Origin of the sequence: Sporosalibacterium faouarense, from assembly GCF_016765695.1 — a bacterium.
Lineage (GTDB): Bacteria > Bacillota > Clostridia > Tissierellales > VENL01 > Sporosalibacterium > Sporosalibacterium faouarense.
In genome coordinates this window covers 230,687-280,128 of sequence record NZ_JAETGO010000034.1, presented here as the reverse complement: position 1 = coordinate 280,128, position 49,442 = coordinate 230,687, and the positions used below count along the sequence as shown (strand labels likewise).

Below are 49,442 nucleotides of genomic sequence, written 5' to 3'. Positions count from 1 at the left end.
CTTTGGTTGATCCTGTAGCTGTTCCCGGTGATACTGTGACATTTAATGCTGTTGCCGGTGTTGGTGTTACTAATGCTGGGTAGTCATTTACCACAGCTTCCCATGCGTTCCAGTCAGGATGTCCGGATCTATTTAAATTTAAGGTATCTACAAATGCTTGGGATTGCATTTCTGCTGTTGTTTTTGCAGTTGCAGTATAGTTGTTATTAAATCCAATACCTTCTGATGCTTGATCAGAATTATAATAGACATTAGTTATTGTTCCTCCAAAATAACGCCCTAAAAATCCTCCTACATATGCGCCAGAGCCACCTTTCACAGTTGCTGTTGTAAAGCTATTACTAATGGTTCCATAGTTATTCATTCCTACTAGCCCACCTACTACCACCTCTTGAGAAGAACCACCTTCCACATATCCAGTAGCGTAGCTATTACTTATGGTTCCATGATAATTTTCTCCTGCCAGACTTCCTATTTCCGCTGAAGCTTTGGAAGAAACTATACTTGCATTAACACCTGTATTTTTTATTTCCCCACGACTAATATATCCAAACAGTCCCAAACGTATGTATGTAGTTTCAGGAGTATCTGATGTTCCAATGTTTACATTACTAACAACATATCCTTTTCCATCAAAATGTCCTTTGAATTGATTTGTACCTATCCCTATCGGCGTCCACTCATGGGCAGATAAGTCAATGTCCTGTGTGAGTTCATAATAAACACTGTTATAAGCTGCATCTCCAGCATTTACCAATGATGCCAAACGCGCTAATTCCTCTGCGCTACTAATCTGATAGGGATCACCTTGTGTTCCGGAACCCCCTGCAAAACTACCTGCTACATTACCTACATCTTGCCAATTGCCTGTTGTTGCCGCCTCTGCTGTGTTTATTGGTATCATTGTAAAAATAATTGCCATAACTAGAAAATACGATGTGATTTTTTTGAATTTTGTTCTTTTCATTGACAATCCCCCTAAATAAATTTCTGTAATCTTAAGCCTTTGTTTCTGATTTTCTTATATTTAATTCATAATCATTACTTACTAGCCCATCTTCATTCAAATCCACTTTAAATCCTATATTCGCTAACAGTTTTTCCTGTCCAAGTCTTAAAAGCCCTCGTAAAGGAATTTGGTTCTTCATATCCCAGTAAAAATGCAACTTCTTTTGTTGAGATATTCGTATTTTTGAGATATTTTTTTGCAAATTCTTCTCTTACAATACTTAATTGCTCTTTAAATGTGGTGTTTTCTGCCGCTAACTTACGCTGCATGGTGCGTTTACTTACTCCAAGTTCATTAGTCAATCCTTCTATACTGGCTCCTCCTGTTGGAAGCATTTTTGCTAAATTTGTTTTCACTACATCAGCAAAACTATTAGTTTTTTCCAATTCTTCTAAGCACTGATCCAAACCTTTGAGATAAAAATTCCAAGCTCCTTGATTTTTTGTCAAAAATTCTTGCTCTAAATCTTCTTTTTCAAATCGAATGATGTTTTTATCACCTACTACTGGCTTTACTCCAAAAACGTCTTCATACGCCTTAGCTTGAATTTTTTCTGTACTTTGAACCAATAGTGGCTTTATATCTTCTCTTGTACCTATAGAAAGAATACGGTTCATAAAAATCATCTCAAAAGCTACCAATCCTAGAGGTAAATCTCTCCCTTCTTGATCCGATTTTATGATTAAATCTCCATAATCATCCTGCATATTGAGTTCAAATACCATAGGTGCTACCAATTTTTTATATTTTATAACCCGTTGTAAGCCTGATTTCCCATTATGACTTAAAAGTGCTACAATCAAAGCTGGACTAAACATTTCCGGCTGTATCGCCATTCCTGCTTGTAGTGGTATCATCATGTTTTCATCATAATCCGTCAAAGCATCCCACATACTATAATATTCATCCGTTGTGACCATAGGTTGTGAAAGGTCAAACAGATTATATGGTAATTTTGCTTGTGTTAAAAAGTCAGATAAATTAACACCTAAATCTTTTAACAATAATTTGTAATTTCCATCTAGTAAAAACTTTTTTGGACTCATCATATATCTTCATCACTATCCTTTCATAATTCACTTTAAAATTCCTTTTTATTGCTTATATCGTCACATTATGTTAATTTCCGAGTTATTTTAACACCATATTTATCTATGAAATCACATATTTATAATAACAAATATAGAGGCAGAACTCCACATCATAACGCGACACAATAACATCATTTAATGCCAATATGTCTATTGTCCGCTCTCTGCAGTTTCTTCATGATTCTTCTTGTTATTCTACTTGGGTCTACTCCCTCTGGTAATTCCATTACTCTTTGTATATAGCTTTTATGTAATATTTTATAAAACTATATTATAACCCCTATAGAAAGTTTTTCATCGGGGTAAATTTAAGATTAACTTTTTTTATTTGGGGAATAAAAAAGGCATTTACTGTTTTACTTTATAAAAAGCTCTAGATACAGCAGCACTGAATCTATATTGTGAATAGGTTGCTCCACCTACTGCATTCATTTTGAATAGATAGTGATATATTGTGTAAGCGATTCAAAACACATTTTATTCTTGCTATAAGTTAATTAATATGTTGTATTTATAATGAACGTTCTATATAGGAGGTTGTCTATGAAAAAATCACAGAAGAAAGAAGATATAATTAATACAGCTGAAAAATTATTTTATCAACATAGCTTTCATGCAATTGGTGTAAAAAATATATTGGATTAAGCAGGGGTAGCAACAATGACAATGTACTATCATTTCAAATCAAAATAAGATGTAATCAAAGAAGTATTAATTCAAAGAAGTATTAATTCAAAGAGAAAAACAATATTTTCAATCGTTGGAAACTAAAATCAACAGGTAAAATGGTATGGTATTAATCAGTACGTAGAGTATCTAATTAAAGCACATCTTGATTGGATAGAAACTGATGGCTTCAATGGTTGTTTATTCTTAAGAGCAAAGCAGGAATACGAAGGTGTAAACGAAGAAATTGCTTCACTAAGTAGAGAACATAAAAAAAGACTCTTAAACAAAATTGAAAATGATTTGAAGCTTCTTCATAGTTCCAAATCCTTTAGTGTGCAAATATCTATTATACTAGAGGGACTAACATCGATGGTTCAAATACTTGAGTTAGATAAGGTAAAAGATACTGCAATGGATTTATCGAAAAGTATTCAGGTTTCTAAATATAAATAGTATATATATAGAGAATAGTGTCGGAAAAAGTTTACATATTCTCTATATTTTTATATGTTTATTATAATGAACGTTATATACAAAGGAGTGACCAATATGAATGCAAAAAAATTGATAGCAGTTGGCTTGCTCATGATTGCCGTAACGTATGGTTTATCTCGGTTTAGTTATGGTCTAATGCTTCCATTTATTAACGAAACAATAAATATGGATCAATCCACCAGTGGCTTAATCTCGTCTTTATCTGTAATCCTCAATTGTTCAGCCATATCTTTTTTGGGTTAGCTTTTTTTCTTTTCTCAATCCGAAAATGAATTGAGCCATTTTTGAATAATTTTCATTGACCATTTAATCTCGACCTCCTTGCCTATATTCTGATAATAGTTCTTCCCAATCATATGAACAACCAACTTCGCTTGAATGATATCAATATAAATAACGTTATTGATATGATCATATCACTTACATGAATTTATTTTCATTAATCTCATTAAACTGTATATATTATAAAGAAAGAACGCCAGCTATAAAGCCAACATTCTCTCATCATTGCCCAGTCTTAAATTTACACCACACTGCGTAATATAGACATATCTGAACACTCTAATCAAAACACTGAGTAAACATGTCTACACACTCCATGTCCAATACAACCGAAACATCAATTTTATTTTTTAAAACCTTATTTCTGAAATCATCACCATTTATTGTGAAAGTAGTATATCGCGCAAAGTGCTGAAAACTGAGGATTTCTAAGTATCTTTCCTTTGCATTCCTATTACGCACTCCACATGCCTTGTTAGGGGCATAGGTACACGCTAGTTGCTTGTCGTCTGTTGCGTAAGTAGACAATTTGCCTGCTTCAATTATACCAGATGGATTGGCAATTTTCTCGTAGAATTCCTCATTAAATTTCATCCCTGCTTTGAACACAAAAGTGATCACATAAGGATTTGGATTTCCATCTTCATCTGTTGCTCCAATGACAACTTTTTCAATCAAACTGTCCATAATATCACGATCAAATTCAGTAATCTCCAAATCTTCAGCAAGGACTTTTCTAAACTCATTAATTCTTGTAGTAATTGACTCTTCTCCTTGAAGTGCTTCGTATCTTTCATTTCTTTCATCTCTTAGTGATTTTAATTCTTCTTCTATTGTATTAAATTTTCTATCGTATTCTACTTCAGTTATTTTATCATCTAATCTCATATCTAATAATGTCTGTGATTTAGTTTCCAGTTTCTTAATTTTTGATATTAGTTCATTGACTTCATCTCTAAGTTGACCTATATCAAGAGCTTCTTCAATATTTCCAAAGAATTCTTCAATGTCAGTCGCATTTAATTTTTGAATCTTGTTATACGCATTAACAAATGCATCTTCTAAAAAACTTTCATGAATGCCTTTTGAATGGCCACATTCTTTTTTTCCATGTTTAATTGCTTTTCCACATTGCCATGCCGGCTTTTCATGATCTGTTCCATGGTGCCAAATTCTTCGGATATAAGTTCCACCACAGAAACCGCAAGTACACATACTACTGAAAGCATGCTTTCTACTATATTCTCTAGAAGTATTTTTCTTACTATGCTTTTTGCTACGCATTCTAAGTATTTCTTGAGCACATTCGAACATTTCATCAGATATTATGGCTTCATGATTGTTCTCGACATAAAACTGCTCTTTTTCTCCCATGTTATCTAAACGTCTATGTGTAATTGGATCTACCGTGAATGTCTTTCCTTGAAGAAGATCACCTTTATATTTTTCATTTTTAATAATACCTCTAACAGTGCTCTCATGCCATTTTGTACTTCCTCGCCTTGTTTTATAGCCAAGGTTTGAAAGCTCTTTTGCAATCACAAAGCACCCTGAACCTTCAACATAACGTCTAAAAATATATCGGACAATTTCTGCTTCTTCTTCATTAATAGAAATAGTCTTAGTTTCTGAATCATAATCATAGCCCAAACAGCCATTATAACCAACCATCTCGCCACGCTTCATTTTCATTTTAAGTCCCATTGTCACATTGGCTGAAATAGATTCACTTTCCTGCTGTGCCAACGAACTTAGAATTACCAAAAGCATTTCGCCATTCATGGTCAATGTATTAATATTCTCTTTTTCAAACATGATGGCTACATTCTTTTCCTTTAATAAACGTACATATTTTAAAGTATCCAATGTATTCCTAGCGAATCTAGATATTGACTTTGTAATAATCATATCAATCTTGCCATCAAGGGCATCATTAATCATTCGTTGGAAATCCAAACGTTTATTAATCTGTGTACCGGATATTGCTTCATCTGCATAGATATCTACCAATTCCCATTCCGGTTTAGTTTCAACTAACTGTTTATAATGAAGTACTTGAGACTGATAGCTCAATTTTTGTTCATCTGAATCCGTACTAACCCTGCAATATGCTGCAACTCTTAGCTGGTTTTCAATAAAACTGTTTCTTTGTCTACGTGATTGTTTGCTTGCTTCAATAACTTTAACCTTTCCCATTGAAAGTCCTCCTTACATTAATCTAATCTATGTTTGATGCGATTTTACCATTAATCATAAATTAAGACCATGTTTCGCTTATTTTTTCCACATAACAAAAAAGCCTTCTCAGAATTAAACTTACTTTGAGAAGGCAAATCATTTTACATATTTACTTATTTCGGCAATCATCTAAGTATTTTTGTAAATATAGTTTTACTCCATTGCATAAATACCGATTTTATATTTCTTCTTAATAAATAACTTGATCTTGTCATACTCCATTGCAGTAATTAACTTCATATTTTTTAAATGATTAAGCATTGCCACTTGTTCACTAAATTTTAATCTATCGTCCATTGTCTTTCCTCCAGTTTATTCTATTCAAAATATGAGTTTTCTTTTTTCTCTCTTAAAAAGGTTCGAATATCTTCAATGCTCTCTGCTCTTCTGCATTCAGGTAGCGCATGTAAAACATCTTGATGATACCGACGATTATCGCTCGCTCTGGCATCTAATATAGAAATAACCCCAGTATCTGTTTCGCTCCGTATCAGTCTTCCTACTCCCTGTCGTAATTTTATTAGCATTTTAGGTATCAAAACCGATTTAAGGTATACATTCATATCCGGGTATAATGATTTTTCATAATCACTGATTGGATCTGGTATTGGAAACGGTAGCTTCACAATAATTAAATGGGACAAAACATCCCCTGGTATATTTACGCCTTCCCACATGCTTCCGGTTGCAAATAGAACAGCATTTTGACTTTTCTTGAATTCATCGATTGCTGTATTTCTCCCACGCTTCATTGCTATCAGCTGTCGATTTGGATGCACTTCCTTGATGTGCTCAAATATCAAACGCAATGGTTTATATGATGTGAATAAGACCAAGGCATGACCATTGGAAGCATCAATTAACCTTGATATCTCTTGTCCGACCTCGTGAATGTATGCTGCATCATCAGCATTGGGATAAGGGATCTTCTTTGAAATATAAAGCATGCAATTTTCTTTAAAATGGAACGGCGATGTTTTGGTAAGTTCATTTATTTTCCAATGACTAATTGGATTCATGCCAAGTTGATGCTTGATATAACTGAAATCTCCATCCACTGCTAAAGTTCCTGATGTTAGAATCATGGACCGCTTTGCCTTCCAAAGGTCTTCTCCTAACTGTTTGCTAATGACTTTTGGAATAGATGCCAGCATTCGTTGACCTTTGGCTTTAGGGTTTTCCATCCAATAGATATTTGTTTCTAATAAAAATGCTCTCAACCCATCCATCACTGTTTTAAGGTCAATAAGAAATTGCCTTTCTATATAATTCATCTTCTTACTGATTTCATGAATGGTGAATAGCATTTTCTTTAAAAACGTCATAGCTCTTAAAGTCATTGTTGTTGGGAATTTTTCTGTATCATCAGAAAATGCTTTTCTGGGGATTTGCTCCGTCAACGCATCAAAGAACATTTGGTTGAGTGCCATCACCTCACTCGTTAAATTCTTTAATTCTTTTTGACTCTTCTTCTTCGAATGTGTAGGCGATATCTTCTTCATCAAGTGATTAACCTCATGTTCATTAATGTTTGTTCCGTACATCTGATTTGCGGCATCCATCAACTTATGTGCTTCATCAATAATGATCGTTTGATAATCCGGTAATAATGATCTTCGACAATCTTTTCTTTTTAATATGTCTGCCAAATAATAGTTGTGGTTGCATATTTGAAAATGATAGGTGCTTTTCCTCGCTTGTTTCATAAACTGTTGAAAAGCACATGTCTTAAAATTGCTGCACTTCATGCACTTGCTACTTTTAACATTGATTTTTCGTTTATCATAACCACTGATATCTTCAGCATCAGCAAGATCGATGTTTCTATTTTGAATTAATTTTTGCAGACCTTTATATTCACTAAGACGTTTACGCTTGGGATCTAGTGATTGAAAATAATCCTTTAACCGATTTTCGCAAACATAGTTTTCTTTTCCCTTTCTAAGTACACAGGTGATTTGTGATGAGATTATGCCATTTTCCATCAGCATTTTAGAAATCTCCGGTATGTACTCTTTTATGATTGAGCATTGTAGTTCAATGCTTGATGTGGTTATCACAATTGGCATTTGCTTATAGAAACGACCCTTTTTCGAAAAAATACTATGGACGATAGCTGCAATTAGATAAGCATGGGTTTTACCAAGACCGACGGCAATATCACTCAAGGATATCTTCCGATCTTTCATGTTTTCATATATATGCTTTGATAACTCGACTTGCTCTTCTCGTACAACAAATCCATACTTGGGAAAGATATCCTTGAAGATAACATCAATCATCTCAGAGCCATCTGCCGCTCGTTTCATATCATAAAAAGATAAGACTTTAATTTTATTAATAACACCCTCGTAATCTTGCTCTGTCAATTCATGTCGTCTGTAAAATAAATACTTTTGATCACCTGTAACATAATTGACAACACGATAGGTGTAATTCTTTCCAGTAAAGTTCTGGACCAAGATGCAGTCTTTTATAATGAATACTCCTTTTGAATTTTCCGCTATCCACTTTTCACCGATTACTTTGTTTAGAATTTCTTTTGTATTTAAATTTTCATGTATATTATCCATCATTTCTCCTTTAGTTAAGTTTGTTTCACTTAACAGCACAAACCTAGAACCAAGTCAAAACAACTTCGTTGTACGTTTGTACTGTTAAGCGATTCTTTAAAATATAGTTAATAAATACTTTAGGCGGTCAATAGTCATTGACCTCATAGAAGCAACCCATGCCATTGGCTTCCAGGCAAAGGCTGTATTCTCCTGATCATCTGTCAGGCTGCCATCCATAGGATACTTAGGACTTGGCAGAAGTATCGTTCAAATTTCCCCTTGTGGATCATGGCGAATTATCTTAACCAATAGATAATTTAAAGCCGGATGTTGTCGCTCTGATATATCAGTCATGGCGCATCCTCTTATGTCGCTTTCCTTACGGTCACAAGGTAACGTACCTAAAATATTGAATATGAGTAAAATTAGATTTACTATTTTTCAAGGTTCAGAGGGGTAAAAAAATACCCTTCACTCTTAAGCCGAAAAATGAAGGGGGGTGTACCAAACTTTTTTTAGATTTTTAATTGTTTTCTTAATTTATCCAACACTTTTTTCTTACGATTATTAATTGTCATCAGTGGAATATCTGTTTCTTTTGAAAGTTGCCTCTGACTTTTCCCACAAAAAAACAGCTCTTGGATGAGCCATTTCTCTTCTTCATCTAGAGTTGAAATCGCTTCAAGAACTGTTTCCATAAGCATCTTATTCATGATTTCTGTTTCAATATCCGTATCCTTATCCGATAAGATTTCTTCTGCTGAGTAGTAACTGTATCCCATATCACTGAAATTAACAACGCCTTTTTTTAAGTCACGCTCTTCTAAGTACCGCTCTCTTCTATCCATACGATAGTAAACTTCATAGATTTCCTTCGTCGTTTCATAGTATTTGCCATCTACCGGAATAAAGTATCTCCTTGGTTCTTTGTTCTGATCATCTGATTGATTCATGTTCCATACCTCCTATTTTGTAATTAATGAATTGTTCTTTACAAAATAAAAAGTTACGGTCCACGAATTAAGACATAATAGGTATTCACCATTTTCCCCTCCTAAAAAAGGGCATAAAAAAAGGCCAGAAGTCGTTTTGACTTCTAGCCTAAAATTTGCCTATATTTATTTTTTAGCTGGAAAAAGATACTAAAAAACCCCTGCAAATGCAGAGGTCAATATATGCCTATTACTTCCAGCATACCCATTATACCCTATTGACAATACCACGTCAGTACCAAAGCAGTCTCTATTTAGTATCAATTCCGTCTCAATTATGTCTCATATTACTTATAAACTCCGGCAGTACGTATCCCCATAAAATAACGCCAAATAGCGAAATAGCTTTTTTCCTTTGTCTGAAATATGTTGATCGTGACAATTTCAGCATGTCCAGCAATTCATTTTCTGAATATTTTTTCTCAGAGAAATATGTAGTCTTTAGAATCTCATGATACCGTTCACCTTTACTCGGATAAGTTTTTAGTTTGAGCATTGCAGCATTAATTATGTCAATAATCACTTTACTTGCCTCTGCATCTTCTAATTGCTCATGCAAAAGCTTTGCTTTCAAATCTGAACCAAATTCTGTTATAACATCCAGTACCGCAACAGAAGCATCACCATATATTTCTTTGCATTCGCAAACAATATTGGTATAGCTATTTTTTATGCCCCACAAAACATCTGAATATATGTGGAGTAATAAATGAGCATCATGATATACCTTCTCATCAAATTCATCATAAACCTTAAAAGAGTTCATTAATCTTTCAAGGCCGTTTGTCGCCTTTCCCATATATGCCTCACCTCATTTTGTTGATTTTATTGACTTTACAAACAATTTTGTGTTATCATTTATATACGAACATTTGTTCTGTGTGTTAATTATACATGAACTAAATGTTCATGTCAATACTTGTTAAATGATAACTGAAAATATTAGAAGAGGTGTGTACTTATGACATTAGGAAGTAAGATTAAACTTCTCCGAAACGAACGTAACATGACCCAGCCTGATCTTGCCACTGAATTAGGCGTTACAGTTCGTACTGTTGCTTATTATGAAAATGATGAAAGGCAACCAAAAAAAACAACGATAATAAAACTCTGTAAAATATTCGATGTTTCAACAGATTATCTGTTATCGGACAACGAATCGTTCTTGATTGATGCCGCAGAAAAATACGGATATAGGGGTAAAAAAAAGGCTGAATCATTTATTAATGAAACAGCTCTGCTCTTTGCTGGAGGAGAATTAAGCGAAGAAGATCAAGATAAAGTTTTTAAGGCCATCACCGAGATATATTGGCGATCAAAAGAAAAAAACAAAAAATATACTCCGAAAAAATATCGAGATACGAAAGAGTGATTTACTAGGAATCTCTCTAAGGGGGAGGAATGTTTTGAACGATTACATTATTAACCGCTCAACTAGACTCATTAAGAAATATAAGACCAGAAACCCTTTTGAAATAGCTGCCTGCATAAATGTTGATGTTTTGTTTATGGATCTTGGCAAACTGAAAGGATTCTATAAAAGAGATGGACATAATCGGTTTATCATAATTAATGACCAGATTTGTGAACCATTGCAAAAAATTGTTTGTGCTCATGAATTAGGGCACGATCAACTACATAGGCATTTAGCTAAAAGTCATACTTTGCAAGAATTCGTTGTCTATGATATGAAAAGCAAACCAGAGTATGAAGCAAACATTTTTGCTGCCGAAATCTTATTACCGGATCATGATATAATATCGCTGCTTCAGCTAGGCTATAATTTTTATGAAACAGCAAGCCTACTTGAAACAGATACACATTTATTAGCTATTAAACTTATGATTATGAACAGTGCTGGTCTTCAATTCAATATTCCGGTGGATTTGAAAAGTGATTTTTTAGCAATGTAAATTGATGATTTCACTTCGACTAACCACACATTCAGACAATCATATTGAGCATCTTAATTTGCTTAAATATTGTCTGAATTTTTTGTTTGTTTCGTTTTTATTCTTTGCAAGGTTCAGAGGTGGATTAAAAGCTTGAATCAACATAGATTCAATTAACTCAACATTCTCAAGCCCCGTACAATAATGCATCATTAGATTTGCTTTCATCCATCGACTCAACTCTTGCTCACTGTCATTATCGAATCTGTATTTTATTGATTTAGATTCATTTCTGCTATGAACTTTTTCGTATCCAAATAAAACGCCTAAGCTTTTTCTAAGCGTTGAATTCCTTGCAGTTCCATTAAAGTGATTTCTATAATCACGTTTTCTTAACCCTCTACCACCTGACAATCCAACATAAAGCACTTCACGCTCATTAAATCTATTAAAAAATACATCTCTCATTTGCTCTGGTAACTGACTAATATTCTTAACACTTATCAAATAAACACCTTTGTCATCAGGAATCAATTCAGCCTTATCCTTAGAAGGATCAAAAATATTTATTTTAAATTCTGATATACAGCATTCGATTTTGTCCATTAAAATCATCACCTATTTTTATAATTGCTATGGGTAACGGTAAATACATTTGCTCTACACTCGTACTGATTTAGTGTCTTATATTGATTGATAATGTGAGACTCATTAAATACAGTTAAAGCAATGCTATACTCAATTCTTGTAGTTCTAACAAGCTCATAAAGTGTTTGTAAATCCTCCGAGGTAAAGGCTTCATATAACTCAAGATCATTCAAATTATCAACCTTACAAAATTCTCTTGCCGCTTTTATAACAGCTTCATCTTTAATCACATGGACACCTATCAACAACATGGCATCATCTAACATATTATCAATAGTTGGAATCCATCTAATGAATTCGGATTCATTCCCTTCTTCAAATAAATCCAGATTCTTTAATATCCACGCCGGCCTGCTATTTTCAGACAAGAATACTGCATGACTCGGGATTATACCACCACCATATCGATGATCGTGTCCAATTAAAATTTGTGCTGTGAATGTACCCATTTATTCTTCCTCCTCAACTATGTTAATTCCACCACCAAAATACCAGTGATTTGTTTCAATAAACCCAATAAATTTTTCATAGAATTGATCTTCAGTTACAATTTTAGGAAGTGTAATACAACCATTAATCTCAATTTCATAGTAGTCTTCAAAATTATCCTTTTTATGATATAGAACCCCATGTAATCTTTCGAATGCATCCATGTATTTTTCTACTCGTTTCTTATCTTCCATGATTGAGCTTTTAATACGTGAAAGATTCATGTTATCCTGCAAATCAGCAATTTTGACTCGACATGCTGTTTCATTTGTACTTATCCTATCAATAAATGTACTATAATCTTCTTCCTCTTTTTTCGTCAATAAATCTAAGATTACTAAAACTTCCTCTGAAAAGCCTTCTTCTCTCAACTCATTTAATGATATATTCGTATCTTCAATAACATCATGTAAGATAGCACATGTTTTTTCTAAATCTGAATTACAGCTTTGCATAACTCTTAACGGATGTAATATATAGGGTTGACCACCCTTATCTAGTTGCCCATTATGGGCTTTAGTCGCTATAAGTATTGCTTTTTCTAGCATTAGCATCCCTCCTTAAAGTTTTTTCTAATTTGTTATCTATCTAATAATTCAATTACTTTGTCAGCACACTTAGTAGTAAACTCTTCCAAATCTCTTTCATCAAAAAGCTGTAAATAAGGATCATTCGCCCCTTTAAAATCTGGGCTAAGCGCATCATTATCTTCTGGCGCATATTCCCAATAAGCCCACCAATTATCAATATACGGTTCAACACCTAGAATTTTTGTAATTTCATCTTCTGTTAATGCCTGCTTTCTAGAATTTCCGTCTACTGGACAACAGTAGCCTACAAATATATGATTATCAATTTCAATACGAACCCAAATATCTACATTAGGTTTTACTTTTGATTTATACTCATAGCTAATTCCGGGATAGGTTGAATACTTATATTTATAGAAATCATTGCACTTCTTATATTCGTTATAGGCGTAATCATATTCATTTTCCAGCTTAGTTCTACCGATTTTCTCTTCGATCTTAGCAAACATTTTCTTCATTTGGCTCAATCTAGCCTGGTCAACACAATTTTGAATAGCTATGGCACTCTTCATATTTTCTGGTGTTTTCATAAGTACATCTAATATTTCCATTTCTTTTTCATCCTCCATCTGATTTGTAAATTTACGAATAATCATCATAAATTGTAATAACACTTCACGGATTTGAGCTATTTTGATCGTCTCTGTTTGAGAGACGCAGCTTTCAAGCCAATTTAAAATATCCTCGGAAAAAGAAATACAAGAGATTTCTAAGTAGCCGTCCTCAGACTTAGTTAACCCATTTGCACTATACTCACTTGGATACTCTCCAAATCTAGTCAGATAATAAACAGTAGAATTCTTAGCAACTTTTGAATAGTCAAAGCATTGGTTTACTTGTTCACCCGCAAATATTTTAACCTCTATAGGAATAAAATAATTTATTGTTTGAATAGCCAGATCAATGCGCCTATTATTATCAATTCTATATTCTCGAAATACCTTTGCAGTTTTTAACTCTGTTTCAGGCATTTCAATTCTAAGAACATCTTTGATAAATGCTTTTAAATACTTATGGCCCTGAAAATGAGTACCTTCAGGCGAAAGAATTTCGTGTAATACCCTGCAGATAATAACTTCATCTGACCAAATATTAGTTATTTCAAATATGTTGAAATAACCGCCGGTCTTTTGGCTTATTAATTCATATTTTTTCGATATTGATGATAATTCCTGTAATAATAATTCTACATTCATTACATAATCTCCTTATCATTCATACTTTCTCCCGGAAATCTTTCGAATAATTTCACAAAAGCGTTCCCACCCATCGGGATACATATTACTTCCATGCTTCTTAATATTTCGTCCTTTTCTCACGATTTCAATACTCCACTGGGTTCCATCAAGAATATGTGGATCTACATATTCAGACTTCCAATTCAATAAATCAATAAGTTTAAGCTCTTCAATCAGCTTATCAGCAGTTGTATTCCGAAACACTTTTCTATAAGATTCTTCATTTCCTCCACCAAAATGCTTCCATGTCAATTCTCTACTTTTTAAATTGATTTCTACTTCATAATAACCGCCAAAATATCCACCAACTGAAGCTATAAGCAATTCCATTTGGTTATATGCATAATCAATTGCCTGTTGTTTATCCCACTCATGTTCACAATCTTTACAATAATACTCAGGATCACTATCCGTTATACAGCAACCTCCCAGGTTTATTTCACCTGCTTCAGCCTTTAGAAAGGCTTCATGTGTTGGCATTCCATATAAAATGCCAAGAACATTAGTCGAACCACAATTGGGACATTTTTTATAGTTGATTGCCATTCCCCTTCCCCCTTTGCAAAGTTCTAATTAACAACTATTTTGAAACTTTCAACTTCTTCCATACTAAATCAATATAGTTTTGGGCTGTACGAGGATTAATGAATTCTGAACCGTGCATAAATAATTCCCGATATTGCCCCATATCCTTTTTATTTAACAGTTGCTGGATATAACTTAATCTAAGTCTTTGGTTTGTGCATAACAAAAACTGGTCATCCTCAGATATTAAGGTATCCAAATCTGATCTCAGCTTTTCTTCAGTTTCTTTGCGTCTTTCAAGCACGTCATCAATGACACTTTCATATGAATCGATCAAATCTAAATATTTTTCTTTTCCCAGTAACAATCCTTCATCAAAATGCCAATAATCACTTTCAAAAAAGCCAACTTTTTGCCCTTGGTATAATGCAAAGTAAGTTATTTGAATAGGTCTAGAAAAATCAATATCATCTATTTGAGTATTGTAAATATCTATTTCATCTGTCAGTACTTCAAGTAAGTCATCATCTAATCTGCTAATCTCTTCATCCGTTATTTTAAAGATATCAGGATCATAAAATGCCTTGTTGTAAAACACGGTTGTAATATCATGGGATTTAATGAACCGGAGAAATTCTTCAACATTACTATTCTTAAGTACAATTAGTGTTTCTAGTTGAGAATCTAAAGTATCCACTTCAAAAGCATCAATATCATTTTCAGCTAACTTATCAATCACAATCTTCTCTGAAATCACCTTATCCTTCACTCCTCTCTTGGGTTAGATGATTAAATGAATTTACTTGAGCATAAATATCAATAATGCTCTGGATTTATCAATACCCAGGATACTTTTTCCACCAACTATCACTGTCTTGATATCCTAACAATAAGTCGTTCGCCAATTCGATAATTTCTTCAAAAAGCTCGACTGACTCAAGCCATTCTTGTGGAATATTTTGAATGCCAAGTAATACACCAAGGATGTTTCCAGTTATCGAACCTGTGCTATCGCTATCGCCATCATGGTTTACTGAAGCTATAAGCGCTTTTCTAAAATCAGTTTCATATCTTAAAGCACAAAATACACTAATACCTAATGCTTCTTCAGCAATCCAACCTTCTCCGATTTCTAATATAGCTTTATATTCCGGTATATCAGCTCCAGATAAATCTAAAGCCTGCCTAAGTTTTTCTGTGCATTCCATACCGCTATTTTCCGAACTCAGTTTTTCAATCGCATTAAGTACAGCTTCTCGTAATCCTGTTCCACCAACTATCTCAGCAATAATATAGGCTAATGCTCCGGCCGTTATATAACCGGTTGGATGCCCATGTGTCAGTGCTGCTGATTCCTTTGCAATCTCATAGGCACTATTCTTTTCCAGAAATAATCCAAACGGTGCTGATCGCATAACAGCACCACAGCCTTTGCTGTTATTAATTGGATTTTGCAGAGTTCCTTTATCATCGCTTAAAAGAGCAGTGATACATGAATTTCCAGGTGCTCTCCTTGCGTACAGCTCATTTCTATTCATTAACCACCCGTCATAGATCCAGTCTAAAGACTCTTTCTTCGGATATCCTTGCGTTGTTAACCAACGCTGGTATGCAAAATATATAACCGTAGGCGCATGACAGATTCCTTTATTTCTTAATCTTGATTCAGCACGAAGAATACCTTCCGCAGTAAACATCGTCATTTGAGTATCATCCGTTATTTCTGCCTTACCACAATCTGAATGGACAATCTCAATAACTCCTTTATCACCGAACTTTTTCTTTATTTCATCAAGTTTAAGGAATTCGACAGGCCAACCTAAAGTATCTCCAATAGCTCCACCGATAAGGCATCCTTCAAAACGACTTTTCTTTTCCATGTTTCATCACCACCGATCTATTTAACTAATTTCTATAGGCGCTTCATATCCTTCATTACAATAGCCTAAAGTACTTGCCAAGTCTCTGGCTAACTGGCTTGGTTCATTTTCCAAATCAACCTGAATAAGCTTTATAGACACCACTCGGTCATAGTTTTGTATTTCAAATTCTTGAATTAGGATTTCACATTGCTCATCTGTCAATAATTGGGGATATATCAGAGCTATATTGTCACATTCATATCTGACGCTATAAGCAAGCATCTGATAGATATCAGCCTGAGAAACACTTAGTTCTTTTCCATCGTAAAGCACCTCTTTATACTTAGCATCAACAACATATTTCACCCGACTACCACTGACAAAAGTAATATCTGGTCTGAGCTGTAAGTAATTATTATCTTCGCTGTGCGCTAAATACTTGATTGGACTTTGATACTTTACCTCAAAATCTCTAACCAAATGCTTCTTTAACACTTTATATAAATACAGTTCAAATAACTGATTCACCGGCACTAAAAAGCTAAAGGTATATTCATCACCTGCATTTAAGTTTGGGCTTGAATTATAATAAAACAACTTGGCCATATTAAAAGCAGGTGCATACTTCGAATTATGCCTAGTGAACTTTACATTTTTCCAAATCTCATTATTAAGAGCCATCTCTTCTACATCTTCAAGCCAAAGCAGAGATTGTTTTAACTTGATTTTGTTACGCTTTGAATTCGTTCTTGATATCAAGTTTTGAATGACTGATTTGAAAACTCTATTCAGTAATATATTTTCACTGAACTGGTCATACCTTACATAATGAAGGTGCTTTTTAAAGCTGTTTTTCTTTACTGTTTCTACAAAATCTACTTTGCCTTTAATGAACGTCTGGTTTTCTAAATGATGATTATACCCACGGTTAATATCTCTTTTGAACTGTAACAATAATTCGTCTACAAATAAGCTAATAAATAACTCTAGCAAATCACCATTATACTTATCCATGCTTTGTGGTGTTGGTATATTTTTTACACCTTCAAAGCCTGAATAAGAAAGTAATCTCATCAATACCTTAAAAGATTTTTCAAACCCATCCTCGCTGGTCATCCATTTTGATATTTTAGGATAAATCAATAACCTTGTCTTATTCATTTGAATAAATCCGACATGATGTCTAACCAACAACTTACCATCTGCCTGAAGAACAACATTGTTTTCACCAATAACATTCTTCATAAGCAAAATGTCTTTAATACTCTGATCCGTCAGATTAACCTTTGTTTGTCGATCTTCAAATATCCGAATAATTTTTGTTTCATCCATTATCTTTCACCCTATAAATATCGATAATTTTTTCTTCAAATTCAGAAAGTTCATCATCCTTTTTATGTAGCGAAAGGTATTTAACATTACCATATTGGTCATAAAAACTCTTACCTACAATTGACTTAAGGGTTTCAGTATCATTATAGAAATATTCCCCAAGCAATGGCAGAATCTTGTAATACCATGTTTGATATAAATTGCTTAACGATTCAATTCCCATAAAATAGGCATGTCCAATTCTATGGTCACGATCATATTTATCCATGACTTTTTCATTGATGGCATCTAATAACTTCGTCAAATCAACTGTGTCATTGATAATTGGATTATCATATTGCGTCAGAACTCCTGAATTCGGTTCAATTTCAACGAATGTAAAACGTCTTCTTAATGCCGTATCTATTGCTGCTATTGATCTATCTGCTGTGTTCATTGTCCCTATAATAAACAAGTTGCTTGGTACAGAGAATTCTTTTTTTGAGTAAGGCAGCAAGCTCTTTAGCTTCCCTCTTTTGTCTTGTTCAACGAGCGTAATTAATTCACCAAAGATTTTGGCAATATTACCTCTATTGATTTCATCAATAATCATGTAGTAAGGCTTAATTTCTCGTTTGTCCTCATGACTTTGTTTCACCAAACTGTTTTGAGTAACCATTTCAATAACATCGGAAATACTAATACGTGATAACTCATATATCGTTTTCAATGTCAAGTTCTTAAATCCGTTGTACTTATGGATGTTTATGGGATAACTAAGCTCTGTAAACCACTCGACACTTCTTCTATGTTTATAACTATATTTTGTATCATATCTATAATCAGCTTTAATCACACCAATCATTCGAATAGTCTGTTGGCTGTCATAAACAAGAACAATATCACCAACCGTCATATCATTTACGAAAGAATTTACTGAATTTGCATTCTGAGTCGGCTTATTTCCAAAATCGCTTTCATCTCCAAGTTCAGCTAAAATATCATCATAAGTCATATTACTAAGATCAAGTTGATCCAACCAGTTGATTGCAATATCACCGCTTTTAATACATTCATTAAAAACATCGTCTGATTTTCTTTCTCCTAATGATACTTTCCATATATTACTTTCAGAATGAATCATGTCCACATACTCAGCATTATTCTGCCTCTTTATCAACTCTTTCTCTGCATTTATGCACAGTTCCTTAAACAGACCATTTTCTAACTTGTAACCCACTTTTCCTGAATCATCATCATTCAGAACCGGTCTGATACCTTCAATGAATTCCTCATAGGAATATGATTGATGAAAAGTAATGGTCTTGACCCTATTTTCTACTTCCGCCACCTTATAGCTTCCACCTGTCTTAAAATACTTATTTTCAAAATGGTCTATAATCTTTCTGGTTGCGTATGTTTTACCAGTTCCTGGAGGTCCATATAAAATGAGATTGGGATTAAAATTAAGGAGTCCTGCAAACATTTGATATTGTTCATTATCATCTTCAAAAACTTCTTCATCGTGGGGGGCATTATTCGGTTTTATGTCAGAATTTCCCGTCTTTGCACTTGCTGACCGTTTTCTACCAACCAGAAGATTATCATATAACCGAATTGCACTTGAAACTTTATAATAGCCATTACTTTCAAGCTCTTCAATCAGTGTAATCAAAAACTTACGTTTCTGAGAAGCTTGATCTTCTAAGGCATAGTCGCTCAGCTCTCTAATTGTATATTTTCCGTCATCAGCGTTTCTTTCTTCATAAAGTTTATTGAACGCTTCATATACTTTAAACTGGCCTTTCTCAAAACGATCAATGCTAGTAATCTTCATCTGTTCAAGATTATCAATCGTTACTCTAATATCCCCTTCTTTGTAATTAACACTGGCTTCCTCCAAAGCAATATATATATTGACACCACTGGATTTGAAGTCAATGTCTTCAGGATTTGGTGGACAATCATCCGTTGTTTTTATCGGGATAAACCCTAGCCCTTTAACACTCTTTGTCACTTTATTGACTAGATTCAGATCATGAATAAAATACTTATATCTTGTAAAATCATTGGTTACACTAACATCTTCATATTTCTTCACTTCATCAATGTTAATGGTAAAATAAATCCGGTTCTTTCCAAAGTTAGTTGATTATTTAATTATTTTCTAGGCTCAACACCCTGTCTTTTAAAGTTTGGAAGCTACATCTACCATACATTATTCTTTTAATAAACTTTATTTTGTTTATTTTTCCTTCGGCTAAACCGTTACTATATTTATATAAAATAGCATTGTTGACTGCATCAATATCCCTTGTGATCCCTTTTATAAAGCTATTTAATTCTCTAATATTTAGTGTTTTGCATTTCTGAATCCAATGCTTTAGCTGAGTATTATCTTTGCCAAATAATATTTGCTTAAATTTTTCTAAAGTATCAAAGACTAATTTAAGATTCTCATACTTTTTTAATAATTTGTCTAATTGCGTAGCTGTAATATTTTCAACTTTTTCTAAAGGTCTATACAGTAAACTAATTAAGTCCTTTCTATGAACGTAATCTATATTTATTATTTCATTATCTTCCATAATCTCATTTCTAAGAGTTGTAATAAACTTTCTTATAAGGGAGTCACTACCTTTATACCCTTGCTTTTTTATATTTATATAAATTTCATTAGAATTTTCCCCAGATATATGCATTTGTTTTATTATTTCTTTATAATTATCAAGAATACTTTGCCTTTTTAATCCTTTAGACCCATGTTCCCAGCAACCATTAAATTCTAAATATTTTTTAACTGTTTTTCTATCTAAGGACATTTCTTCAGCTATTTTTCTTATGGATGTTCCTTTATCTTTTAATTCTTTAGCTTTATTAATTAAACCTTGTTTTCTATTAACTGTATCCATTTCTTTTGCCTTAGCATTTGTGACTTTATCATATTTTTGTTTGTCTTCATATGGTATTTTAAAATAGGTTATTACCGTTTTATTGCCTATACCTAGTATTTTGCATATATCATTAATTGTGTATTTTAAGCTACGTAACTGTTTAACTCTGCATATCAAATCCCACTTTGTATCATATTTATATTTTTCTTTTAATACCAGGATTTCTTCTGGTTTAATAGTTTCCAATTTCTCAACTTCTACTTTTTTATTGAAATTTCTTTTAATAAGTTGTTTAAAGTAATCCGTTAGATTTTTAAGTATATGAAATCTATCATTAATTTGTATTGCTCCTGGATGAGCATCTTCTACTGCTTTTTTATATACAATAGAACCATCTCTTGATACCAATTCTATATTTGGAAATGTTTCTAGCCAATTCTTAACATCTTCATAATCCCTAGACTCTAATATATCTACAATCTTTCTGCTTTCAATATCTATCATAACTGTTCCATATTTAGCCCTTTTTTTTATTGCAAAATCGTCTATGCAAACCTTTCTAATTTTGGCTTTATTTAGCACTTGGTTTTGTTTTTTTTAGAATATTACATACTGTACTTTTTCCTATAGTTACAATATTTTTTCTTAATAATTTAGATGCTGATATGGAACTCATATTTTGTGATAAATTAATTATTTCATCTTCAAGTCTTTTTGTCCTCTTGGCTCTATCCCTTATGAAATCAAACTTTTCTGAAAATGTTCTTTTATGACAGTTTTTATTATCACAGAAAAACTTTCTATTATTTAAAATAATAATTGACTTTCTACCTATAATCGGTAGGTCTTGAAAGCTTCTCTCATATCTAGAATGTACTCGTTTTGAAAGCGAATTACAGTCAGGGCAATAACACTTATCTCTGTTTGATTTTACATAAATATATATAGTTTCATCTTCTATTTTATGGTTAATATATTTTAAATTTTTATCTAATAATTTTATTAGCTCATCCACTATAGTTCCTCCCAAAGTAAATAATATAACTATATCATATAACAGCAAGGCTACTACATCAACTAACTTTGGAAAGAACCCTAAAAGTGCACAAAAATTATAATCTCAAAGTGCACAATTATTATAATTAGTTATTATTCTTCTTTGCTTCCATAAGCTCTACTTTTCCCTTTAATCTATAGGAAGGTCCTGTTATTTTAATGATAGAGGAGTGATGGATTAATCTATCAAGTATTGCGTTAGCAAGGGTTATATCTGAAAATACTTCACCCCATTTACTAAAGGGTTGATTAGTGGTTATTATAGTAGAATTCTTTTCATATCGCTTATTTATTAGCTGAAATAAGAGATTTGCTCCTTGCTTATCAATTGGTAGATATCCGATTTCATCAATAATTAAAAGCTTATATTTAGAATAATGTTTTAGTTTAGCTTCTAGTCGATTTTCAGCGTAAGCTTTATTGAGTTGCATAATAAGATCATGACAAGATATAAAGTAGGTAATATATCTTTTCTTAGCTGCAGCTATACCAAGAGCTACAGCTAAGTGAGTTTTTTCAACCCCAGAAGAACCAAAGAATAAAACATTTTCCTTATTTTCTAGGAATCTTAAGCTCGCAAGATCTAGGAGTTGAGTTTTATTTATTGAAGGTTGAAAATCGAAATCAAAATCCTTTAATGTCTTTTCAAAGGGAAATGCAGATACTGCTATTTGAATCTTTGAAGCCCTTTCATTTCTAAATTCTAATTCCTTTTCAGTTAGCTCTAAGAGAGCATCAGTAAAGGGAATTTGTTTTTTAGCTATTTCTTCTAAAAAGTTAGGTAAGAAGCTTCTAAACTTCTCTAATTTAAGTGTTTCTAAATTATTAAGTAATTTAGCATATGAACTCATAATTAGTCCTCCAAAAATATATCCATATTTCTTAAAGTCTCTTCTATAAAGGATTCTATATTCTCATCAGAATAATGTTTAAAGGCATCAGAAAGAAGTATTTCCTTTGCATGCTCTTTTTTATAGTGAAGAATTTTATCTGACATCTTGTGACAAGCTATTAAATCTTCTGTATAATAAATATATATTTCAGAATCTATTTCTGAAACTGTTAGGTATAAACCTATATATCTTGTGGGAACTGAGTATTTTTTTCCCTTATACTTGATCATGGATTCATTAGAGACCTTATATTCCTTTTCGTGGTGGAAATATGATATAAGGACATCCATTGCTGGTAAGGGGTTTAAATACTCTTTTTCCTTTTCAAATCTTTCATAGGGAATTTCTCCTGTAGCTTGTGATACTTCATAGTTTATTTCCTCATTAAATGCAATAACAATAGATTCTAGTTCCTCAAATGTATTAAATTCTCCGTTATAAGGGGTAATACGGTTTACTAATTTTGCAAGGGTTTCTACTTTACCCTTTGTTTCTGATCTATAGGGTCTACAAGTAATGACCTCAAATCCAGCATCCATAGAAAAATGTTTGAACTTATTATTAATAGCTATATTTTTAAAAGTTGTATTTTTTCTATCCACTACCGTGGACATGTTATCAAAGAGTATCTCCTTCGGAATACCCTCAAAGTATCTAAAACCTTCAAACAAACATTCAAATAGAGTTTCCTGAGTCCTATTTGTAGTTAGCTTTAAATATTTAAGTCTTGAATATCCTAAGACCATTAAAAATATATTCACTTCAAATATTTCACCAAGCTTACTGACCATCTTTATACTTTCTTTCCAGTCTACCTGAGCTTGAAGTCCAGGACTTGTATCAAATCTGATTGTAGCCTTCTTTATTTCAGATTTCTTATGATTCTTAACAAAGTTATTTACGGTCTGATAACCTCCTTCATAACCTTTCTTTTCTATGAATTTAAATACTGCCATTGAATTTGAACCATAATTATCTACTTTATCTATTACTACTTCTTTAAACCCATCTAACTTGCTTTTTACTTCTCTAGATTTTCTAGAACTGTCTACCTCCTTTAAATATTTATCTACTGTTCTTCTGTTACAATTAAATCTTCTAGCTAATTCACTTTTGTTCAATAATACTGTGTCCTCCTTTAGCAATTTTATTTGATTTGCTACATCTTTTCGCATAATATTTCTCCTAAGTTGTTTTTGAAATATTATACTAAAAAACTACACAAATCTGTGCACTTTGAGATTATAATTTTTGTGTATTTTCATTATATAATTTACACTTATAGAGTACTGCACTGGACTCTGCTCCCTTAGTTGAGGCAGAAAATAACCATTTGTTTCTTTTACATTCTTAAGTAGAATTGGGAATTCTGTGGTATTCCAGAAAGGACAAAGGCTAGTGCAAGTGTATATTCCCCTAGTAGAAACAGCAAAGGGCCTAAATCCCTACAATTATCTAGAATATATATTAACACGACTACCTGGATCAAATTTCAAGACAAATCCAAATACACTGGTCTTAATGCTTCCATGAGATTCATTAGTTTTGCCATCCATCTATTAGTCGAGTAGATAAGGGAAGTTTCACCCCAAACCTCTCACAGAGCCGCACGTGACATTCTCCTGTCATACAGTTCTTATCAACCTATCGTCAGTGCAATCCCCTTTTCCCAGTGATAGAAAAATGAAGGGTTGCTTTTAGCCCATCGACCAAGAAATATCCATGACTTCCCCATGAATTTTCCTTTACCTTTATATTTTCGATGAACAATTTTCACAAGTGACTTATTAATATAATCAAGGCTCTTTCTCGCTTCAAAAATAATTTTAAATATAGATTTGCTAAGGTTAGATTTTATCCTCTTACATTATACATATCCTATTTGATAATTCGTAGACCTCCATATTGTCTAGGCCCCCAGTAATATGGGTCATTTAAATTATCTATAGATACTGTTTTACCTGTAGATGGAGAATGAATAAATTCGTCATCTCCAATATAAATACTCCCATGAGATGGTCCCGGTTTATACCCTTCAAAAAATACTAAATCACCAGGTTGTAGCTCTTCTCTTGTAATTGGGTCTCCAAAGTTATAGATATCTGAAGAAACCCGTGGAATGTCAATATCATTTTGTTGAAAAACATACCAAATAAATCCTGAGGAATCAAATCCAGAAGGTGAAACTCCTCCCCAACGATATGGTACTCCTTGGAACTTCAGAGCTGTATTTACAATGTTTTCACGTTTCTCCTCCTCTTGTACCCTTACCGTATTTTCTAAATCTTCCCTCGCTTCTTCTATAGTACTTCTCTCATCTTTATCAATCATTTTAACAACCATTATAGAAGCTTCAGCCCTTGTTAAACCTTCACTTCCTTTAAATTCTCCATCAGGATATCCAGAAACCAAACCCTTTACATAAGCTTTTAGAACATACTCTACATATTCTTCAGGGATCCTAGCATAATCCTCTATGTACCTAACATAACCCTTCAAATCCTCTGCGTACTCCTCATCTAAAGCACTTACTAATACTTTGGTTGCCTCTAAGCGGTCAATTTCATTGCTTAATTCAGCACTCCTAAACTCATTTTTATCTATAATCCCTATAGACTGTGCTTCTCTTATGTAATTCATAGCCCAATGCTCATCAATTGCAACTTCTTGTTTGCTCCCTAAAGTATTTAATACAAGCACTATAAACTCTGCTTTCGTAATCCTTCTATCTGGCCTAAATTCCCCATCGCCATCCCCATTAATGCTTCCCATTTCTATGAGCTTAGATACATAACTGGCAAACCAAGCTGACTCTGGAACATCTGAAAATCTTATATTCTCTTTTTCAAGGGCGAACCCATTTATGCTGCTTATATATATGAGCATTGTTATCAAACAAATGCTTAGAACTGTTTTTCTCATCATACTTGCTCCTTCGTAAGATTTGAATAATCTTTTAGTGCTACAATCATACTATCTTAGAACTAATTTCAATATCATGCTTCTTATACATCAATTTCCTTCTAGCTACATAATAAATTTTATAATTTAAATTGACCTATTTCTTTCTCAGTACTATCTACTAAGCCACTGAAACGATTAACTGTGTCATTGATATTATTAAGTAATCTAACTTGATTATCAATATCCGCCTCTATTTTTTCTATTTCGTTTGTAGATTGATATGCATTTTCAGCAATCACTTCTCCTGCTTTAACTATGCTACTAGTAACCGTTGTTTGATTCTTAATAACCTCTTGTATCTTTTGTATTCTTTGATCCACATCAAAAATATTTGTAATAATGTCCTTAACCCCTTTATCTGTCTTTGTTGTTAGCTCTAATCCATTAGAAATCTTTTCATTCACTTCCCTAACGCCATTAACAACATCATCTATTGTGTCTAGTGTAGCTTTATTAATATTTTCTACAGCTGCTAGGGTTCTTTTGGTTTCCACAGCCAATTCTCTTATCTCAGCTGCAACGATAGAAAATCCTCTGCCAGCATCTCCTGCATGCGCCGCTTCAATAGATGCATTCAATGCTAGTAGATTGATCTTATTGGATATATTATCTATAATTTCAACAGTCTTATTAATCTGTTGTGACTGAGTTTTAAGTTTCTCTGCATTAGTTATCGTGCTAAATGAGGACTTTGAGATATTACTCATAGAATCTAACAGCTCCACAATATCCTTTGAGCTTATTTCTGATATTTCCTTTATTTCACTGCTTTTACTTACCGTATGTAATGCATATTCATCAATTGATGAGATGGATGTTTCTAAATCTATTAATTTATTTGTTATTTCTTCTGTAGATACTGCACTTTGTTGTGCACCAGCAGATATACTTCCAATACCTTGCTGAATACCCTGCATAAATACATTTGATTCTTCTACATTATTGATCATATGGGTATTCGTTTTAGATACATCAGTAATTAAGTCTTTCATCTGCTCTAGTATGTTTTTAATTGCCAACCTTGAAATATCTAATTGTTTTATTAAATCACCTATTTCATCCTCACTTTTAATTTCTACACTATCCAATAAATTTTTAGCCCCTAAGCTCCTTGCAAAACTCAAGCCCTTACTTAACTTTCTCCTAATATCAAGAGAAAATAAAAGGCCAAATAGAAAACATAATACCACACCTAACCCTGTTAGTGTAATCATAGTCACTCTTAAGGAATTATATTGTTCTGTGCTGTGGATATATGTATCTTCTGCCATAACTTCATTATTTTCTGTTAAATTGAAAAAGATATCCATTATTTGGACTCTTTGCTGCTGTATCTGGAAATATTCTTTCGTGAAAGCTTCAGTATCGACATATGATGTTATAATACTATTCAAATCATTTCGATAGCTTGTCCACTTATCTCTTAATAGGTCTATACTATCACCTTTAGTATTTTTTTCACTATCTCCTTCACCATGATTCAGAACCTCAATTTCAGCTATCAATAAATCTGTCTCCTATATATATTCCTTTATATTCTGTAAATCCACCTCTTGGATGATTTTCCTAGTGACCAAAGCATCTAAATATACAAAACTACTATGGGCTTTCTCTAAACTTATATTTAGCTTGAAATGATTATTATACATATCATCAACATCTTCATAGATATTATGGGTATTAAATATACCATACCCTCCCATAATCCCTAAAATAATAGATATCGTTACAGCTGCAAACATTAACTTGTGAAATATTTTTATCCTCCGTAAAAAAGCCACTTAGTTGCCCCCCTATTTTTATATTCACTTGTATTTATATTTTTTTATCATCCAGCAAATCTTGCGATCAAAGTTTATTGTCATTCCAATAATAAATCTTTTTCATATATTCTTCTCCATCAATTTCTACTTTTACTAACCTCCACATCAATATTTCTAAAGTACTGTTCTAAACTGATTCTCCAGCCTCTTCAAGTTCTAACCAACTTATTGTAGAGTATTTTTTCAAGATTATTATGAAGATCAAAATATATACCCACATTGCCATATGTATATCTTAAAATAGTAGCTTTAAGATAAGCTACTATTTTAAGCAGTTATATATATAAAGGGGAGGTTGATAAAATTATAACCTCCAGATATGAAGAAATTATGAAGATTTTTATTAAACTCATTAACAGCTCTATTATTTCTTTTGGATAAAGCAGACATTATTCAGCGAGTTCTATTGTTAATTTTTTAAAATAAAACAGCCTTGAAAGACCAATCTTTATTTTCTGAACCGTTTCGATTTCCTTATCACAATATATTGTAATTTCTTCTACTTCCATTTTTTCAAATTTAGACACGTCCCGTGGTGCTCCCAACTCAATTTTAGGCATTGATGCGGCACCTCCACAGCACCCACTCATACTTGATAACATAATCATAATCGCTTGATTTTTTTCTACTATATATGCTTTAGCTTCCGGCTCAATTTGAAATTTCACAGCTTACCTCCTTCGTAATTTAGTTCTATTTGTTAGTTACATAGTAATATTACAATTTAGTTGCTCTTATTGAAGCAGACATAATGTATTCACCAACCCTTAAATTATGTGCCCATTTCTCAGCATATTCCTTAGATACCTCTTTGGTTTCGATGTCTATATTACTAAATCCAGCTCTCTCTAAGTATATTTTTAGTTCTTCAACTGAAGAAGCACCAGTAACTCAACCACAATAAAGTTTTTCATCTTGCTTCATTTCTTCTGTCAGCTCTTTAATTAGGACTACATCAGAAATAGCAACTCTACCACCTTTTTTCAATACCCTGTATGCCTCATTATATACCCTTTGTTTTTTAGGAGACAAGTTTATTACACAATTTGAGATAATCACATCTGCTGTATTATCAGCTACTGGAAGGTTTTCAATTTCACCTAATCTGAAATCTACATTCGTATATCTATGTTTTCTAGATAGGGTCCTTGATTTACTTACCATTTCAGGAGTCATATCTACCCCAATTACATATCCCTTTGAACCTACCTTTTTTGATGCCAAGAAACAGTCAAATCCTCCTCCGCTCCCAAGATCAATTACTATTTCACCTTTCTTTATTTCTGCAATTAGCTGAGGATTACCACAACCTAATCCCATGTTAGCATCTTCTGGTACATTTGATATTTCTTCATCAGAATACCCTATTTTACTCGATATTTCTTTTGTAGAATTTTTAATTTTAATACTACCGCTACAACATCCTGTATCATTAACCTTGTCATCAGCTATTTTACCATAACTTTCACGAACAGCATTCCTAATATCAGTTTTATTTGTATCATTCATACATACCACTCCTAATTTTTATCGTTATTTGTCAAACAGCACAAGAGCATTAAAGGATTGTAATCTGTGTATATATCTTCTCATTTTATTTAAAAATCCAATGAAATTACTTTAATAAAAGTAAGAATAAATCCAAAAAAGCAGGACATTTTCAAGAAGAATAATCTTCTAATATTTCTAAACACTTACCTACTTCCTTGAACTAATTCATTCTTACTTAATCAACTACTTTTTACCATCTATCAGCTGGTTATCGTAAAAAATAAATTGCCACTGCAGAAACTGCTACAAGGGTAAAAATAGGCATAATACTTGAACCACCAGATGAATGTTCATTTTCATGATTTTGATGATTTGTGTTATTATGTGGTCTATGATTATGTCCACTTCCACAGCATCCCATCTCAACCCCTCCTAGTATAATGATGTCATAGTCATTAGTGACTATGCAGTTAATACATTTCCACAAAAATCACTTCTATTATCTAGTAACAGAAGAAGGAGTTCTTCCTTCATCAGACGTTACTTCTATATTTAATATGTCTAACGGTTCCCGGTAGACTCCAGGCTTTTCATGATGTATAATCCTTAAGGATAGGACAAAGAATGTTCCCCTCCTTGGGAAGTCAGTTTCTACTGACCTATACCTATAAAAAAGTCAATTAGTCCATTCAATGAGGTTTTATGTTTAGGCTGGTTGGGAGCCTCAGGCTATACCCGTATCACATGCTAGGATGTGTACTCATTGCTTGGAAATGGATTCCTATCAGAAAGGAGCTATCGCTCATGTCAAACACTATTAAATATGATTTGTTTATTTCGGTTGGTATTGATGTTGGTGCAGACTTTAGCTGGATGTCTATTGCACTACCTAACCAAACCTTTGTAGGAAAACCTTTCAAAATCCTACATTCTGATTTAAATTCCCTTGCTATGACTGTTTCAAAAATAAAAGAAGCAGAAGAGCTGTATTCTTTGGAAAGTCGCATTTTCCTAGAATCCACGGGAATTTATCATTACCCACGCTTCTGCTATCTTCGTGATAAAGGATTTCATGTCTACGTGATTAATCCTATCATCACTAAGAATAGCACAAACATTAACATTAGAAAAGTGCATAATGACAAATTTGATTCAAAAAAAGCTGCTCTAATAGGTTTAAAGCCTGATTTGAAGGTTTCTCTTATGCCATCGGATCTTGCTCTTGATTTAAGAAATCTTTCAAGAGAATATTATGACCTTATGGATAACCGCTCTGCTTATGTCAATAAGCTTCAAGGCGAACTACGTATGATATTTCCTCAGTATTTAAAAGTTTTTTCGAAAATAACTACAAATACAGCAATGACATTACTGGAAAAATATACTTCTCCAGATAAGTTTTTAAGTGCTCCCAAGGATGAAATCATCGCTTCCATACGCTCTACTGCACGTTTTGGTATTACTTATGCCTAGAACAAGTATAATGCTATTATTCAAGCTGCATATGATGCAAAAGCTTTTGGTCACGCTGTTAGCAGTAATTTTAAACGTATTCTGTTGTACATCCGATTCATTCGTCAGTATGATGAGGAGGTCTCAACCATACTTTCAGATATGCATGAGCTTGTGGATGCTAATGAAGATACTAACCTTGTAAAACAGGTATATCTGATTGAATCCTTTAAAGGTGCAGGATTCCTTTCTGCTGTAAGCCTTATGGGTGAAATTGGAGATTTTTCTGCTTTTCGTTCACCAAAGCAACTTTTTGCATATTTCGGTCTAGATCCAGCAGTAAAGCAATCTGGCAAGTTTAATGGCACCAAGGTTAGTATGTCAAAACGAGGCTCTAGGATTGCACGAAGAGTGATTCACACCATGGCTTTGATCAGTATCAGTAAGAACAAAGATGGTTCTGCCAAGAATCCTGTGCTTCGTGACTATTATCTTCTAAAATGCCAGAGTAAACCTAAAATGGTGGCCCTTGGTGCTGTTATGCACAAAGTTTGCAACATTGTATTTGCTATTTTGCGTGATGAAAAAGAATTCGAAATTATCACTCCAGAAGATCACCAAAAGAATTACTTAAAAGCGAAATGCGACATCGCTGCATAATGTAAGGCTGTACGAATATCTTCGTTTTTTGACAGTTGTCAAAGAGCTTATTAAAGTTACCCTTTTTAGTTCAGTGAAGCTTCAGTAAAAATATCAAATATCTTTTATTTTAATATTGACATTTCTTAGCTGGACTTTCATTTGTTTTATGATATAAAAACTTAGTATATAGTAAATACCACAGGGATCGTCGTATTTTCAACATTTAGTTTAAAGTTCCTTTTAAAAGAATCTCATTTCTTTCTACCTATATTGAAACAAAATTAAGTAGACTCAATCAATAATCTATTAGCTACTTTTAGCCTTCTCTTCTTAACTAAGTAGCTTATCAAAACTACGATGGTTACTATCACCAACTGTCCCACAAATAGCTGTAGCTCTGTTATGGGGAGAATATTAGCTAGTTCCATAGAGTAGGCATATACAAATGTGGTCATTAGCTTGGCCACTGCTGCTATAAATACAAAGTTTTTAAATGATACCTTACTAGCTCCTGCTCCAGCACATATGATATTATCTGGTAGTACAGGCAAAATGAATAATAATCCAATAATAATCTCTCCATTTTTCTCAACCAGTCTAGTATATTTATCAAATAATTCTTCTTTACCTAGTCTCTTTACTATTATTTGTTGAGCATATCTTACTATAAAATACATGGTTATACTCCCACTTAATATACCAAGATAGCCTATTATAAAACCTTTAAAAGGCCCTAAGGCTAAGCTGCCGCCTGTGATAGTCACCATTTCTGGTGTAAATAGTACTATTGGTTGAATAAAGGCAATTAAAAAGTATATTAGACCCATGATGATGTCCCTCCTTTACACAATATCCTTTCTTTACCAAATCTTATACACCAAATACTACAAGATTTGTAGTATTTGCAACACTTATTAATGTTATTATTTAAAGGGTTTCTCTTCTACCTTGCTTTCTATCCCATATTTTCTACTATATTACTCTCTTCTTTCCAGATTAACCAATTTAAAATTTCTTCTACCTTCTCTGCATTGGTTTGTGTATAAACTTTTCCATTCACTTTCACTACAGGGCCCCTACACTTCCCTAGACACCTACATTCCTTTACTTCAAACTCTATACTCTTTTCCTTTAATAACTCCTCATAGATTTTAAACTCTTCATAAATATTAATTCCTTTATCTATCCCACATGTCTGTGTTTTACAATGGCTACATACCTCCACTTTTATCATTTGTATTTCCCCTCTATTCATTTTAAAATTCAGTTCTACCTATACACCTAAATTAATGCAAGTATTATACCAAGTTAAATTCAAATAATTTACTACCTATTTGACACTAAAAAAATAGTAGTTTCTCTTAAAAATAAGAAACTACCCTCTCCTCACAATTTTATATATCATTTATCTAGTGTTGTATCTGTACATTCTCGTTAAGTCTTTCTCCTATCATTTCATTTTACAAAGTAAGCCCTATCAGCAAATATCCAGCTAGTGATAGTAATGCTCCCGCTATTACATAGGGAAGAGATGTAATCAAATGATTCCCGAAGGATGTATCAGACATTTGTGCTGATAGTGGAGAGACTACGTCTGCTACTGCTCCACCCGCCCATACTGTCCCTACCATAATTGCAACATTAATTCCTGAATTAACTGCAAAGGTGACGGCTAACGGCATAACCAATGCCCAGGTGGCCCACGAAGAACCAATGGTGTATGCTAGTATTCCTGCAATCAGAAATACTACCGATGGTATTAAGAAATTAGGGATATTTTTAATCATCCCTTCAGTAATGAGACTATTAAACCCCAGTTCTTCAGTTACAAGTGTAAGAGCCCAGCTTAATACAAGGATCATCACCAAACCCATAACCTTTCCTGCACCTATGATAATATGAGCCTCAATTTCTGCCAGACTAATTTTTTGTAGCATGAAATAGATACTGGTAATGAGTAAAGTCAACAATACACCTGCAAATATCGAAGCATTAAAGTTTGCAGCACTTAAGGCTCCAAAAAAGGTATCTGCTTTTCCTCTTCCTGTCCACCAAAAAAAGAAAATAGTACTCAATAATAAGATTATAACTGGTATCAAAAGATTTCTGCTTTTATTAGGATACTCTGAGATTTGCTCAGTAGTTTTTTCTTCTCTCTCAATATGAGCTTTTGTAAATTCTTCCTCTTCTTCTGTAGACTTTCCTATTTTTATTCTTCCAAAGCCTAATCCCAACACAGTCACTAATGCAGCTAGTAGTAACATAGACCATGAGAAAAAATTCCATATGACACTTTTTACAACAATCATATAGGCACTTTCAGTGATTGCGGTCCCCCTTATATTATTGGTGACCAGTGTTACCATATATCCTAGGTATGCTGTTGCAATAGGGATTAATAAAATAAGCTGTAAACTTGTCACCGATAGCACAAAAGCAAATTTCTCTTTTGAGCCCTTTACCTTTTGTAATACTGGATTTAGCATTGTTCCTACTGCAATTGTATGAAAGGAACTATCAAAAAAAGTAAATATACTTAAAAACCAAGCCCATCCAAGTACCCCTTTTTCGCTCTTGATCCATTTGCTTACCTTATCACTAAAGCCTGCAATCCCCCCCGCCATTTCAATCAATTCAGCCAAGGCCCCAAAGCTAATGAGGAAGCCTAAGGTATAAGCACTATCCTTATCTGCTACAGCATCTATGATATAGCTACCTATCTCTGTAATACCTCCTAATAATGACCGGGTATTAATAAAAGCCCCTACTACAACTCCAACAAATAGTGCAGGTATTAATTTCTTAGTTTTAAAGGTAATAACTATGGTAATTAGTGGTGGGATTAAAGATAACCAAACCATATGAATACCCCTCCATTGTTTATTTAATTTAATGTCATCTATAATAATATGACCTAAATCTAAACTCAAAATACCCATAGTCATTGAAACAGTTGCTATTAAAAATATCGACGGTGAAAGTAATACATAACTAAGTCACAGAATGCTGCATGTATAATTTTTTTTTTATAATGTGAGCATAGAAGACTTTACCATAAGACATACTAAATTTGCAAGAAAACTTTAGAAAGAAAGGGGTGTTAAGATGGGTGTAGTAACCAATAAAACCGATATGATGCAAGCATGTATTGATGCTTGTACAAAGTGTGCTCAAGCATGCTATGAGTGCTTTAACGCATGTCTGAATGAACCTGATTTAAATGCAAGAAAAAATTGTGTAAGCATATTAGTAGAGTGTGCTATGATGTGCCAAATGTCAGTTGCCACGATGTCCATGAGTGGGCAATTTTCAAAAGAGCATTGTCAGCTATGTGCTCAAATCTGTGAAAAATGTGCAACTGAATGTGCCATGTTTAAAGATGATCATTGTCAAAAATGTGCTGAAATTTGCCGTATGTGTGCTGAAGAGTGCAGAAAAATGGTTGCTATGTAATCTTTGGATGGTAGTGTAAATAAATCTGTGCTTAAGTGAAAAAACTAACTCCTTTCTGGCAAGAATTAGAACAAATAATTCTTGTTAGAATGGAGCTTTTTTATGAGTGCAGTACCAAAGGGATTTATAAGGCAAATAATTAATGAGGGTAATCTTAAAACAACTGATGATCTACACGCTTTTCTAAGAGATTTATTTAAAGATGCACTTCAGGAAATTCTAGAAGCTGAGTTGGATGTTGAATTAGGATTTTCTAAGGGTGACCGTAAGAATAAGGAAACTGATAATCGAAGAAATGGGTATACTGACAAGACGGTTAAAACCAAGTTTGGAGACATGGAGATTGAAGTTCCTAGGGACAGAAATGGTGAGTTTGAGCCAGTAGTAGTACCAAAGAATATAAGAGATATATAAGGTATTGAAGAAAAGGTAATATTCCTCTATTCAAGGGGTATGTCTACAAGAGATATCCATGACCAGGTTAAAGATATATATGGAGTAGAGCTATCAGCTGAAATGGTTAGTAAAATCAAAGATAAAATCATTCCACAAATCCAAGAATGGCAAAATAGACCCATAGCATCTATATACCCCTTTATCTTCATGGATGCAATTCATTACGTTCGACACGAAGTCGTTTAAACAATTGTTCAACAATGTGATTGAACCTGCTGTTCCGTCAGCAGTAGCCCAATAGCATATGCAATACTAGCAATAGAGTTGTGTAAAGCTGCTATGGAAAATGTAGTCCTGTAAAAACAATATCAGAACGGTAAAGGGATGATATTACTACTAGCACCAAGGTGGTTAGGACGCATGGCTTTATGGTATGACTAACATATGTGAACTACTGGTAAACATCGTTATCGCGAGCAAGCTAAAGGTGCTGAAAAGCTTGGACCAAAATGGTACGTAGCAGGTCATCTTTTTGTAGTGTAAAGATGCACGGATAAAATTCTACCGGTGGATAGGTAGAGTCTAACCCCTAATGTTGTTTAATCGGAACGTGGTAAGCCCATATTTTTCCTAAGTGGTTGGTAACCTGTAAGGGTTATACAATAAAATGTGGGTAAAGGAACATGGAAAAATCGAAGGTTCTTCTGTAACGGAAGAAATAGGAGTTGAAACATTACTCCACGTGAAAGCGGGCAGACTTCCATTAGGTTTCTCATTACAAGAGAGCCTGCAGAATCTTCAAAGGAGGGAAAGCAAATGGACATTGAATTATCAATGTGTGTGCCAGCCAACCATGAAACATACTGGGAAAATATTAATTGGTCACAATGTTTTAAGCAGGTTAGAAGACTGCAGGTACGTATTGTAAAGGCTTGGAAAGCAGAAAAATATAACAAGGCTAAATCATTACAATGGATATTAACTAAATCTTTTTCAGCAAAAGCTTTAGCGGTTAAAAGAGTTACGGAGAACACTGGGGGTACAACGCCAGGCGTTGATAAATTAATCTGGAACACTTAGCAAGAAAAGTACCAGGCAATATTCGAACTTTCAAGAAAAGATTACCACTCTCAACCATTAAGACGAATCTACATACCAAAGAAAAACAAGTCAGAAAAACGTCCTCTTGGAATTCCCACAATGATTGATAGAGCAATGCAATCATTATACCTTATGGCTTTAGAACCCATAGCGGAAACTACAGCAGATAACTGCTCATATGGGTTTAGATTGCAAAGAGCAACACATGACGCAATTGAGCACTGCTTTTAAGCTTCTATCAAAACAAAATTCTCCAGAGTGGATTCTTGAAGGAGATATCAAAGGCTGTTTCGATAACATCAGCCACAAGTGGTTGATGAATAATATCCTTATTGATAAAAAGGTATTAAATCAATGGCTTAAAGCAGGATTAGTTTACAAAGGTGAATGGTTTCCAACTGAAGCTGGTACTTCCCAAGGAGGTTTATGCAAAGCTTAGCATAAACCTCCTTGGGGTGTTCCAGCCATTCTTTCCTGAATACTTCCATCAGGCATTACCATTGACGCCTTTGGAAACCTTTCAATATAAAGTATTCCCCACTTTTCTTTGATATGAGCTTTAACTGCCCTCATTAAGAGATCATGACTTATATTATCAAACAATCCAACAATATCAAATTCTAAGATTCAACCATATTTCCAACATCGTTCTCTCGTTACTCGTATTTCATCTATTGCTGAACGGTTTGGTCTATATCCATAAGAATCATCAAGAAAAATCTTTTCTACATTTGGCTCGAAGACCATTCGAGTTACCATTTGTGCAACTCTGTCTTCAATTGTTGGTATTCCCAATAATCTTTTCTTTCCATTCTTCTTGGGTATTTCAACGCCTTTTACAGCTTTTGGAAAGTAGCTACCTGATGACATGCGATTCCATAACTTATATAAGTTATTTTTCATTTCCTTCTCATAGTCATCGAAATAAGCTCCATCTACTCCTCCTGCACCTTTATTGGCTTTTACACGTTTGTATGCTGCTAAAACTAATTCTTGTGAAATTTGAAACGACTTTCCCTCGTCCATATAATCCTCCCATTTCTGGTTGTTAAATTTGCGAGTTATGAATGATAAAACCCCTTCGCTCTATCTTCATTACAAAGACTTCATCACTACTACGAGTTCTTCCGCACCTGTAAAGTTCATCGCTACTGTCATTCTTGTCATTCTATCGCTTGGATTTTCACTTTACATTACTATACAGGATTCTCCTGTTCCTTAAGAGAGCCTATGTCATGTTCCTAGAGTCTTTACACCGACAGCCGTCCAGCCAGTAGCCAGATTTCTTCTGAACTTATCCCATCTGTGATCAAAGCAAATGGTCGTGACATTATTTTAGTATTTACGATGCTTTATCGAACACTTCACTTTCGTTTAACTCCATGACACTTACCTGACTGTTTTAACAACCTTTTCTCTTTGTGCTCAGTACCATAGCTTTTAACTACAGCACCCAAAGGTGGTCTGAAACCAATATCTGGATATCGATTTCGAAAGACCTACTCTCATCTCTTTTAAAGCACGTACCAATTTCTTGGTACTTCAGGACACACTTGACCTCTTACGGTAAAAACAAAGGGATATATGGATTCAAGGCTTTTATTTTTCCACTCTTTTATAACTGTATAATCTTATCTGTAATCTTACTTACCATTTTAGCTCGACATTTCTTGTATATGCCTTAATTTGGGCATGTATATCTCTGGTTGTTATACTACTTGCATACATAGATATGACCTTATATTCAGTACCTGAATTTCTCTTTTATTCTTTGGAACTACTACAGGTTCAAATTCTCCATTTTGATCACTGGGAACTACTATTTACTTTTCTCCAAACTTTGCTTTAACAATCTTTTCACTATAACCATTTCTACGCTTATTAGTACTCTTACTTTTTCTGTTTCCTTTTTCATAGCTTAAGTCAATCCCAAGCTTCGATTGTAACATTTCTTAAAGGGCCTACTTGAACAAGTCTTCAAGGTATGAATATAAATCTGCTGATGTTTTTAGATTACCTTCGGTAATCATTTCACTTCAAACTTCCTTTGGTAATGTACTCAAAGTAAAACTCCTCTCTGGTTTGTTTTATTTGTTAATCATTTACATAAAGGAGTTACTTATTTTACCAAAGCACAGAATTCTTTTTACACTACCTATATCTTTATTAATGAATATCAATAACCAGTATAATATTATACTCATATTCATGTCCCCAATAGTTGCACTCATCATAAGTCTTGTGTGTCCAGTTAAATCATCCATCGTATAAAATGTTCCACATTGTACATACTCCCATATAAATTGCAGTATAAATGCTACTATTGCTACAATAACTGTGTTACGGATAAATGACTTCATATATTGTATCTCCCCTTTTTCATTCTTTTACCATAAACTATTATAACTGATATGAACATAAATAAGTTAGAATATCAATATTTCTTATATCCATAAATTATATTTTTAGCCGAGGGGGGGTTCAATCACTTACCTTATTCTTTATTACTATCAATCTTGTATTTATCCATTCTATATATAAGTGTATGTCTTGTTATTCCTAATAACTTTGCTGCTTTGCTCTGATTATAATCAGTTGATTCAAGTGCCTGTCTTATAAGACTTTGTTCAACTTCCTCTAGATTTATCCCCTCTGTAGGTAATGTAAAGTCTGTATTAGCTTGTTCCTGGTATAGTATATCTTTAGGTAAATCTGTCTTTTCAATTTTTCCCTTTTGATTAAGTATAACTAGTCTTTCAATTATATTTTCAAGTTCTCTTATATTACCCTTCCATTTGTAATCAATCAAATAATCTAAAGCATTCTTACTAATTTCCATTTTGTTTCTACCTATCTCTTTACAGTATTTATCAAGAAAGTAATCTACTAAACTTACTATATCCTCTTTTCTTTCTCTAAGGGGTGGAAGTTCAATAGGAATCACATTTAGTCTATAATATAAATCTTCTCTAAATTCACCCTTTTCAACCATTTCTAGCAAATCTTTATTTGTTGCAGCAATGACCCTTGTATCAATTTTTATTGTTTCAGTCCCTCCTACCCTCTCTATTTCTTTTTCTTGAAGGACTCTTAGAAGTTTTACCTGCATTGCTAGACTAATCTCTCCTATTTCATCTAAGAAAATAGTCCCTTCGTCGGCTCTTTCGAACCTACCAATTTTTCTTTCTATAGCTCCAGTGAATGCACCCTTTTCATGGCCAAAAAGTTCACTTTCTAATAAACCCTCTGGAAGTGCACCACAGTTAACCTTAATATATGGTTTATTACTTCTGTCACTGCTATAATGTATTGCATTAGCAATAAGTTCTTTTCCTGTGCCACTTTCTCCAGTTATTAAGATAGTTGCATTGCTTTTTGAAACCCTATTGACCATTTCAAGGATTTCCTTCATTTTATGGCTATCACCAATAATAATTTTACCAGTAGCATTTTGTAGTTCTTCAGTTAAAAACTCTATTTGTCTTGACATATCTCCAACATCTATAGCTTTTCTAATTTGAATCTTTAATTCATCTACATCAAAGGGTTTAGAAATATAATCTAAAGCTCCAATTTTCATAGCTTCTACAGCAGACTCCATAGTTCCATGGGCAGTTATCATAATTACTGGTAAGTCAGCATTTATTTTTTTAATTTCTTTTAAGGCTTCCATTCCATCCATTTTTGGCATTCTTAGGTCTAATAGTACTAGTTGTAAGTTCTTTGACTTTACTTGTTTAACTGCTTCCTCTCCATCTGCAGCTGAAAATATTGAATAATTTTCATCTTTTAAAGCTCTTTTTATAGCCCAAATCATATTCTTTTCATCGTCTGCTATTAAAATATTCTTAGTCATTAGTTGTCCCTCCCTATCTAATGGGTAAATTAATAATTATTTTTGTTCCTTTTCCTAACTGACTTTCAATCTCCATATATCCTTTATGCTCTTCAATAATTCTATGAGTTATTGCTAGTCCTAATCCCGTTCCCTGTTTCTTTGTAGTATAGAACGGTTCAAAAACCTTTTCTAATTTATCCTGTGGTATCCCTGTCCCATTATCTTTGAAAATAATTTCAGCCCATTTTTCCTTAACTCTAAAGTTAATATTTACATGTCCCCCATCTGGCATTGCTTGAATTGCATTAAATACTATATTGATAAATCCTTGCTTTAGTTTCTCTGAATCTAGTAGGATTTTAACATCTTCTATAGATGTATATTTAATATCTACATGATACTGTTGGGCAAATTTTGTAGTAATTAGAAGTATTTCTTTTATTAGTTTGTCTATACTATATAGTTTGACTTGTTGTATTGATGGTTTAGCAAAGTCTAGTAGTTCTTTAATAACCTTATTTGCTCTATCTATTTCATGAATTATTATCTCTATTCCTTCTTTCATCTCTTGATCTTTCATCTCTTTATGGATAGTTTGAGATATGGTCTTAATTATTCCCATAGGATTTCTAATCTCATGAGCTACACCTGAAGCAAGTTCCCCCACAGCAGATAATTTCTCAGCTCTTCTTACTTGATTTTCTAGTTTTCTAAGTTCTGTTATATCTTCTAAAACTATTACTATCCCTTCAGTTTTATTAACAATATTTCGTAAGGGATATATTAATAGTTTCACGTCTATTACTTTATCATTGCTTGTTCTACAACTAGTTTCAATACTTTCTGGATAAGTCTTATTTTCCATGACATTGGTAATCAATTCTTCAATTCTTTGATATTCAATAAATATACTACTTAACTTCTTATTAATATTATTAACTGATACTCCAAATAGTTTACTACCTTCTTGATTTATAGATTGAATATTAAAGTCATTGTCAGTTGCTATTACAACATTTGTAATACTATCCAAAATATTTCTTGTATAGTTCTCTAGATTAGTTACCCTTTTAATTTGAAGTTCTAATAATTTCTTTTTATTAAAATCAGACTCTACTAAAAATCCTGTTATTACACCAACAATTATAAACATTATAATTTCTAAAAATTGATTTAATATAGCTATATCTATTTTACCAAAATATATAAATAGGTGTGGAGCATAGATAATACCAATTATCATAGGAGTAATGATACCACCCTTTAGTCTAAACTTAAATGCCGAAAGTATAATAGGAATATAATAAAGTCTTCTATAAAATTCGTGAATATCCCATTTCGTAGAGATTGTAAAATAATGAAGAAAAGTTATAATTGTAATACTAATTCCAATAAATAATAAGTCTTTTTTTCTTTGGTCCACCAAAAACACTTCCTTATATGATTATTCCTTGCCTTTGATAATTCATTGACTATAGATTAAATATATTTACTATTTAATTATTATATCATTATTAATTTTATAAGTTAAAAATCAATTAATATAATAATACTTATAGCAAAATACAGGTCATAAACTTTTCTTGTTTTACTGCATAGTCTGATTATTATTTGAGTGTTCTTTATCTAATAATTATAAGTATTATTTCTATTTTCATGATTAGGGCTATAATGAGTTTAAAATAGGCTCTATTGTAATAATCGAGCGGGATTAAAACTTATCCCACTCAACTATTGACAAAGAGCCAAAAAAATCACTATTTATACTAAATAGTACTTACTTTTTACGTTTTATTTGCTACAATCTATTTAATAATCTTATTCATATCTTCTTCGTTGTGTAGAAGAAGGTATATTAAGTTCATTTCTATATTTAGCTATAGTTCTTCTTGATATATCAATACCTCTATTTTTAAACATATTACTTAAATCTTGGTCACTTAAAGGCTTTGTTGGATTTTCTTTAGCTATTATATCTTTTAAAATTAACTTTATTGATTGTGTTGAAATTTCCTCTCCTGCTCTCTTGGTTTTTCCTCCTTGAAAGAAAAATCTTAATGCAAAAGTTCCCATAGGCGTTTCAGCATATTTATCATTAATTGCCCTACTTACTGTTGATTCATTGATATCTAACACTAATGCAATATCTTTTAATGTCATAGGTTTGAGATATAATTTGCCTTTTTCGAAAAATCCACTTTGATATTTAAGGATCTCTGTTACTATGCTATATATAGTATTTCTTCTTTGTTCTATATTTGATATCAATCTTATTGCTGAATTTATCTTATTATTAATGTAAGTTTTGGTTTCCTCATCTAAATCTTCTTTGCTATTAAGAGCTTTATAATATCTACTTATATTTAATCTCGGAGCAGAGATATCATTCATTATTACTATGTATTCTCCATCCCTTTTAATAATATTTATATCTGGATTAATATATTGAGTATCCTTTGAGTTGCTAAATAATCTTCCAGGTTTAGGCTCTAAGGTTCTAATAATATCTAGAGAATTTTGCACTACTTTTACTGATACATTCAATTTAGTTGCAATATAATTAAGTTTGTTGTTCTTCAAATCAGCCAAATAGTTATTTACTATATTCAATACAACTGGATTTTCATATTCTTTTTCTTTAAGTTGTATTAACAAACATTCCTTTAAGTCTCTAGCTCCTACTCCTACTGGGTCAAAACTTTGTATTATATCCACAATTTTATTAATTTCATCTATCGATACTCCAAACTTTTCTACAATCTCTGGATTACCATAATTTAGATATCCATTCTCATCTATATTTTCAATAACATACTCTGCAATGTCTTTTTCTAACTCAGATAGGTTTTGCATATTAAGTTGAAATAGTAAATGTTCCTTAAGAGTTTGAGTAATTGATATATAGTTGTTAAAATCTTTTTTATCCTCATCCTGCCATTCCTTACCATGACTATTATAACTTTTTTGATAACTACCCTCTAATAAGCTTTTTTTCCAACTACTTAACTCTTCTTCTTTTCTTGAATCTTTTATATCATCATTTCTGCTATTAATCTCTAATACAGGGTTATTCATTAACTCCTCTTGAATGAGTGCATTTAACTCATTAGAATTTAGTTGTAAAATTTTTAATGCTTGTCTCATTTCTGTAGTCATTATTAATTTCTGCTTTTGCTGTTGTTGCATATTCATATTGAAGTTCATTTCCATATTAATCATCTCACATACTATTATGGTTTTATCCTATTATTTGAAATCGATAAATTAATATACTTACAATAGTTTATTAGTAAGCGTATAATAAAATATGGGTTGAAAAATCATAGGGGATGACATCGTCATCCCCTTAGTTATCTTTACATATCTTTTGAACTAATGAATCCCAAGGAAGCATTAAGTCCAGAACTTTTGGATTGGTTTTAAAATTTGACCCTGGTAGCCTTGATAACATAAATTCTAAATACTTATAAGGATTTAGCCCATTTGCCTTTGCTGTTTCAACCAGGGAATAGACACAGGCACTAGCTTTTGCCCCTTGCGGGCTACCGCAAAACTCCCAATTCTTTCTTCCAACTGTGAATGGTTTGATGCTGTTTTCCGCTATGTTGTTTGATATTACACAGCTTCCATCTTCTAGATAGGTTTCTAGCTTTTCTTTGTGATTGATTGCATATTGAAGAGCTACTCCTATCTTAGATTTTGGGAGTACTTCTTTTTTTGTTTTTTCTGCCCACGACCAAAAGGCATCTAATACTGGTTTTTCATTTTTTAGACGCTGCTCTTTTCGCTCTTTAGGAGTAAGTTCTTTAAATTTTCTCTCCCAATCAAATAGCTGATTGCAGTATGCAATTCCTGTTGCTGCAAGGGTTGCCTCTAGACTCTTCATATCTTTTGGACTTGCGTCCACAAAATACCTTCGGACATGAGCCCAACATAAGCAGTGCTTGATGTCTTTGACTTTTCCATATCCTGAATATGCATCTGTATGAAGATATCCATCAAATCCTTTAAGAAATTCCCTTGCATTATCACCGGCTCTTCCGGTTTCATACTGGAAAATTCTTATTGGGTTATTTGCCCCCTTAGATGTGGCATATACCCACATGTATGACTTTGTGGTATTCTTCTTCCCAGGCTCATTTAATACTTGTACAGGAGTCTCATCTGAATGAAGATACTTTTCTTTTAGAAGTTCTTCATGAAGCCTCTTTACTACGGGCTCTAACCATTCTTCTGATGTCTTTAGTATCCAATTTGAGAGAGTTGACCTGCTTATTGGAAAGCCCATTTGCTTCCAATCTTTTTCCTGCCTATATAGGGGAACTGCCTGTACGAATTTTTGATACATTGACCAGGCTACACTTGATGCCGTTGCATAGGAGTGTTGTAATACTGGTTCAGGAGTGTATGGATTAAATATAGATGGGCGACCTTCTTTTTTACAACTTCTGCATTCGTAGGTCTCCTGATATATGTTTACTATACTGATTTCTGCTGGGATATACTTGATTTCAGAGCGCAAGAATTTTTTCCCTGCTTCCGATAGTCCTGCTCCGCAGGAGGGACAGTTTCGTTGAGATTCTTCTAGCTTGAATACTTGATCCTGCTGAGGAAGGTCTTTAAAGGCTTTTTTTCTCTTATACCCTGCACGGGTTCTTTTTATGGGTTCTTCAAAGGGTACGGGCTCTAGTACTGTTGGGTCTTCGTTTGCTTCTGCTTCATTAAATAATCCCATGGCAACTTCTTCAATTACAAGTTGACCATCAATTACAGATGTTTTTTCAGTCTTTCTGCCGTAAAGCTTCTTTAGTAGCAATTCTACATTCTCATTGGCTCTCTGAAGCTCTTTTCTTAAGTCTTCTATTATCTTATTTTGTGATTCAATTGTATTTTGAAGTGTTTTTATTATTGAGCTTTCAGTCACCTAAATTCAGCCTTCTTTCAGTGTTTTTATCTCCTTTAATTATACCATTTTTTGTCTTTGAAAGCTATAAAAAAGAACTCAAAATACGCTGTTTTTCAACGCTTTTGAGCACTTAAATTAATCTTTTTTTATCAAGCTTTGGGATGGTGTTTTTCTGGTGAATTGATAGTCCCTCCATAAGCCATCGATATTGCTGGGGCGTTAACTTTATTACTTCCTGTGGATTTTTGGGCCAGTTGAAGCTCCCTCCTTCTAAACGCTTGTATAGAAGGAGAAATCCATCCCCTTCCCAAAGAAGACCCTTTATTCTGTCCCGCCTTCTTCCGCAGAATAGGAACAGACTTTTATCAAAGGGGTCTAGCTTGAAATTTTGAGTGACAATGGCTGCTAAGCCGTCTATTGATTTTCTCATGTCTGTGTGACCACATGCTACATAAACATGAACGAATCCACTCAACTCTGTTAACATAGATTGTTTAATACCCGTAGGGTGTTTTCTAAGGTTTCGATATTGGCTCCATTTTTTATTTCTACAGAAAAATTTCTCCCTTTTACTACTGCACATGTGTCATTACTTTTTACTGATAGTGCCTCTGTTTCTTTTACCATGACTGCAGCAAAGGATGATTGTGCTATTTGAGAATCTCTTTGCATGAGTACTAATGATTCATTGCGGATTACCCTTAACCAGTAGTAATATCTACTTGCCTTGATGGAGTTTTCTGCACACCACTCTCTTACGGGCTTTCCACTGTTTCTGCACTCTGAGATTATTTGTCGCCATTCTTGAATTCTTACTTGATGATTTACCTCTCTCATATCCATATGACATTCCTCCTGAGACTTTTAAAGTGTTTGTAACACGTGTAATTACTTTCAAAGTGTTACTATTTTTTTATTGTCTCATTTGAATGTTCATTAGGGAATCCATCTATTATTGTACGCTTACGTTTATTAGTCCTATTTAATAAATACAGCTTAGCATCTAGTTAATTCTCTAATAGCTAAGCTGTTATAATTATTCCTCTATACTTTGTTGTGATTTTCTTTTAAAGAAATCTTTTAATCTTATCCTTCTATTAGGGATAAATGCAGGAACTTCTTCTTTGAATTTGATATACTCTTCATCAAAGGTCTTAATCATTAATTCTTCTTCTTTCTTAGCTAATCTAATATAGATAATAAATAGAATTGGTGCCATTATTAGTGTAATAATAGTCGGCCATTGAATTAGAAATCCAGTTATTATTAACATAAATCCAGTGTATTGGGGATGTCTTATATATTTATATATCCCAGTGGTAACCAACTCGCCCTTACCACTATGAATCCCTTTCCAACCCATGTGTATAACAAGTAGTCCTAACATTATTATTAAATTACTTAATGGATGTATTATTGAAAACAAAACCTTTGATCCACCTGCTAATACTACCCATAAATGTCCATTTACATGGGTAAATGGATCAAGTACAGGATAGTTATTTCCAAGTACTGATGTCAGAAAATATATAGTAAGTGGAAAACCATACATTTCTGTAAATAAGGCTACTGCAAATGCAGCATAAGCTCCCATTGATCTCCATTCTCTCTTAGCCTGAGGTTTAAATATATAGTAAGTAAAACCTACAAGGAATACTATATTAACTAATACTCTACCCCAAAGTCCATAAGCGTATTGGTCTAAATATGACATATATGCCCCCCTCTTTCTTTATTTTTTACCAAAACTATATTTTAGCAAAATCTATTTCATGAGGTTGCTTGCCTATTTCTAACTCATTTATCACTTTATAAGTTTTAGTATCAAATATAATTAGTTTGTTAGATTCTAAATCAGTAACATATGCATACTGTCCATTTGGAGATATTGACACGTGATTAGGCTCTCCTTTTAATTCAATAGTCTTAATTACTTCTCTTTTATTGGCATCAATAATTGCTACAATTTTACCAAATCTATTAGTAGTCCATACATACTTACCATCACTTGTAACCGCTACTCCATGGGTTCCTGGACTTACTTTAATCTTATCTATTTCTTTTTTTACTGCCATATCAACTACAGAAATACTTCCTTCCTGCACATTAGCTACATAAACAAACTTATCATCAGGAGAAGGTTCTACTTCATTAGGCATAATTCCTACTTTTATTGAGTCAATAATCTCTCCTTTTTTAATATCAATTATAGAAATATCATTTGACATAACATTTGCAACATATGCATATTTACTATCTTTTGTGAAATCTATATGTGCAGGACTTTTGGCATCAGATTTTATTGTTTTAGTAACTTCATCAATTTCAGTATCAATGTATTGAATATAATTATATTTATCATCAACTTCTAATGCTCCGCTAGCCAAGAGTACATATTTACCGTCAGGTGAGATATCAATACCATGTATTCTTTTGTTAGTTTCTATAGTTTTAATAACTTTTTTCTCTTTTATATCATATACAAAAACTTTACCATCATCTAAATCTCCTGTATATAATTTTAGATTATCTGGAGTTATTGCTATTCCATGGGATACGGACTCACCTACTTTAATCTCATCCACTATAGTCTGATTTGAAGTGTCTATAATAGACACAGTACCATCATCTACATTAGGTATATATGCTAAATAATTGTTCTTACTTGCATCTGTTGTAACATTACCAGTTTTGTATATATATAATCCACTTAATATTAGAACTACTAAAAGCCCTGATATTATTAACTTTCTTTTTCTCATCATTATCATCACCTATCCTTTTGTTATTTAAAAGGTCTTAGAACTTCTTTTTTCCAAAGGAATTTACTTTTTTCACTTTTTATAGTATCTTCAAAGCCTTTTAGCTCTAATTCAATATACTCAGTTGTATCATCAATAATATTTTCACCTTCATATTGCTTTGGTATTTTTAAGCTTCCAAATACATGGTGTCCGCTACCTTCGAAGACGTCCCATTCAAAACCTTCTTTAATTACTAATCCTTTATCATTTCTGAGACTTACAAACTTAGAATAATCAATATTACTTACATCAATAGAATGATTGTTAAGCATCATTTCAAATATTAAATATTCATCATTAGGTTCAATTACATTCTTATACAAAATTCCTATATCTATAGGTCCTTGACTACTATATCTTATATACTTTTCCAATTCATCTTCTGGTATTTCTTTTATATCTTTATTTTCTTGAGGTGTCTCTACTATTTCTTTCTTATTACTATAATCTTCTTTTTCAACGCTTTTATCGTTCTCTATTATGAAATCTTGATTATCTGAGGATATTCCAACATCACTTTCAAAGAATATATATGCACCTATTGATATTACTAATATACTTAGTATAATAATTACTATTTTTTTCATACTATCCACCTTATCATCTATATAATTACTTTAATCTAATAATTTCCCGATATAGTCTATTTCCTTATTTAAACTAGGTATTGAAAAGAATAGGATGAGTCCTATTCTTTTACCTAAGGAAATAAAATGCTACGCCTGCAACTAATACAAAAGCAAGTATTGGCATTAAATTCGGAGCTTTTACATCCTCAGATTGCTCCTTGTTTTTCTGCATTCGAAGTTTTTCTTGCTCATCCATTTTCTGATAATGTTTGTGTCCACCACCGCAACAACCCATTCTCGCACCTCCTAAAAATTTATACTTAATTTATAAAGCAATAATCGTGCCATTATATTTTCAGTGTTTATAGGTATTTACTTTTAGTTTTGATTTGTATAAATGAGTTATATTCTACACTACTTGTGTTATTTAAAACACAATAAAATCTATTGACCAAATATACACTTCACTTTAATTACCAGTAATATCTGACTTCAAAATAATAGGGACGTGAGATAAAATTCTAATACTTAATAAACTTAAGAGGATCTACGGGTTGACCATTTTTTCTAACCTCAAAATGCAAGTTAGGTCCTGTAACTCTTCCAGTTGCACCAGATAATGCAATAACTTGTCCCCTATAAACTAGTTCACCTTCTTTTACCTTTATAACACTATTATGGCCATAGTAAGTTTGATAACCATTTTCGTGATCAATAATAACTAACTCCCCATAGCTTCCTTTCCAACCTGCAAATATAACCTTTCCTCCATCTGCTGCTTTATTTGGCGTTCCTATTGGTACCCCTATATCTATTCCAGTATGTGTTCTTCCCCATCTTGGCCCAAATCTTGAGGTTAATTTTCCTCTGCTTGGTGGCATAAAATTACCATAGGCTAAAGTTTCTGGCCTTTCTTTTGTACCCTTTAAGAATACCTCTGTTTTAGGTTCTTCTAGTATCTTTTCATTAATAATCTGTCTATTTTCTTCTATTCCATTGATATAAACTATTTCAGATATGACTTCTTTTTTCCCTTCTTTTCCTCTTATTTTAACTTTAACATCATCTTCATATAGTTCACTACTTTCCTCATAAGTTGTTTCATAAGGTATTTTTTCTTCGTATTGGTGCTCCTTGATGATTCTAACATTAAGTACTGATCTAGGAAAAGTTAGATTTATAGCTTGTCCAATTTGTATATTATCAATGTTGATATTTGGATTTAATCTTTCTATTTCACGTGTATCTATTTCATGTTTCATAGCTATATCCCA

General features: G+C 32.9%; 50 protein-coding genes and 2 pseudogenes (1 of these 52 cut by a window edge). 8 read left to right on the top strand and 44 right to left on the bottom strand.

From position 1 onward, the window contains the following. The 7 genes from JMO20_RS06195 to JMO20_RS06165 form a co-directional block, all read right to left on the bottom strand. The coding region (locus JMO20_RS06195) for a hypothetical protein (protein WP_279380066.1) at positions 1 to 967 on the bottom strand (967 nt) is incomplete at its 3' end. A gap of 107 nt (positions 968 to 1,074) precedes the next feature. Continuing rightward, positions 1,075 to 2,055 (bottom strand): AraC family transcriptional regulator, encoded by a 981-nt coding sequence (locus tag JMO20_RS06190; protein WP_202708650.1) that lies wholly within the window; start codon positions 2,053 to 2,055, stop codon positions 1,075 to 1,077. 1,770 nt (positions 2,056 to 3,825) lie between these two features. Continuing rightward, positions 3,826 to 5,742: a recombinase family protein gene (locus JMO20_RS06185; RefSeq protein ID WP_202708649.1), complete on the bottom strand. Its 1,917-nt coding sequence runs from the start codon at positions 5,740 to 5,742 to the stop codon at positions 3,826 to 3,828. Positions 5,743 to 5,937: 195 nt separating this feature from the next. Then, a complete protein-coding gene (locus JMO20_RS06180; protein WP_202708648.1) occupies positions 5,938 to 6,081 on the bottom strand; it encodes a hypothetical protein in 144 nt (47 codons plus the stop codon). 20 nt (positions 6,082 to 6,101) lie between these two features. Continuing rightward, positions 6,102 to 8,357: an ATP-dependent DNA helicase gene (locus tag JMO20_RS06175; RefSeq protein WP_202708647.1), complete on the bottom strand. Its 2,256-nt coding sequence runs from the start codon at positions 8,355 to 8,357 to the stop codon at positions 6,102 to 6,104. A gap of 497 nt (positions 8,358 to 8,854) precedes the next feature. Continuing rightward, complete coding sequence (locus JMO20_RS06170; protein WP_202708646.1) at positions 8,855 to 9,292, bottom strand: sigma-70 family RNA polymerase sigma factor; 438 nt, start codon at positions 9,290 to 9,292, stop codon at positions 8,855 to 8,857. 310 nt (positions 9,293 to 9,602) lie between these two features. Further along, the gene (locus JMO20_RS06165; protein WP_202708645.1) at positions 9,603 to 10,130 is read right to left on the bottom strand and encodes a hypothetical protein; all 528 of its coding nucleotides are present in this window, start codon (positions 10,128 to 10,130) and stop codon (positions 9,603 to 9,605) included. Between the two features lie 162 nt (positions 10,131 to 10,292). On the opposite strand from JMO20_RS06165, the gene JMO20_RS06160 reads away from it, so the two are divergent. Both JMO20_RS06160 and JMO20_RS06155 read left to right on the top strand, forming a co-directional pair. Then, the gene (locus tag JMO20_RS06160; protein WP_202708644.1) at positions 10,293 to 10,703 is read left to right on the top strand and encodes a helix-turn-helix domain-containing protein; all 411 of its coding nucleotides are present in this window, start codon (positions 10,293 to 10,295) and stop codon (positions 10,701 to 10,703) included. A 34-nt stretch (positions 10,704 to 10,737) separates the two neighbouring features. After that, positions 10,738 to 11,244 (top strand): ImmA/IrrE family metallo-endopeptidase, encoded by a 507-nt coding sequence (locus JMO20_RS06155; RefSeq protein WP_202708643.1) that lies wholly within the window; start codon positions 10,738 to 10,740, stop codon positions 11,242 to 11,244. Positions 11,245 to 11,283: 39 nt separating this feature from the next. On the opposite strand, the gene JMO20_RS06150 is transcribed toward JMO20_RS06155, so the two are convergent. From JMO20_RS06150 to JMO20_RS06060, 19 genes are all read right to left on the bottom strand, one after another. Then, positions 11,284 to 11,829, bottom strand: a complete 546-nt coding sequence (locus JMO20_RS06150; RefSeq protein ID WP_202708642.1) for a GIY-YIG nuclease family protein — start codon at positions 11,827 to 11,829, stop codon at positions 11,284 to 11,286. Positions 11,830 to 11,837: 8 nt separating this feature from the next. Then, a complete protein-coding gene (locus JMO20_RS06145) occupies positions 11,838 to 12,320 on the bottom strand; it encodes a hypothetical protein (RefSeq protein ID WP_202708641.1) in 483 nt (160 codons plus the stop codon). Next, positions 12,321 to 12,908: a hypothetical protein gene (locus JMO20_RS06140; RefSeq protein WP_279380065.1), complete on the bottom strand. Its 588-nt coding sequence runs from the start codon at positions 12,906 to 12,908 to the stop codon at positions 12,321 to 12,323. It lies immediately after the preceding gene. 32 nt (positions 12,909 to 12,940) lie between these two features. Beyond that, positions 12,941 to 14,146 carry a PDDEXK-like family protein gene (locus JMO20_RS06135; RefSeq protein ID WP_202708640.1) on the bottom strand — a complete coding sequence of 402 codons (1,206 nt, stop codon included), beginning with the start codon at positions 14,144 to 14,146 and terminating at the stop codon, positions 12,941 to 12,943. Between the two features lie 15 nt (positions 14,147 to 14,161). Beyond that, positions 14,162 to 14,734, bottom strand: a complete 573-nt coding sequence (locus JMO20_RS06130; protein WP_202708639.1) for a hypothetical protein — start codon at positions 14,732 to 14,734, stop codon at positions 14,162 to 14,164. 34 nt (positions 14,735 to 14,768) lie between these two features. Further along, complete coding sequence (locus JMO20_RS06125; protein ID WP_202708638.1) at positions 14,769 to 15,470, bottom strand: hypothetical protein; 702 nt, start codon at positions 15,468 to 15,470, stop codon at positions 14,769 to 14,771. Between the two features lie 79 nt (positions 15,471 to 15,549). Continuing rightward, entirely contained in the window at positions 15,550 to 16,593 is a 1,044-nt protein-coding gene (locus JMO20_RS06120) for an ADP-ribosylglycohydrolase family protein (protein WP_202708637.1), read from the bottom strand. Between the two features lie 21 nt (positions 16,594 to 16,614). Then, a complete protein-coding gene (locus tag JMO20_RS06115; RefSeq protein WP_243414658.1) occupies positions 16,615 to 17,820 on the bottom strand; it encodes an McrC family protein in 1,206 nt (401 codons plus the stop codon). Between the two features lie 79 nt (positions 17,821 to 17,899). After that, complete coding sequence (locus tag JMO20_RS06110) at positions 17,900 to 19,561, bottom strand: AAA family ATPase (RefSeq protein WP_202708635.1); 1,662 nt, start codon at positions 19,559 to 19,561, stop codon at positions 17,900 to 17,902. Positions 19,562 to 20,042: 481 nt separating this feature from the next. Further along, a complete protein-coding gene (locus JMO20_RS06105) occupies positions 20,043 to 21,362 on the bottom strand; it encodes an ISL3 family transposase (RefSeq protein ID WP_341533986.1) in 1,320 nt (439 codons plus the stop codon). After that, positions 21,352 to 21,795: a transposase family protein gene (locus JMO20_RS20005; RefSeq protein WP_341533985.1), complete on the bottom strand. Its 444-nt coding sequence runs from the start codon at positions 21,793 to 21,795 to the stop codon at positions 21,352 to 21,354. Before JMO20_RS20005 ends, JMO20_RS06105 begins: the two co-directional genes overlap by 11 nt. Positions 21,796 to 21,922: 127 nt before the next feature. After that, the gene (gene istB, locus JMO20_RS06100; protein ID WP_202708634.1) at positions 21,923 to 22,687 is read right to left on the bottom strand and encodes an IS21-like element helper ATPase IstB; all 765 of its coding nucleotides are present in this window, start codon (positions 22,685 to 22,687) and stop codon (positions 21,923 to 21,925) included. Positions 22,688 to 22,689: 2 nt separating this feature from the next. After that, positions 22,690 to 23,904, bottom strand: a complete 1,215-nt coding sequence (gene istA, locus JMO20_RS06095; RefSeq protein ID WP_202708633.1) for an IS21 family transposase — start codon at positions 23,902 to 23,904, stop codon at positions 22,690 to 22,692. A gap of 703 nt (positions 23,905 to 24,607) precedes the next feature. After that, positions 24,608 to 25,651, bottom strand: a complete 1,044-nt coding sequence (locus JMO20_RS06085; RefSeq protein ID WP_202708631.1) for an NlpC/P60 family protein — start codon at positions 25,649 to 25,651, stop codon at positions 24,608 to 24,610. Between the two features lie 119 nt (positions 25,652 to 25,770). Beyond that, positions 25,771 to 27,198, bottom strand: a complete 1,428-nt coding sequence (locus tag JMO20_RS06080; protein WP_202708630.1) for a methyl-accepting chemotaxis protein — start codon at positions 27,196 to 27,198, stop codon at positions 25,771 to 25,773. A gap of 12 nt (positions 27,199 to 27,210) precedes the next feature. Continuing rightward, on the bottom strand, positions 27,211 to 27,474 hold the full coding sequence (locus JMO20_RS06075) for an MCP four helix bundle domain-containing protein (RefSeq protein ID WP_202708629.1): 264 nt from the start codon (positions 27,472 to 27,474) through the stop codon (positions 27,211 to 27,213). Positions 27,475 to 27,905: 431 nt separating this feature from the next. Further along, positions 27,906 to 28,184: a CC/Se motif family (seleno)protein gene (locus tag JMO20_RS06070; protein WP_202708628.1), complete on the bottom strand. Its 279-nt coding sequence runs from the start codon at positions 28,182 to 28,184 to the stop codon at positions 27,906 to 27,908. A 223-nt stretch (positions 28,185 to 28,407) separates the two neighbouring features. Further along, on the bottom strand, positions 28,408 to 29,025 hold the full coding sequence (arsM, locus tag JMO20_RS06065; RefSeq protein WP_481133358.1) for an arsenite methyltransferase: 618 nt from the start codon (positions 29,023 to 29,025) through the stop codon (positions 28,408 to 28,410). A 250-nt stretch (positions 29,026 to 29,275) separates the two neighbouring features. After that, entirely contained in the window at positions 29,276 to 29,428 is a 153-nt protein-coding gene (locus JMO20_RS06060; protein ID WP_202708626.1) for a hypothetical protein, read from the bottom strand. Between the two features lie 383 nt (positions 29,429 to 29,811). Between JMO20_RS06060 and JMO20_RS20310 the strand changes: the two genes are divergently transcribed. Both JMO20_RS20310 and JMO20_RS20305 read left to right on the top strand, forming a co-directional pair. Further along, entirely contained in the window at positions 29,812 to 30,480 is a 669-nt protein-coding gene (locus JMO20_RS20310; RefSeq protein WP_279380064.1) for an IS110 family transposase, read from the top strand. Positions 30,481 to 30,621: 141 nt separating this feature from the next. Then, the gene (locus JMO20_RS20305; protein ID WP_279380063.1) at positions 30,622 to 31,119 is read left to right on the top strand and encodes a transposase; all 498 of its coding nucleotides are present in this window, start codon (positions 30,622 to 30,624) and stop codon (positions 31,117 to 31,119) included. 263 nt (positions 31,120 to 31,382) lie between these two features. On the opposite strand, the gene JMO20_RS06050 is transcribed toward JMO20_RS20305, so the two are convergent. The 3 genes from JMO20_RS06050 to JMO20_RS06040 all read right to left on the bottom strand — a co-directional run bounded on the left by JMO20_RS06050 (position 31,383) and on the right by JMO20_RS06040 (position 33,962). Next, positions 31,383 to 31,928: a TVP38/TMEM64 family protein gene (locus tag JMO20_RS06050; protein ID WP_202708625.1), complete on the bottom strand. Its 546-nt coding sequence runs from the start codon at positions 31,926 to 31,928 to the stop codon at positions 31,383 to 31,385. A 128-nt stretch (positions 31,929 to 32,056) separates the two neighbouring features. Then, positions 32,057 to 32,335 (bottom strand): (2Fe-2S) ferredoxin domain-containing protein, encoded by a 279-nt coding sequence (locus JMO20_RS06045; RefSeq protein ID WP_202708624.1) that lies wholly within the window; start codon positions 32,333 to 32,335, stop codon positions 32,057 to 32,059. A gap of 226 nt (positions 32,336 to 32,561) precedes the next feature. Then, positions 32,562 to 33,962, bottom strand: coding sequence for a Na+/H+ antiporter NhaC family protein (locus JMO20_RS06040; RefSeq protein ID WP_202708623.1), 1,401 nt, complete (start codon positions 33,960 to 33,962; stop codon positions 32,562 to 32,564). Between the two features lie 244 nt (positions 33,963 to 34,206). Here JMO20_RS06040 and JMO20_RS06035 point away from each other — a divergent pair, with 244 nt between their 5' ends. From JMO20_RS06035 to JMO20_RS19990, 4 genes and pseudogenes are all read left to right on the top strand, one after another. Further along, positions 34,207 to 34,554: a four-helix bundle copper-binding protein gene (locus JMO20_RS06035; RefSeq protein ID WP_202708622.1), complete on the top strand. Its 348-nt coding sequence runs from the start codon at positions 34,207 to 34,209 to the stop codon at positions 34,552 to 34,554. Positions 34,555 to 34,656: 102 nt separating this feature from the next. Then, positions 34,657 to 35,175: pseudogene (locus JMO20_RS06030) on the top strand (transposase); the annotation flags it as partial. 615 nt (positions 35,176 to 35,790) lie between these two features. Further along, positions 35,791 to 36,030 (top strand): reverse transcriptase N-terminal domain-containing protein, encoded by a 240-nt coding sequence (locus tag JMO20_RS20000; protein ID WP_341533984.1) that lies wholly within the window; start codon positions 35,791 to 35,793, stop codon positions 36,028 to 36,030. A gap of 199 nt (positions 36,031 to 36,229) precedes the next feature. Next, positions 36,230 to 36,490 carry a reverse transcriptase domain-containing protein gene (locus JMO20_RS19990; protein ID WP_243414641.1) on the top strand — a complete coding sequence of 87 codons (261 nt, stop codon included), beginning with the start codon at positions 36,230 to 36,232 and terminating at the stop codon, positions 36,488 to 36,490. On the opposite strand, the gene JMO20_RS20300 is transcribed toward JMO20_RS19990, so the two are convergent. The 15 genes and pseudogenes from JMO20_RS20300 to JMO20_RS20590 all read right to left on the bottom strand — a co-directional run. Further along, on the bottom strand, positions 36,487 to 36,654 hold the full coding sequence (locus tag JMO20_RS20300) for a hypothetical protein (RefSeq protein ID WP_279380062.1): 168 nt from the start codon (positions 36,652 to 36,654) through the stop codon (positions 36,487 to 36,489). The genes JMO20_RS19990 and JMO20_RS20300 overlap by 4 nt on opposite strands. A 24-nt stretch (positions 36,655 to 36,678) precedes the next feature. Further along, positions 36,679 to 37,077 (bottom strand): RNA-dependent RNA polymerase family protein, encoded by a 399-nt coding sequence (locus tag JMO20_RS06020; protein ID WP_279380061.1) that lies wholly within the window; start codon positions 37,075 to 37,077, stop codon positions 36,679 to 36,681. Between the two features lie 542 nt (positions 37,078 to 37,619). Next, positions 37,620 to 38,081 (bottom strand): annotated as a pseudogene (locus tag JMO20_RS20750) (transposase); the annotation flags it as partial. Positions 38,082 to 38,153: 72 nt separating this feature from the next. Further along, complete coding sequence (locus tag JMO20_RS06015; protein ID WP_202708621.1) at positions 38,154 to 38,411, bottom strand: hypothetical protein; 258 nt, start codon at positions 38,409 to 38,411, stop codon at positions 38,154 to 38,156. 134 nt (positions 38,412 to 38,545) lie between these two features. Further along, positions 38,546 to 39,907 carry a sigma-54-dependent transcriptional regulator gene (locus JMO20_RS06010; RefSeq protein ID WP_202708620.1) on the bottom strand — a complete coding sequence of 454 codons (1,362 nt, stop codon included), beginning with the start codon at positions 39,905 to 39,907 and terminating at the stop codon, positions 38,546 to 38,548. A 13-nt stretch (positions 39,908 to 39,920) separates the two neighbouring features. Then, entirely contained in the window at positions 39,921 to 41,312 is a 1,392-nt protein-coding gene (locus JMO20_RS06005) for an ATP-binding protein (RefSeq protein ID WP_202708619.1), read from the bottom strand. Positions 41,313 to 41,707: 395 nt separating this feature from the next. After that, on the bottom strand, positions 41,708 to 43,099 hold the full coding sequence (gene rpoN, locus JMO20_RS06000; protein WP_207753447.1) for an RNA polymerase factor sigma-54: 1,392 nt from the start codon (positions 43,097 to 43,099) through the stop codon (positions 41,708 to 41,710). A gap of 136 nt (positions 43,100 to 43,235) precedes the next feature. Continuing rightward, positions 43,236 to 44,813: an IS66 family transposase gene (gene tnpC, locus JMO20_RS05995; protein WP_424141321.1), complete on the bottom strand. Its 1,578-nt coding sequence runs from the start codon at positions 44,811 to 44,813 to the stop codon at positions 43,236 to 43,238. Between the two features lie 112 nt (positions 44,814 to 44,925). Continuing rightward, complete coding sequence (tnpB, locus tag JMO20_RS05990; protein ID WP_279380059.1) at positions 44,926 to 45,282, bottom strand: IS66 family insertion sequence element accessory protein TnpB; 357 nt, start codon at positions 45,280 to 45,282, stop codon at positions 44,926 to 44,928. Beyond that, positions 45,276 to 45,638, bottom strand: coding sequence for an IS66 family insertion sequence element accessory protein TnpA (gene tnpA, locus JMO20_RS05985; protein WP_202708616.1), 363 nt, complete (start codon positions 45,636 to 45,638; stop codon positions 45,276 to 45,278). The genes tnpB and tnpA overlap by 7 nt, the downstream gene beginning before the upstream one ends. A 193-nt stretch (positions 45,639 to 45,831) precedes the next feature. Continuing rightward, a complete protein-coding gene (locus tag JMO20_RS05980) occupies positions 45,832 to 46,509 on the bottom strand; it encodes a methyltransferase family protein (protein WP_202708615.1) in 678 nt (225 codons plus the stop codon). A gap of 34 nt (positions 46,510 to 46,543) precedes the next feature. Beyond that, positions 46,544 to 47,557 (bottom strand): YncE family protein, encoded by a 1,014-nt coding sequence (locus JMO20_RS05975; RefSeq protein ID WP_202708614.1) that lies wholly within the window; start codon positions 47,555 to 47,557, stop codon positions 46,544 to 46,546. Positions 47,558 to 47,580: 23 nt separating this feature from the next. Further along, positions 47,581 to 48,186 (bottom strand): hypothetical protein, encoded by a 606-nt coding sequence (locus tag JMO20_RS05970; protein ID WP_202708613.1) that lies wholly within the window; start codon positions 48,184 to 48,186, stop codon positions 47,581 to 47,583. A 109-nt stretch (positions 48,187 to 48,295) separates the two neighbouring features. Further along, positions 48,296 to 48,463 (bottom strand): hypothetical protein, encoded by a 168-nt coding sequence (locus JMO20_RS05965; protein ID WP_202708612.1) that lies wholly within the window; start codon positions 48,461 to 48,463, stop codon positions 48,296 to 48,298. A gap of 226 nt (positions 48,464 to 48,689) precedes the next feature. Further along, on the bottom strand, positions 48,690 to 49,442 hold the 3' portion of the coding sequence (locus tag JMO20_RS20590) for a peptidoglycan DD-metalloendopeptidase family protein (protein ID WP_202708611.1). Its footprint extends 585 nt past the window's final position; the window shows 753 of its 1,338 coding nt (coding positions 586-1,338); its start codon lies off the right edge, out of view — the gene reads right to left on this strand; it ends in the stop codon at positions 48,690 to 48,692.

Bases quoted from the DNA above. Each gene is read 5' to 3' on its own strand.
- JMO20_RS06190 (WP_202708650.1), bottom strand. From the start codon at position 2,055: ATGAGTCCAAAAAAGTTTTTACTAGATGGAAATTACAAATTATTGTTA.
- JMO20_RS06185 (WP_202708649.1), bottom strand. From the start codon at position 5,742: ATGGGAAAGGTTAAAGTTATTGAAGCAAGCAAACAATCACGTAGACAA.
- JMO20_RS06180 (WP_202708648.1), bottom strand. From the start codon at position 6,081: ATGGACGATAGATTAAAATTTAGTGAACAAGTGGCAATGCTTAATCAT.
- JMO20_RS06175 (WP_202708647.1), bottom strand. From the start codon at position 8,357: ATGGATAATATACATGAAAATTTAAATACAAAAGAAATTCTAAACAAA.
- JMO20_RS06170 (WP_202708646.1), bottom strand. From the start codon at position 9,292: ATGAATCAATCAGATGATCAGAACAAAGAACCAAGGAGATACTTTATT.
- JMO20_RS06165 (WP_202708645.1), bottom strand. From the start codon at position 10,130: ATGGGAAAGGCGACAAACGGCCTTGAAAGATTAATGAACTCTTTTAAG.
- JMO20_RS06160 (WP_202708644.1), top strand. From the start codon at position 10,293: ATGACATTAGGAAGTAAGATTAAACTTCTCCGAAACGAACGTAACATG.
- JMO20_RS06150 (WP_202708642.1), bottom strand. From the start codon at position 11,829: ATGGACAAAATCGAATGCTGTATATCAGAATTTAAAATAAATATTTTT.
- JMO20_RS06145 (WP_202708641.1), bottom strand. From the start codon at position 12,320: ATGGGTACATTCACAGCACAAATTTTAATTGGACACGATCATCGATAT.
- JMO20_RS06140 (WP_279380065.1), bottom strand. From the start codon at position 12,908: ATGCTAGAAAAAGCAATACTTATAGCGACTAAAGCCCATAATGGGCAA.
- JMO20_RS06135 (WP_202708640.1), bottom strand. From the start codon at position 14,146: ATGAATGTAGAATTATTATTACAGGAATTATCATCAATATCGAAAAAA.
- JMO20_RS06130 (WP_202708639.1), bottom strand. From the start codon at position 14,734: ATGGCAATCAACTATAAAAAATGTCCCAATTGTGGTTCGACTAATGTT.
- JMO20_RS06120 (WP_202708637.1), bottom strand. From the start codon at position 16,593: ATGGAAAAGAAAAGTCGTTTTGAAGGATGCCTTATCGGTGGAGCTATT.
- JMO20_RS06115 (WP_243414658.1), bottom strand. From the start codon at position 17,820: ATGAAGAATGTTATTGGTGAAAACAATGTTGTTCTTCAGGCAGATGGT.
- istB (WP_202708634.1), bottom strand. From the start codon at position 22,687: ATGAGTTCATATGCTAAATTACTTAATAATTTAGAAACACTTAAATTA.
- istA (WP_202708633.1), bottom strand. From the start codon at position 23,904: ATGCGAAAAGATGTAGCAAATCAAATAAAATTGCTAAAGGAGGACACA.
- JMO20_RS06085 (WP_202708631.1), bottom strand. From the start codon at position 25,651: ATGAGAAAAACAGTTCTAAGCATTTGTTTGATAACAATGCTCATATAT.
- arsM (WP_481133358.1), bottom strand. From the start codon at position 29,025: ATGAATGATACAAATAAAACTGATATTAGGAATGCTGTTCGTGAAAGT.
- JMO20_RS06060 (WP_202708626.1), bottom strand. From the start codon at position 29,428: ATGGGATGCTGTGGAAGTGGACATAATCATAGACCACATAATAACACA.
- JMO20_RS20310 (WP_279380064.1), top strand. From the start codon at position 29,812: ATGTCAAACACTATTAAATATGATTTGTTTATTTCGGTTGGTATTGAT.
- JMO20_RS20305 (WP_279380063.1), top strand. From the start codon at position 30,622: ATGCATGAGCTTGTGGATGCTAATGAAGATACTAACCTTGTAAAACAG.
- JMO20_RS06050 (WP_202708625.1), bottom strand. From the start codon at position 31,928: ATGGGTCTAATATACTTTTTAATTGCCTTTATTCAACCAATAGTACTA.
- JMO20_RS06045 (WP_202708624.1), bottom strand. From the start codon at position 32,335: ATGATAAAAGTGGAGGTATGTAGCCATTGTAAAACACAGACATGTGGG.
- JMO20_RS06040 (WP_202708623.1), bottom strand. From the start codon at position 33,962: ATGGTTTGGTTATCTTTAATCCCACCACTAATTACCATAGTTATTACC.
- JMO20_RS06035 (WP_202708622.1), top strand. From the start codon at position 34,207: ATGGGTGTAGTAACCAATAAAACCGATATGATGCAAGCATGTATTGAT.
- JMO20_RS19990 (WP_243414641.1), top strand. From the start codon at position 36,230: ATGGGTTTAGATTGCAAAGAGCAACACATGACGCAATTGAGCACTGCT.
- JMO20_RS06020 (WP_279380061.1), bottom strand. From the start codon at position 37,077: ATGGACGAGGGAAAGTCGTTTCAAATTTCACAAGAATTAGTTTTAGCA.
- JMO20_RS06015 (WP_202708621.1), bottom strand. From the start codon at position 38,411: ATGAAGTCATTTATCCGTAACACAGTTATTGTAGCAATAGTAGCATTT.
- JMO20_RS06010 (WP_202708620.1), bottom strand. From the start codon at position 39,907: ATGACTAAGAATATTTTAATAGCAGACGATGAAAAGAATATGATTTGG.
- rpoN (WP_207753447.1), bottom strand. From the start codon at position 43,099: ATGGAAATGAACTTCAATATGAATATGCAACAACAGCAAAAGCAGAAA.
- tnpB (WP_279380059.1), bottom strand. From the start codon at position 45,282: ATGTTAACAGAGTTGAGTGGATTCGTTCATGTTTATGTAGCATGTGGT.
- tnpA (WP_202708616.1), bottom strand. From the start codon at position 45,638: ATGGATATGAGAGAGGTAAATCATCAAGTAAGAATTCAAGAATGGCGA.
- JMO20_RS05980 (WP_202708615.1), bottom strand. From the start codon at position 46,509: ATGTCATATTTAGACCAATACGCTTATGGACTTTGGGGTAGAGTATTA.
- JMO20_RS05975 (WP_202708614.1), bottom strand. From the start codon at position 47,557: ATGAGAAAAAGAAAGTTAATAATATCAGGGCTTTTAGTAGTTCTAATA.
- JMO20_RS05970 (WP_202708613.1), bottom strand. From the start codon at position 48,186: ATGAAAAAAATAGTAATTATTATACTAAGTATATTAGTAATATCAATA.
- JMO20_RS05965 (WP_202708612.1), bottom strand. From the start codon at position 48,463: ATGGGTTGTTGCGGTGGTGGACACAAACATTATCAGAAAATGGATGAG.